The sequence below is a fragment of the Lysobacter sp. 1R34A genome, assembly GCF_051217035.1.
Lineage (GTDB): Bacteria > Pseudomonadota > Gammaproteobacteria > Xanthomonadales > Xanthomonadaceae > Lysobacter.
The window spans coordinates 1-51,186 of sequence record NZ_JBPKJP010000017.1; the positions used below are offsets into that span (position 1 = coordinate 1).

Genomic DNA, 51,186 nt, shown 5'->3' on the forward strand with positions numbered 1-51,186 from the left:
CGGTTCCGGACGCCGCCGCGGCGCCGCGCCCTCGCGCAACCGCGCCCCGCAGGCGTACGAAGGCGGCGAGGCGGCCGGTCATGGAGGGATTCGATGCGGGCGGCTTGGTCCGGGCCGGCGGACGGGCCCGCGTGCGGCGGGCCTCGCGTGCGGAGCCTCGCTTGCGCCAGGCGTACGGCGAAGGCTCAGCGCGCGACGGTCGTGGCCGAGCGGTAGCGCTCGGCGAGCACGGCGACCCGCTGTACGTAGCGCTGGGTCTCGTTGTACGGCGGCACGCCCTTGTACTTGTCGACCGCGCCCTCGCCGGCGTTGTAGCCGGCCGCGGCCAGAGTCAGGTTGCCGTTGAAGCGTTTGAGCAGCCAGGCCAGGTATTGCACCCCGCCCTGGATGTTCTGGCCGGCGTCGAACGCGTTGCCGACCCCGAACCGGCGCGCGGTCGCCGGCATCAGCTGCATCAGCCCCTGCGCGCCGACCCGCGACATCGCGTTGGGGTTGTAAGCCGATTCGGCATGGATGATCGCGCGCACGATCGCCTCCTCGACCCCGTGCTGGCGCGCCGCCGCGGCGATCTCGGCCGAGAAGGCCTCGGTGTTCAGGCGCAGGGTGCCGAAGTTGACCCCGGGCCGCGCGCCGCAGGCGTAGCAGCTCTCGATGAAGCTGTAGCGGATGGTCCGCATCGCCGAGACATTGGCCAGGCCCTTGGGCCGCTTGCTCGTGTAATGGCGGACGCCGTCCTTGATGTAGGAGTAGACCTGCCCCTGGACCAGCCGGGTCGGGGCCGCCCGCGGGGTCGCCGGCACCGCGACCACCGGGGCGATCGCGTTGCTGCCGGCCTGGCCGGCCGCGGCCTTGTCCGGCATGGCTTGGGCAGGCACGGCTTGACCAGGCACGAACGCAGCCGGCTTGAGCCCGGCCGCGGCCATGGTCGCGGCGGCGCCGCTATAGGTAGCCGGGGGGTTGTTGTGGATCGAGGCCGGGGCCGAGGTCGCGCTGCCCGAGCCCACCGAACCCATCGCCGGCGGGGCGTACGACACCGGGGTCGGATTGCGCGGGCGGTTGGGGCGGTTGATGTACTGGCCCGCGACGACGCAGCTCGCGCCCTTGACCTTCTTGCTGACGTAGCTGCGCTCGCCCGAGGCGCTTTCGCAACGGTAAACGGTTCCGGCCACCGCCGGCGCGACGGCCAGCAGGCACACGATCCCCAACAGCAGCGAGCTCCCCCTCATGGGCGGGAGTGTCCACTGCCGCGCCTGCGCTGCCAAGTCCTTGATACGGAAACGTGACGCCCAGCCCGGCTCGGGCCCGCAGGACCCGGCTTGGGGCTAAACTGTCGCCCCTTCCGGCGCGGATTAACCGCCGCCCTTCCCGGACCCGGACACCCATGACCGACCTGCACCCCCTGCCCACGGCTCCGGCCGCCGGGTCTGCCTCCCCGCCCGCCACCGGCGCGCCGGGAGCGAAAAAACTGTTCATCGAGACCCACGGTTGCCAGATGAACGAGTACGACTCGGCCAAGATGGCCGACGTGCTCGCCGCCAGCGACGGCCTCGAACTGACCCAGGACGTGAGCGAAGCCGACGTCATCCTGATCAACACCTGCTCGATCCGCGAGAAGGCCCAGGAGAAGGTGTTCAGCCGGCTCGGCCGCTGGAAACAGCACAAGCAGGGCGGCCGCCCGGTCATCATCGGCGTCGGCGGCTGCGTCGCCTCGCAGGAAGGCGCGGCGATCGTCAAGCGCGCGCCCTACGTCGACCTGGTGTTCGGCCCGCAGACCCTGCACCGCCTGCCGGAAATGATCCGCGCCAAGCGCGAGACCGGCCTGCCCCAGGTCGACATCAGCTTCCCCGAGATCGAGAAGTTCGACCGCCTGCCCGAGCCGCGTGCCGAAGGCCCGAGCGCCTTCGTCTCGATCATGGAAGGCTGCAGCAAGTACTGCTCGTTCTGCGTGGTGCCTTATACCCGCGGCGAAGAAGTCAGCCGCCCGTTCGAGGACGTGCTGGTCGAGGTGGCGCAACTGGCCGCCCAGGGCGTGCGCGAGATCAACCTGCTCGGCCAGAACGTCAACGCTTACCGCGGCCCCATGCCGGCCGACGGCGAAGCCGGCGAGAGCGGAGCGGGCGACAGCGGCGCCGAAGCCGACGTCGCCGACCTCGGCCTGCTGATCCGCACCATCGCCGAAATCGACGGGATCGACCGGATCCGCTTCACCACCTCGCATCCGCTGGAGTTCAGCGACTCGCTGATCGAGGCCTACCGCGACGTGCCGCAACTGGCCAACTACCTGCACCTGCCGGTCCAGGCCGGCAGCGACCGCATCCTGGCGGCGATGAAGCGCGGCTACACCGCGCTCGAGTTCAAGCAGAAGATCCGCAAGCTGCGCGCGGTGCGCCCGGACATCTCGGTGTCCTCGGACTTCATCGTCGGCTTTCCCGGCGAGACCGAGGCCGATTTCGAGAAGACCATGAAACTGATCGAAGACGTCGGTTTCGACCAGTCGTTCTCCTTCATCTACTCGCGCCGCCCCGGCACCCCGGCGGCCGACCTCGAAGACAGCGTCGGCGACGCCGAAAAGCATGCGCGCCTGTCGCGCCTGCAGGCGGCGATCAACGCCAACGCCGCGCGCATCTCCGAAGCCATGGTCGGCAGCGTCCAGCGCGTGCTGGTCGAAGGCCCCTCGCGCCGCGACCCCAACGAGCTGACCGGCAAGACCGAGAACATGCGCTCGGTGAACTTCGCCGCGCCGGCCCGCCTGATCGGCGGCTTCGTCGACGTGCTGATCACCGAAGCCATGGCCAACTCGCTGCGCGGGCGCGTCGTCGTCGACGACGGCCGCGCCGCCGCCTGAACCCCGCAACGGACCCCGCATGGACCGCGACTTCATCATCCGAGAACTGGCCGCCGACGAATTCGAACGGGTCTGGCCGATCTTCCGCGAAGTGCTCGCGCGCGGCGAAAGCTACAACTACCCGGCCGAGCTCTCGATGGAGCGCGCGCAGGAGATGTGGACCTCGCCGCCGTACCGGACCTTCATCGCCGAGGCCGACGGCGAGACCCTGGGCTGCTACAAGCTCGGCCCGAACCAGTCCGGCCGCGGCGACCACGTCGCCAACGCCAGTTACATGGTCGCCGAGCGCGCCTGGGGCCAGGGCGTGGGTTCGGCGCTGTGCGCGCATTCGCTCGAACAGGCGCGCGAAGCCGGCTTCGTGGCGATGCAGTTCAACTACGTGGTCAGCAGCAACAGCGCCGCCGTGCACCTGTGGCTCAAGCACGGCTTCGAGATCGTCGGCCGGGTGCCGAACGCCTTCCGCCATGTCTCGCTGGGTTTGGTCGACGTGTTCGTGATGTATCGGCCGTTGTAGGCAGCTCGGTGAGGCGGGACTCGGGACTCGGGATTCGGGAATCGGGAATCGGGATTCGTAAGAGCCGTGGCGGGTCGCAGTGCTGACGCGGTACGCGCCTTGCTCATCTACTTCCGATCGCGGTCTTGCTCACTCACACTGCTTCCCGCTCGTCGCGCGCCTGACCTTCCCCACCGTGTCCCTACCTGCCGTCATTCCGGCGAAGGCGGGAATCCAGGGCCTTTCGAGCGAGAACGCTCTAGGTCTCCAGAGGCCCGCCGTCGCCGAAACGACGTGCCCAGCGACGGCGCCGATGCGCTCTCCCGCGGGCAGTCGGCTCCGCCCGCAACAAAGCGCAGCACGCTATTAAGCCCGCGCATGGCAAAGGCCGGCGGCGCCGTGCGACTGTGCGCCACGTCGGCTGCTTAAGCCATAAATCCGAGATCGCGCGAGTTGAAGTTGCCCAGATTCGGGAAGATCAGATCCAGCTCGCTGTCGCCCACCCCGAACCACCGCGCCAAGGTCGCCCCATACTGGTCCACCGAGGTGGTCGGAATGATCTGGCCCCAGCCGGCATCGTCGTCGCCGCCGTTGACCAGGGTCGGCATGGCGCCGAAGAACCGCCCGCCGCGCACCGCGCCGCCGACGATGAAGTGATGACCGCCCCAGCCGTGATCGGAGCCGTCGCCGTTGGACGACAGGGTGCGGCCGAAATCCGAGGCGGTGAACGCGGTGATCTTGTCGGCCACGCCGAGTTCGCCGGTGGCCGCATGGAAAGCGGTCATCGCCTGCGACAGCCGCGCCAGCAAGCCCGGCTGATCGCCGAGCAAGCCGTCGTGGTGGTCGAATCCGCCCATCGACACGAAAAACACCTGCCGCTTCAGCCCCAGCACCTCGCGCACCTTGATCAGCCGCGCCACCATCCGCAGTTGATTGCCCAGGTCGGAGTCGGGAAACGCGGTCTGCAACGGCGCCGAGGCCTCGAGCGCCATCGCCACCGCCGAGGCGTTCTCTCGCGCTCGGCGGAATGCGCCGGCGTAACTTCGCCCGAACACGTGCGACTGCGCGCCGGGCGCCATCAGCTCCAGAAACGCCCGGCGGCTGTCGTCGTCCCACTCGAAACGGCTGAACTGGCGCGGACCGTCGTTGCCGATCACGTACTGGCTGGACTGGCTCGCGCGCTGCAGGATGCTTTCGAAGTTCAACGACACCGACATCGGAATGAAGGCGTCGGGGTTGGCGTCGCGCAGCAGGTCGGCGATGTGCCCGGCCCACCCGTAGCCGCGGCCCGCGCCGGTGCGCGAGACCTGCCAGTACTGTTGCTGGTCGTTGTGCGAGAACAATTGCGGGGGCAGTTCGACCGATTGATTGAGGTAATCGGCCTTGCTGGTCGGCCGGATCAGGGTGCCGACATTGCCCAGCACCGCCGCCTGCCCGCTGTTGAACAAGCCTTGCAGACCGCCCATGCCGACCGGGTCCTCATCGGTGGTGCAAGCCTGCAAACCGTACTCGGCGCCGTCCGAAGCGCCGCCGCCGGCTTGCGCGACCAAGGGCAGCAATCGGTTCTGTTCGACCGCCAGGGTCGCGCGCGCGGTGCGGTATTGCCGGTAATGACCGTCGTCGCGCGGCACGATCATGTTCAACGAATCGTTGCCGCCGAACAGGAACACGCAGACCAGGGCCTTGTAGTCGTCGAAGCGCGACGGCCCGTAGGCGTTGGCGGCCGCCTGCGCCAGGCGCAAGTTGCCGAGCGCAGAATACAGGCCGGCGCCGCCGAGCGCGGCGCAGATCGTGTTGGTCAGGAATTGCCGACGTTTCATGAGTATTCTCTCCGTATTCCTGCTTACTTCTGCACGATGTAATCGGGCGAGTTGACGATCACGTACAGCGCCTCCTGCACTCGCAGGCGCTTGGCCGCGGTGGTGTTGGCCGGCATGCCGCTCAGCCGCCGGGTCAGCACTTGCTTCATCTGATCGGTCATCTGCCCGGACAGGAACAACGCGTCGTAACGCGCGATCAATGCGGGAATGTCGTTCGCCAGCGCGACCTCCGCGCTGAGGTCGATCGCCACCTCGTCGTTGCCGATGCCTTCCGGGTTGCCGATGTAGGCCTCGAAGATCTTCCTCATCAGATAGCTTTCGTTGGCCGGCATCATGTAGTCGGTCGCCAACTGCAATTCCGGCGCCACCAGCCCCAGGCTCTGCGGCTCGCCGCTGGGGGCGTAGCGCGGGCTGAAGAAGTTGAACACCGACGGCGCATACATCGGCAGTTGGCCGAGGTAGTTGTCGACGCTCCAGAACTCCTCGGTGTGGCCGCTCTTGGACCGTCCCTTCAGCGCGCGCCACAGGTGGGTCAGGCGCAGGATCGGCTCGCGCACCTTGCCGAAATGCGCCGGCTGCGCGGCCGGGTCGCGCGCTTCGGGATCGAGCAGGATCGCGCTGACCACCGCGCGCATGTCGCCGCGCACGCCCTGGCCGTTGTCGTTGAACGCCGCCGCGACGCGGCCGACGTAGGCCGGGCTGGGATTGCTGGTCACCAGCCGCTGGATCAACTGCTTGCCGATGAACGGCCCGACGTTGGGATGATTGAAGATATTGTCCAGCGCCGCGCTCAGATCGGCGCGGCCGCTGCCGCCGGCGGCGAGCTTGCCGCCCGGCAGGCTCACCCCCGGATACAGCAGCAACTGCTTCTCCTGCGCCGAGGCGTGGTACGCCGCATGGTTCTCCATCGGCGACACCCAGGCCGGCGCATCGACCTCGTAGAAATAGCAATCGAACGAACCTTCGGCCTGGCAGCCCTTGAAAGTCCAGCCGGTGAACACGTGGGCGAACCCCCTGACGGTGTCCTGGCCGTAGGTCGGGATCGGCTGCTGGTCCGCGTCGAGCAGCGGCGTGCCGTCCTGATTGAGCTGGACCAGGCCGACGCTGAACAACTGCATCACTTCGCGCGCGAAGTTCTCGTCGGGACGGATGTTGTTGACCGGATCGGGCTTGCGGTTCTGCAGCATCGACAGATAGATGCCCATCACCGGGTGCAGCGTCACGTCCTCGAGCAAGGTGCGGAAGTTGCCGAACGAGTCGCGGGCCAAGGTGTCGTAGTAGTGGCCCAATCCGTACGACGCGTGCTGGAGAGGATCGGAGGTCGCATCCGACACCACCATGATCTGGCTGAGCGCGAACGCCACTCGCTGGCGCAACTGATCGCGGTGCACGATCAGGGTCGGCTTGATCGGGTCTTTGCCGCCCACGGCGTTGACGAACCACGCGTCCAGCCGCCAGTCGCGGCTGTAGTCGTTGGGCCTGCGCGCGCGGGCGTTCTTGAGGAACGTCAGCTGCGAAGACACCGGATAGCCGATCTGCTCGTTGATCCAGGCGGTGTAGCCGATCTGCTTGAGACGGTCGATGTCTTCGCGGGTCGGCCCGAACGTGGCCTGGGTGAGGAAGCGCGCGGCTTCGCCGTCGGTGGCGGGAATGTCGGCGAACCGCACCGCGGGCGCGGCGCCGATCGCGCCGCGATCGGCGCGCGGCAGCAGCGGATCCGGGGCGCCGGGATAGGGCCCGCCGTAGTCGGGCATCGGCGTGACGCCGCGCAAGGCGATCAAGATTCCCAACGCTAGCAACAGGCGCGACGCTGCGCCCATCCGCGCTGCGCGCAGAAGTGTCGATTTCATTGCGGGCCCCCAAGGCTGGCTGTTCGGGAGCGATGCTAGGGTCGGCGCAGGCGATAAAATCTGATCGCCTACACGCTTTCAATTGGAATCGCGGCAAAATCCGGATTGACAATCACGGAATTACGAGTCCGTTACAATCGTCATCCCTGCTGCATGATCGCAGTGCGGAGCCGTACGCGGACGGCAGCGCAACCGATACCCAGCGTGCGCTCGCAGCGGCGGCGCTCAGTCCGGCCGCATGCGGAAGCGCGCCGCCGTCAGGCCCATCGTCACCGCGTCGAACCGGCACGTCGAACAGCCAAGGGACCAGCAGAGTTACGACTGTCGTCTGGCCTCGGACCTCGCCCGCCAAAGGTCAGGCGCACGCCGTCAGGGCGCGGACCGCTCGGCGCGCCACACCGGCTGGCCGTCGACATGGGTCGCCAGCACCGTCAGCTGGCGCAGCTCGCGCGGGTCGATCGCGAGCGGGTCCTGCTTGAGCACGACGAAGTCGGCGCGCTTGCCGACCGCGAGGCTGCCGACTTCGGTTTCGGCGAAACCTGCGTAGGCGGCGTCGAGGGTGAAACCGCGCAAGGCTTCGAACGCGGTCAACTTCTCTTCCGGATGCCATCCGCCGGACGGCTGACCGGCCGCGTCGCTGCGGGTCGCCGCGGCGTACAGGCCCAGCCGCGGATCGACCGCTTCGACCGGGAAGTCGGAACCCAGCGCGAGGCGCGCGCCGCTGTCGCGCAACTGCCGCCAGGCATACGCACCGACGATGCGATGCGCGCCGATGCGGTCCTCGGCCCAGGGCATGTCGCTGGTGGCATGGGTGGGCTGCATCGCCGCGATCACGTGCAGCGCGGCCAGGCGCGGCAGATCCTGAGGCGCCAGAATCTGCGCATGCTCGATGCGCCAGCGATGGTCGCTGGCTTGGGCGCCGTCGCCCAGCGCCTGCTGATACAGGTCCAGGACCTGGCGGTTGCCGCGGTCGCCGATGCCGTGGGTCGCCACCTGCACGCCGCAGCGCCTGGCCTTCGCGACCGCCTTCGCCATCGCCTGCGGCGTCATCCGCAACAGGCCGCGGTTGCCGGCGTCGTCGCTGTAATCCTCGAGCATCGCCGCGCCGCGGCTGCCGAGCGCGCCGTCGGCATACAGTTTGACCCCGCGCATGCGCAGGCGGCGGCCGGGATGCTGGTAGAGGCCCTCGCTGCAAAGGTGCTCCAGGGCATCGCCGTCGCCGGCGGCGAAGGCGGTGATGCGCAGCGGCAAGGCGCCGCGCTCGGCCAGGCTTTGATAGCCGCGCAACAGTTCGAGGTTGACCCCGGCGTCGTGGACGCCGGTCAGGCCATGCGCCACCGCTTCCTGCATCGCCAGGACCAGGGCGCGCTCGGCGGTGGCCGCATCGAACGGCGGCCGCGACGACTCGACCAGCGCCATCGCGTCGTCGATGAAGATGCCGTTCGGCCGGCCCTGGGCGTCGCGCAGGATCTTGCCGCCTTCGGGTTGCCAGTCCCCGGACAGATCGCGCGCAGTCGCCCGCATCGCCGCGCTGTTGCCCCAGCCGGCGTGGCCGTCGATGCGTTGCAGCCAAACCGGGCGGTCGGGGAACTCGGCATCGAGATCGGCCGCGCTCGGGAAGCGCGCGTCCGGCCAATCGTTCTGGTCCCAGCCGGCGCCGATCAGCCACTGCCCGGGCGCGAGTTGCTTGGCGAAATCGCGCAGCCGCTGCAGCGCCTCCTGCTTGCTGCGGGTGCCGACCAGGTCGGCGCCGAGTTTGTTCAAGCCGAGTTCGAGCATGTGCGCGTGCGAATCGATCAGGCCCGGAATCACCGTCGCCTCGCCGACGTCGACCCGTTGCGCCCGCGGATACCGCCGCAACAGCTCGGCGCGCGCGCCGATGGCGAGGATCTTGCCCTGCCCGTCGAAGGCCATCGCCTCCGCGCGCGGCTGCGCCGGGTCCAGGGTATGAATGCGCGCCGCGGTCAGCACGCTGACCTGGGCCGCAGCGGCCGGCAGCGCCAGGGCGGCCGACAACATCGCAATCAGATATCGCAAACGGCGCATCGCAACCCCCGGTTTGGACCGAAGCGGTGAATGTGCGAGAAAACCGGCGGTTCACGCAAGAGGCTGGGCTCGGGTCACGGTTTGGGGCGGGGCGACTGCCCGCAGGACGCAGCTCCGCGGAACCACCCCCTGTAGGAGCGACGTGAGTCGCGACCGCGGGTCGCGCAGAGGTGCCAAAGCCGTCGTCGTTCACCGAAGCGATGCGCCATCGCCGGGGTAGGAGCGGCGCAAGCCGCGACATCACTGCGGCGGTCTCGCGGCGGATTCCTCGTGGAAGATCAAGATCAAACCCAAAGCTTCCGCCACTAAAGCGGCGGGTTACTTTCTTTTGTCTAAAGCAACAAAAGAAAGATAACCAAAGAAGTTGCTTTGTTTTGAATCAAGGGCCCGCACGCTCGATGCATCCGCGGGGATTTTTCATACGGGACATCCCTGTCCCGATGAAAAACGGCCCGCATCCCAGCGGGCCGCCCTCCGGGTCTTCTTTAGCCGTCGCTAGTGCTCGGCGACGCACAGCAACGGCCGGGGCAAAAGCAGCCATCACCACGCATGCGGCGCCGTCCCTCTGTAGGAGCGACGTAAGTCGCGACCGCGGAACGCGCACAGGCATCAAGGCCGCCGCCATTCATCGAAGCGGCATGCCTTCGCCGGGGGTAGGAGCGGCGCAAGCCGCGACCGCGAAGCTGCAGCCACCGGCGCGGGTGCGGAGTTACGCGGTCGCGACTTGCGTCGCTCCTACCCTCGCGACGGTTCGCAGCTTCGATCGGCGACGAAGGCTGTGCGGTTTCCGCGCGGCTCTTTGTCGCGGCTTACGCCGCTCCTACAGGGAGAGCTGCGTCGCTCCGCGAGAGCGCGACCACGGAACGCGCACAGGCATCAAGGGTGCGGGGTTGCGTGGTCGCGACCTGCGTCGCCCCCCCGTGACAGTTCGCAGCTTCGATCAATGACGCAGGCGGTGCGATGGCTGCGCGTCCCTTGGTCGCGGCTTACGCCGCTGCTACAGAAGTGGCTGCGTCGCTCCGCGACAGATAGAAAGCCAGCGCCCCCCGTCAATCAAGCCGCTTACTGAATCTGGACACCGCCGCCGCCATCATCACCACGATGAAAGCCGACAGGTACAACACGTCCTGCCACAGTTCCCACAGGCTGGCGCCGCGCAGCATCACCCCGCGGATCAGACGCAGGAAGTGGGTCATCGGCAGTACCTCGGCGAGCCATTGCGCGATCTTCGGCATCCCGGCGTAGGGAAACATGAAGCCCGACAGCAGGATCGACGGCAGCAGGATGAACACGGTCATCTGCATGGCCTGGAACTGCGAGCCGGCTTTGGTCGAGATCATCAGGCCCAGGGTCAGGTTGGCTAGGATCAGCAGGATCGCAGCGAGGTAGACGTCGAGCACGCTGCCCTTGATCGGCACCTCGAACAGCCACAGGCCCAGCAGGATCACCACCGTAGTCTGGACCAGGCCGATCACCGCGTACGGCAGCACCTTGCCGATCATCAACTCGGTGCGGCTGACCGGGGTGGTGATCAGCAACTCCATGTTGCCGCGTTCGCGTTCGCGCACGATCGCCACCGAGGTGAACATCACCATGGTCATGGTCAGGATCACGCCGATCAGGCCCGGCACGATGTTGACCGGCGAGCGACGCTCCGGGTTGTAGAACGCGACCACGCTGATAGGAGCGACCTTGCGCGGCGCCGCCACGGTGCTGTCGATCGGCATCTGCGCCAACTGCACCGCCGCGCTCTGCACCACGGTATCGCTGCCGTCGACCAGCACCTGCACCGCTTCGCGGCCGTCGATGCGGCGGCGCTCGAAATCGGCGGGAATGCTGACGCCTACGCTGATCCGGCCGCGCCGCAGCATTTCCATCAGCTGTTGCGGCGAGTCGGCCTCGGCGACCGGCTCGATCACGCCGGTCGCGATCATGTCCATGACCACGGCGCGCGACGCCGCGGTCTGCGATTGGTCGGCGATGGCGGCATCGAGCCCGCGCGGGTTCATGTTGATCGCATAGCCGAACAGCACCAGTTGCCCGACCGGGATCACCACGATCATCGCCAGGGTGATGCGGTCGCGGCGCAACTGGCGGATTTCCTTGAGCACGATCGCCCATAGCCGACGCAGTTTCATGAGCTCTGCTCCGTGGCCGCCGGCGCGGCTTCGCGGCCGCGGGTGGCGGCGACGAAGACGTCTTCGAGATTGGCCGCGGCCTTGTCGACCTCGGCCTCGAGCCCGGCTCCGCGCAAGGCAGCGGCCAGACCGTGTTCGGCGCGATCGGCGCCTTCCAACAGCACCCGCAAAGTGTTGCCGACCTGTGCCACGCTGAGCACGCCGGGCACCTCGACCAGCACGCGCTGGGCCTTGCGCGGTTGCGCCGCGCGCACTTCGACCGCGCGCCCGGCGAGCGCTCCGGTCAGCTCCGCCGGGGTGCCGTCGGCGACCAGCACGCCGCGGTCGAGAATCGCCAGGCGGTGGCAGCGCTCGGCCTCGTCCATGTAATGGGTAGACACCAGCAACGTCGTGCCGGCATCGGCCAATTCGAACAGCTTCTCCCAGAAGTCGCGGCGCGACTCGGGGTCGACCGCGCTGGTCGGCTCGTCCAGGAACAATAGTTCGGGCGCATGGATCACCGCGCCGGCCAGGGCCAGGCGCTGCTTCTGGCCGCCGCTCATGGTGCCGGCGAGTTGCTTCTGGCGATCGCCGAAATGGTATTGCTCGATCAACTCGTCGACGCGCAGGCGCGCCTGCGCCTTCGGGATGTCCTGCACGGCGGCGAGGAACTCCAGGTTCTCGCGCACGCTGAGGTCCTCGAACAGGGAGAACTTCTGGGTCATGTAGCCGATGCGCCGGCGCAGCGCTTCGGCCTGCTGCGGAATCTTGAGGCCCAGCACCTCGATCTCGCCTTCGGTCGGCGTCAGCAGGCCGCACAGCATCCGGATCGTGGTCGACTTGCCCGAACCGTTCGGGCCGAGGAACCCATACACGCAGGCGCGCGGTACGGTCAGGTCGACCTTGTCGACCGCGCGCAGCTGGCCGAAATGCTTGCTCATGCCGCGCGCCTTGATCGCCGGCGTCTGGTCGCTGCCGCGGTCCTCGCGCGGCTTCGGCTGCGCGCGCGACGCCGCCGCATCGGACAGGTCGCGGCTCATGGCCCGAACTCGACCCGCACCGGCAGCCCCGCCGGCAACTGCCCGGCCTTGGCGTCGGTGATCTCGACTTCGGCCAGATAGCTCAAGCGCGCCGCGTCCTCGCCGGTGAGCGCGTAGTACGGGGTGAAGCTGGGCTCGCTGCGGATCATCCGCACACGGCCGTTCCACTTCTGCGCGCGGCCGTCGATGAAGACCCGCGCGCTCTGCCCCACCCGCACGTCCGGGCGGATCGGCTCGGGCACGTAGACGCGCGCATACGGCCGCGCGCCGACCAGCATCACCGCGAGCGGCGCCCCGACCGGGGCCTGGTCGCCGAGCTTGTACGGCAGGCTGTCGATGACGCCGTCGCGCGGCGCGACCACGTCGAGCTTGCCGAGGTTGACCGCCTGCACCTCGGCCTGCGCCTGCGCCGCAGCGAGCGCGGCCTGGCCCTGGGCTATGCGTTCGCGGCGGGTGCCGTGTTCGAGTTCCAGCAACGCGGCCTGGGCGGAGCGCACCTGGGCCTGCGCATTGCCGGCCGCGGCGCGGGCGCGGTCGACGTCGGCCGCGGCGATCAGGCGCTGGCGGCCCAGCGGCTGCACACGGGCGTAATACGCCGCCGCATCGGCGGCCTGGGCTTGCGCTGCGGCAAGCGTGGCGCGCGCCTGGGCGATGGTTTCGCTGCGCGGCCCGGCTTCGAGTTCGGCCAGCGCGTCGGCCGACTGCCGCGCCTGGGCCTGCGCCGCGCTTAGCTGCGAACGGCCGCGATCGAGTTCGAGTTGCATCACGCGGGTGCCGGCCTGGACCCGTTCGCCTTCGCGCACGTCGATGCGCACGACTTTTTCCGCTGCAGGCGCCGGCAGGGTGACCCGGTCCCATTCCAGGGTGCCGAGCGCCTGCGCCGGCGGTTGCGTGCAGGCCGCCAAGGCGATGCACAGCAGCGCGAGCGCGAGCGAACCCGGGTACGGCCCGAGTGCGTGCTTCATCGTATCCATCGCAGGGGTCCTCGCAATCAGGGGGTGAGACCGCGGTCGAGCAAAGCCAGCGCATGGCGGCGCTGGCTATCGAGGTCGAGATCGTCGGCGTCGAACAGGCGTCGCCAGATCGGCGCGCTGGCGGCCGGGAACAGGGTCAGCCCGATCAGGCTCACCATCAGCAGGCGCGGGTCGAGTTCGGCATTGATCTGCCCGCGCTGCTGGGCCTCGGCGAAACGCCGCGCCATCATCTGCGGCACCAGCGGGCCGATCTTCTGCAGCAGCAGGCTCTCGCGCAGCGCCCCGCCCTCGCACAGCACCTCGCGTACCCACAGCGAGGGCAACCACGGATGCTCGGCGATCACTCGGCCGATGCCGTGGACGAACCCGGCGATCAGGTCCATGACGTCGCCGCCCGCTTCGCGGGTCAGGTTTTCGCGCAGGCTCATGAACACCGGCAGCAGGCGCTCGTTGCTGACCGCCTCTTGCAATTGTTCTTTGTCGCCGAAGTAGTAATGCAACAGCGCCGGATTGACCCCGGCTTCGCCGGCGATGGCGCGCAGCGAGGTCGCGGCGATGCCGTGCCGCGCATAGCAGGCGATCGCCGCATCGAGCAGGCGCGCGCGCAGGTCTGGGTTGTCGGCAGCGGCCGGCCGGCCCGGGGCGCGCTTGTTCGCCGCAGGGCGGCCGGCTGCACGCTTGGGAGCGGCCGGCGGGCTGGATGCGCTGGGCTTGGCAGCCGGGGCCGGGGCCTGGGCCTGGGCCGGGGAGGATTGGCCGGCGGCGGCAGGCTTCATGGCCGGTTTCGGCCCGCGCTTGGCGGGTGGCTTGGTGGGGGGCGCAGTGCTCATCGGGCTTATTTAATTCAACAATTAATTAGTTCGCAAGTCCGAGCCGACCAACGGTCGTGGTCGGCAGGACTCGGCAGGCTGTTCAGGTGCCGGAGTAGCGAAGGTCGCGACCACGGGGCGAGGAGATGTCGAGGCCGGCACCATTCTTCGAAGCTGTCCGCTTTCGCCAGGAGTGGGAGCGGCGCAAGCCGCGACATCGCTGCGACAGTCTTGCGGTGCTGCTCTCGTCAATGGATCAACATCAACATCAACATCAACATCAACATCAGCATCAACATCAAGATCAAGATCAAGATCAAATATCAAGATCAAGATCAAACCCAGAGCTTCCGCCGCTGAAGCGGCGGGTTACTTTCTTTTGTCATAAGCAACAAAAGAAAGGTAACCAAAGAAAAATGCTTCTTTTTGAATCAAGGGCCCGCACGAGCGATGCTTCCGCAGGGATTTTTCATACGGGACATCCTTGTCCCGATGAAAAACGGCCTGCATCCATGCAGGCCGCCCTCCGGGTCTTCTTTCGCCATCGCGAGTGCGAGACCGCGCACAACAACAGCCAGACAACAGGGCACCGGAGGGCGGCGACGCCATCCCCTGTAGGAGCGGCGTGAGCCGCGACCACAGGACGCGCAGAGGCAACACTGCCGATGCCATCCATCGAGGCGCCGTGCCTTCGCCAGGGTAGGAGCGGCGCAAGCCGCGACCGCGAACCTGCGGCCGCCGGCGCGGGCAATCCGGGCTGCGCGGTCGCGGCTCACGCCGCTCCTACAAGGGTTGCGAAGGTTGCGGCGCGAGGCCGTAACGGCGCGGTCGCGACTTGCGTCGCTCCTACCCAGAACAGCCGCGAAGCGGCATCCCACTGCAGGCGAATCAACCGTCCCGCTCGCCCGCCTCGGCCTCCAACACCGCCGCCGGATGACGCCGGCGCCAGGCCGCCAGCGTTTGCGCGCAATGCGCCGGGATCAGCCAGGCATCGGGGTGCGTGTCGCGAAAGCGGCTCAGCCGCCGCAAGGTGTCGCGGTACACGCTCGCGTCGTCCATCGCCAATTGCCGGGTCAGCCACGGCAGCTCGCGGCCGAGGCCGAGCTGCTCGCGATGCCAGAACGCATCGGCGGCGAGGATCACCCGTTCGCCCTCTCGAGTGCGCAAGGCCAGGCCGATCTGGCCGCGCGCATGTCCCGGCAACGGCAGCGCGAACAGGGTGCCGTCCCCGAACAGGTCCCAGCCCTCGCCGCCGAGCGTGGCCAGATCGCCATCGAGCCCGCGCCGGCCGCGTTCGTCGAGCAATTGCAGGCGCGCGACGAAATCCGTCGGCAACAATTCCTTCCAGATCTGTGCATGCAACAGGCCGAACCAACCCGAGCCCTCGACTTGCCGCCACGCATCGGCATGGGCGACGAAACGCGCCTGCGGAAACTGGCCGAGCCCGCCGATGTGGTCGGGGTGGAAATGGCTGAGCACGACCATGCGCACCGCCTCGCGGTCCAGCCCGCGCCGATGCAGCAGCGTCGCCGCATCGGTATGCGGCGCCGAGCAAACCCGGATGACCCGGCGATACAGCCAGCGCAGGCCGCGCCGCATCGCCTGGCGCGCCTGCGGCCCGTAGCCGCAGTCGAACAGGACCGCGCCCTGCACCGGATGTTCGATCAGGGCCCAGCCGGCCGGGAAGCTCATCGCCGCGCCGGCCTCGAAACCGAGATGACGCGGATCGGCGCAGCTGTGCCCGGATACGCCGAGGGTCAGCGCGACTTCGCCGCTCACGCTCGCGCCTGCGCACGCGCGAGGACGCCGAGGGTTTTCGCCAACGCGTCCTCCATCGTCACCCGCGGCCTATAACCCAGTTCGCTGCGGGCACGGCCGATATCGAGGGTCATGTCGACGCTGAGCAATTCGATGCCGTAACGCAGCAAAGGGGGCTCGCGATCGGGGCTGAACCGGCGATACCAGGCCTCGACTCCGCCCGCGAGGGCCAGCGCCAGCGGCTTGGACAGGCGCCGGTTGGGGCGCGGCAACGACAAGGCGTCGGCGAGCCGGTCGACGACGCTCCAGATCGCGACCGGTTCGCCGTTGCTGATGTTGTAAACGCGGCCGCTCAAGCGCCAGGAGGCGTCGATCGCCAGCACGATCGCATCGACGACGTTGTCGATATAACTCAGGTCGACCCGGCAATCGTCGTGGCCGAGCCGGCGCAACCGGCCGCTGCGCAGCGCCTGCGCCAGGCGCGGCAGGATCGCAGTGTCGCCGGGACCGAAGATCGCCCGCGGCCGCAAGGCCAGCGCGGACACGCCGCCGGCCGCGCAACGCGCGAATACCCGCCGCTCGGCGATCAGCTTGGTCGCGGCGTAGTCGTTGACCGGCTGCGTCGGCAAGGGGTGGTCTTCGCGGATGCCCAGATGCGGACGGCCATCGTGATAGATGCCGGGAGTGGAGATATGCACCAGCCTTCGCACCTGGCGTGCGATGCAGGCGGAGACGACGTGGTCGGTGGCGTCGATGTTGGCGGCGACGAAATCGGCGCGGCGTCCCCAGGGGCTCGACAAGGCCGCCGCGTGCACGACGATGTCGGCGCCGCGCAAGGCGCGATGCACCGCCGCCTCGTCGGTCAGGTCGATGGCGACGAATTCGATGCCCTGCGCCTGCAGCGCGCGGCCGCGAGCCGGGTCGCGGCCGAGGCCGGCGATCCGGGTCCAGGGACGCGTTGCCGCCAGATGGCGGGCAAGCGCGCCGCCGACGAAACCGGTCGCACCGGTCACCACGATGCGATGCGTCGTCATGCGCCCGCGTCCATGCGGACCGTCCACGCGCACAGCGGTCGCGTTGCGTCTTCTTGCCTCGTCATAGCATCCGATCGTATCGTGGCCACGCCTCCATGCTCCAGTATGAGCCCTGGCCCGGACACTCCGACACGACCGTTGGCCCGCCCCAGCCGGCGAGCACGACGCCGCGAGCCACGGCCACTGGCCATCCGCACCCCGGATCGACGATCCTGCGCAGCGACCCCACATGGACGGCCCACCGCCCATGCCCGCCCGCCGCGAGCCCAGCGATGGCTTCGCGCGAGCCTTCACACCGATGACCCCGTCCGCATGACTGCCGCTTCCACCGTTACGACCGCCATGGCTTCGACCGAAGTGCCCTTGCGCCGGCGCGTCGCCATGGTCCTGGCGACCATGACCATCGCCACCGTGTTCTACCTCGCCATCAACACCTATCCGTTGCGCGAGCCGCGGCTGTTGCCGCTGACCTTCGTCGACGACTGGATCGGCTGGCAGGCCTGGACCATCTGGCCGTACTGGCTGCTGCTGTTCACCGGCCCGGCGTTGTTGCTGTCCATCCGCGAACGCGGCCTGCTGTTCGCGACCCTGCGCGCGTATGCGATCGCGATGTCGCTCAACGCGGCGATCTGGCTGGCCTGGCCGACCCGAATGCTGCGTGCGGGCCTGCCGGACGGGATGGACCCCTTCACCGCATTCGCCTGGCATTGCCTGTACGCGCTGGACGACGTCAACAACTGTTTCCCGTCCGGGCACATCACCATTCCGGCGGTGGTCGCGGTCGGCGCCGGCCTGCAGTACCCGCGGGCGCGGCCGTGGATCTGGCTCGTGTTGATCGCACTCGCGCCGAGCGTCATCAGCACCGGCCAGCACTACGCCTGGGACATCGCCGGCGGCCTGGTCACCGCGGCCATCGGTCTCTTGCTCGCCCGGGTTCCCCTGTGGCGCCCTGGCAGTGCGCCTGCGCTGCAACCGCTGTAGTTCCGCACCGCTTCTTTCCCGAGCCATCGAGGACGCGCCATGCCCGAGCCCCAACCCAAGCCCGGCCTGATCTCGCGCGGCGCGGTCGGATTCTGGTTCCTCGGCCTAGGCGTGCTCGGCCTGGTGCGCTCGCTGATGCGCGCCTACCGCAGCGGTGTGTTCGAGCCCGATGCGATCACCCTGTTGTGGTTGATAGGTTCGATCCTGCTGACCGCGATGGGCGCGCTGCGGGTCTGGCGGGCGTGGCGCGAAGGCAGCCTGCCTCGCGATTGACCGGCACGGCCGGACACGCCGGACAGCCGATCAAACCGATCAAGCCGATCGGCCGATCAGGCCGGGCGAGCGAGCATCAACCAGCGCGCACGCTGAAATCGACGCCAGCAAGTGCACGCGGCGGCGACGTCATACCACTCGCCGCCACGCAAGGCTGCCGCCGCAGCGCCGGCGTTCATCCTCGCCGCCCTCCGACGCCCCGCGGCTTTGCGAAAACGCCCCGACAGGCGCAAGCTGTAAGGCCTTCACGCGTCGTCGTCACGCGAACCGTCTACGCTTCCCTTTATGTCCGCACGCACCGTTTCCGAATTCACCCTCGACCCGATCGACAGCGAACGCCTGGCGAACCTGAGTGGGCCGTTCAACGGCCATCTGCGCATGATCGAACTGCGCTTGGGCGTCGAGATCGCCAACCGCGGCAACGTGTTCCGCATCGACGGACCGGCCGCCGCAGTCGGCCAGACCGAACGATTGCTGCGCTCGCTGTGGAAGGACTCCGCCGAGGAGACCCTCGACGAGGCCGCGATTCATCTGGCCCTGACCGAGACCGGCGCCGATCAGGTCGTCGCCGACGACATCGAGCCGCAGGAAGTCGCGATCCGGGTCAAGCGCGGCACCATCCGCGGCCGCGGCGCCAACCAGGCCAAGTACCTGCACGCGATCGCCACCCACGACATCAACTTCGGCATCGGCCCGGCCGGCACCGGCAAGACTTTTCTCGCCGTCGCCAGCGCGGTCGAGGCGCTCAACGAGACGCGGGTGCAGCGCCTGATCCTGGTGCGCCCGGCGGTCGAGGCCGGCGAAAAGCTCGGCTTCCTGCCCGGCGATCTCACCCAGAAGGTCGATCCCTATCTGCGCCCGCTGTACGACGCCTTGTACGAAATGCTCGGCGTCGAAAAAGTGGTCAAGCTGCTGGAACGCAACGTGATCGAAATCGCGCCGCTGGCGTATATGCGCGGCCGCACCCTCAACGACGCCTATGTGATCCTCGACGAGGCCCAGAACACCACCATCGAACAGATGAAGATGTTCCTGACCCGCATCGGCTACGGCAGCACCGCGGTGGTCACCGGCGACCTGACCCAGATCGATCTGCCCAAGCACCAGAAGTCGGGGCTGCGCGACGCGCTCGACGTGTTGCGCAACGTCAACGGCATCAGCTTCACCTTCTTCGAAGCCAAGGACGTGGTCCGCCACCCCCTGGTCTCGCGCATCGTCAGCGCGTACGAGGCGCGCGACGCCAAGGACGCGCAGACCGGCCCGGGCGTCTGAGGCCGCGCGTCTGCGGTCGCAGGATCGCGCTATCGCAGGGCGGCGCTTCGCCCTGCCGTATCGACCGGCACCGCGAAGCGCAGGCCGCACACCACGAACCGCCGAACAGTGAACCGCCGCGATGACCAAAGGTCCGATCCGTCTCGATGTCTCGATCAACTACGGCGTGCCGCGCAAGGGCCTGCCGGCGGCGAACAGCTTCCGTAAGTGGGTCGCCGCGGCGCTGGAAGGACGCATCCGCGAGGCCGACCTGGCGATCCGGGTGGTCGACAACAAGGAAGGCCGCTCGCTCAACCGCCATTACCGCGGCCGCGACTACGCCACCAACGTGCTCAGTTTCCCGGCCGACATGCCCGAGGGCCTGCCCGAAGGCGTGCGCCTGCCGCTGCTCGGCGACCTGGTGATCTGCGCACCGGTGGTCGCGCGCGAGGCCCGCGAACAGAAAAAGGCGCTCAACGATCACTACGCCCACCTGACCGTGCACGGCACCCTGCACTTGCTGGGCTGGGATCACGAAGACGAACGCGAAGCCGAGTGCATGGAACAACTCGAACGCGAAATCCTCGCCAGCCTCGGCATCGCCGACCCCTATATCGAAGATTGAGGCGGCGGGCTGCCCGGCGCCGGGGCCTCGATGCGGCCTCGGGCTTAGCGCTGCGTCCGTATCGCCATAGTCCTTAGGCCGCTGTCGGCGGATTCCGACAAAGCGCCGGCGACATCGCATCCGCGCGAGTCGGCGCCGCGCAAGGCCGCGGAGGCCCGCTCGGCCTCGCGCTCGGCCTGCCGATTCGCCCGATCCGCGTCCTGTCTGGCCGGTCGCTCCCTGACTCGCCCATCGACGAATTCCCACGGCGAGGTGGGCGCATTTCCTATGCCCCGCCCCCGCGCCCCAGCCCAGACTGCACCCATCGCAGGAAGGAGCCTGGTATGCGTCGGATGAAAGGAATCTCGTTGCTGGAAGTAGTGGCCGCCCTGGCCATCGTGTTCTTGTTGATCGGCGTGGCGATGCCGGCCTTGTTCAACGCGGTGGCGCGGGTGCGCATCGGCCACACCCGCATGGCCCTGGTCGACAGTTTCCTGGTCGCCAACCGCCTCGCGGTGGCGGCCGGCAGCGCCACCGTGATGTGCCCGGCGCCGGCCCAGGGCGGTTGCAGCGGCAGCCCCGACTGGAGCCGCGGTTGGCTGGTGTTCGCCGATGTCGACGGCGACCGCAGGTTCAGCGCCCGCGACACCCTGGTCCAGCGCCGGTCGGCACTCGGCGGCGACATCCGCCTGCACAGCACCCTGGGCCGCACCCGCATCGTGTTCCAGCCCGACGGCGACATCGCCGGCACCAACCTGACCTTCACCCTGTGCTCGGCGCATGCCGACCCCGCCGGCACGGTCGTGCTGTCGAACGCCGGCCGCTTCCACCTGGGCCAGGCGTCCACCGATCAGATCCGCCGTTGCCGCGACGGTTGACGCCTGGGCCAGTCGGCGAGGCGCTGTTCGGGCCGGACGGCGGCCGGCCGCGCGAGCGCTCGCAGCGGCCTTCGGCCTGTTGCAGGAAGCTTGCAAAGCGCGACCGGCGACCCGCTCCAGGGGGCCGAAACCCGCCTTGACCGCCCCGTGCCGACCTTCCGGGTTAGACTTGCGCCACAGCCCTCCCCCCGAGGGCCACAGTTCAAGAGTTCAATGTCCGAGGACGACAGTAGTAGCACCCACGCGCCGGAAATCCCCGAGAAACGGCGTTCCTGGCTCGACCGCATCAGTTCCGCGCTGTCGGGCGAACCCAGTTCCCGCGAAGATCTGGTCGAGTTGCTGCGCGATGCGCAATCCGACGGCCTGATCGCCGCCGACACCCTACGCATGATGGAGGGCGCCATCGCGGTCTCCGACCTCACCGTCGGCGACGTGATGATCCCGCGCTCGCAGATGATCGCGCTGCCGGCCGAGGCGAAGTTCCTCGACCTGATGAAGATGGTGGTCGAGTCCGGCCATTCGCGCTTCCCGGTGCACGGCGAGGACAAGGACGAGATCCTCGGCATCCTGCTGGCAAAGGACCTGTTGCGCGGCGTCGTCGCCGACAACGGCCCCGGCACGATCCACGAACTGCTGCGCCCGGCGGTGTTGATTCCCGAGTCCAAGCGCCTGGACGTGCTGCTGCGCGAGTTCCGCCAGTCGCGCAACCACATGGCCATCGTGATCGACGAGCACGGCGGCGTCGCCGGCCTGCTGACCATCGAGGACGTGCTGGAGCAGATCGTCGGCGAGATCGACGACGAGCACGACGATGCCGAAGACCCGAACGCGTTGATCGCGGCCCAGGCGGACGGCCAGTACGTGGTCGATGCCCTCACCCCGATCGACGATTTCAACGAGCGCTTCGGCGCCGATTTCGACGACGACGAGTACGACACCATCGGCGGCCTGGTCACCGCGGCGATCGGGCACCTGCCCGAGGCCGGCGAGGAACTGACCCTCGACCGCTTCGTGTTCCGGGTGGCCAGCGCCGATGCGCGGCGCGTACACGCCTTCCACGTCGGCGTGCTCGGCAGCCTGTAATCGGCTGAGCGGGCACGCCACGAGCCTGTGTGCCACGCCCCCAGTTCTTCGGGGCGAGCTGCGCGCGCCGCCACGGTCCCGTCCCGGTCCACCACGATCCCGATCCGCTGCGCCTCCGGCACCGCGGCCGGCAGGCGCGGCCGGCGGAGCGGAGATCCAGGCTGCAGAGCCTTTCCCGGTGATCTCTGGGTTCCCGCCTTCGCGGGAACGACGATAGATAGGCGCTGCCCCCTCGGCCCGGTACCGGTCTGCGGCCGCGATTGGGCATGGCTCGATACTCCCGCGAGAACCCGGCGAGAACCCGCAGGCCTGGCTGTTTACAATGGCGGCCATTCGCCACGCCGGATCTTGTCGCCTGTGACCTCCACTCTCCGATTCGTCCGGTCGTCCGCCTTCGCCGTCCTGATCCTGCTGCACAACCTCGCCTTCGCCGCACCGACCGGCACGCCGGCGCCCGCCTCGACGCCCGCCGACGCGCCCGAAACCCGTACCGCCACGCCGCGCGTCGGCATGGTCACGATGCAGCCCGGCGAGGAGTTCTGGTCGCGTTTCGGCCACGATGCCCTGGTCGTGCTCGACCCGGCCAGCGGCCGCGCGATTTCGTACAACTTCGGCTACTTCGACCCGACCGAGTCGGATTTCGTCCCGCGCTTCATCCGCAACGACATGCGTTATCGCCTGTTGGCCCTGCCGTTCGACGACGACATGGCGCAGTACGCGCAGGAAGGCCGCGGCGTGTCGGTGCAGTGGCTGAACCTGACTCCGAAGCAGGCGCGCGAGCTGGCCGAGGCGCTGCGCGTCAATGCCCTGCCCGAGAACGCCTACTACCGTTACCAGTACTTCGACGACAACTGCGCCACGCGCGTGCGCGACGCCATCGACAAGGTGCTCGGCGGCGAACTGCGCCGCCAGACCGAAGGCCGGTCGCACGGCAGCAGCTTCCGCAGCGAGGCGCTGCGCCTGTCGGCGCCGGAACCGTGGATGTGGCTGTTGCTCGACGTGATGATGGGCCCGGAAACCGACAAGCCGGTGCCGGTTTGGGCCGAGTCCTATGTTCCGAGCCGGCTCGCGGCGGCCTTGCGCGAGGTCAAGAACCCGCAGGGCCAGCCGCTGGTCCAGGAAGAACGGCCGTTGTTGCCGCACAAGATCTCGCCCGAGCCCAAGGACCGGCCGCTGCCGTGGTGGCCCTGGGCGCTGGCCGGCGTGGCGATCGCCGCGGCACTGGCATGGATCGGCGATCGCAGCCCGCGCGTGCTCGCGGTCGCTGCGCTGCCGCTGTGGGCGGTGCTGGGCCTGGTCGGCGCGGTCCTGCTCTACGCCTGGGTCGGCACCGGCCACAATTACATCTGGGCCAACCGCAACCTGCTGCTGTTCAACCCGCTGTGCCTGCTGTTGTGGCTGGGCGGCTGGCGCGCGCTGCGCGGCCGCGAAACCGGCCCGGTGTTCGTCTGGCTGACCGGCCTGGTCGCGCTGTGCGCGCTGGCGGCCTTGTTCCTGTACTGGTTGCCGGTGTATCCGCAGCGCAACGCGCACTGGATCGCGCTGTGGCTGCCGATCCAGGCCGGGCTGTGGGCCGGCTTCCGCAAAGCCGCCCGACTGCGCCTGGCATGACGGCTTGCCGCAGCGGTCGCGCGCGGGCAGGATTCGGGCCATGAGCGATTCCCCCCTGCCCCAATGCGTCATCAACTGCGCGGCCTACAGCCGCGACGGCACCCGCCGCGACATCGGCCTGGATGCGATCAGCGACGTGCTCGCCGTCGACGACGGCAGCTTCGTCTGGGTCGGTCTGTACGAGCCCGACGAAGGCATCCTCGACAAGCTGCAGGAAGAGTTCTGCCTTCACGACCTCGCCGTCGAGGACGCCCATAACGCGCATCAGCGGCCGAAGATCGAGTCCTACGGCAACTCGCTGTTCATCGCCATCCACACCGCGCAGAAGATTGACAACCGCATCCGCTTCGGCGAGACGCACATGTTCGTCGGCCCGCGTTACCTGGTAACGGTGCGCCACGGCGCCTCGATCAGCTACAAGGGCGCGCGCGCCCGCATCGAGCGCGAACCGGACCTGCTGGAACACGGCCCCGGCGCGGCGCTGTACGCGGTGTTCGACAGCGTGGTCGATAACTTCATGCCGATCGTCGAAGGCTTCACTCAGGAGCTCAACGAGCTCGAGAAGGACATCTTCGCCGAGGATTTCCGCAAGGAAACCGTGCAGGAACTGTACGACCTCAAGCGCGAACTGACCCGCCTGCGCATGGCGGTTTCGCCCTTGCAGGACATCCTCGGCCAGCTCGCGCGCTCGCGCGGCGGCCTGATCGACGAAGAGATCCAGCTGTACTTCCGCGACGTGCTCGACCATGCCGTGCGCATCAACGAAACCACCGACACCTTGCGCGAAATGCTGACCGCCGCAGTCAGCGTCAATCTCTCCCTGGTGACCGTGCGCCAGGGCGAAGTAGTCAAACGCCTCGGCGCCTGGGCCGCCCTGCTCGCCGCCCCGACCCTGATCGCGAGCTGGTACGGCATGAACTTCGTGCACATGCCCGAATTGCCGGGCCAATGGAGCTACGCGATCCTGATCGGCTCGGTCATCGCGATCTGCGTGGTGCTGTACATCGGCTTCAAGCGGGCGAAGTGGTTGTAGGGGCGACAAGAGCAAATCCCCCTGCCCGCCTTTGTCAAAGGGGGAACAGCAAAGGCCACGGCGTCGAGCTATGTCGGCTCTGGCGAACACGGCATCGATATCGGGTCGACACCGACAGAGGCGGTCGCGCATCAAGCGGCTCACCGCGCCGGTCATCGACAACCGACCATCGACAACTCGCCCCTTCGACGAAGGGGCCGGCGCCTGCGCCACCCGGAGGTCTGACTACACCGGCTGCGCCGGGAGATTTGCTTCACGCCGCACCAAGATCGCCGAACTCGCGCCTCCACGCCGGCGCTAGCCGAACGCCCCGAACCGCGTCCCTCGGCAATCCGGTCTGCGCTCCTAAGACCAAAGTATCAGCCGCTATTGCGGCACTGCGCATTGACCCGCGCGGACCCAGGGGCGACGCTGCCTGAGTTCAATCTGGGAGGGTCGTCATGAAAGGTGGTTTCGGCAAACTGGGCTGGGCGGCCCTCGCGGTTTTAGGGGCGTTCTGCCTCGGCACGATCGCGCTGCGGCGCGGCGAACACATCAACGCGTTGTGGATCGTGGTCGCGGCGGTATCGATCTACCTCGTCGCATATCGCTACTACTCCCTGTTCATCGCCGAAAAGGTGATGCGGCTCGACCCGACCCGGGCCACGCCCGCGGTCATCCACAACGACGGGCTCGACTACGTCCCGACCAACAAACACGTGCTGTTCGGCCACCACTTCGCCGCCATCGCCGGCGCCGGCCCGCTGGTCGGCCCGGTGCTCGCCGCACAGATGGGCTATCTGCCCGGCCTGCTGTGGCTGATCGTCGGCGTGGTACTGGCCGGTGCGGTCCAGGACTTCATGGTCCTGTTCGTTTCCAGCCGCCGCAACGGCCGTTCGCTCGGCGACCTCGTACGCGAGGAGATGGGCCGCATCCCCGGCACCATCGCCCTGTTCGGCGCCTTCCTGATCATGATCATCATCCTCGCGGTGCTGGCGATGATCGTGGTCAAGGCGCTCGCCGAAAGCCCCTGGGGCATGTTCACGGTCATCGCGACCCTTCCGATCGCGGTGATGATGGGCTTGTACATGCGTTACATCCGCCCGGGCAAGATCGGCGAAATCTCCGTGGTCGGCCTGATCCTGCTGCTCGCGGCGATCTGGTACGGCGGCAAGGTCGCCGCCGACCCGGTGTGGGGCCCGGCCTTCACCTTCACCGGCACCCAGATCACCTGGATGCTGATCGGCTACGGTTTCGTCGCCGCGGTGTTGCCGGTGTGGCTGGTGCTGGCGCCGCGCGACTATCTGTCCACCTTCCTCAAGATCGGCACCATCATCGCGCTGGCGATCGGCATCGTCATCGTCATGCCCGACCTGCGCATGCCGGCGCTGACCCAGTTCACCGACGGCACCGGCCCGGTCTGGAAAGGCGGGTTGTTCCCGTTCCTGTTCATCACCATCGCCTGCGGCGCGGTGTCGGGCTTCCACGCGCTGATCTCCTCGGGCACCACGCCCAAGCTGCTCGCCAATGAATCGCATATGCGCTACATCGGCTACGGCGGCATGCTGATGGAATCCTTCGTCGCGATCATGGCCCTGGTCGCCGCTTCGGTGATCGAGCCGGGCGTTTACTTCGCGATGAACAGCCCCGCCGCCCTGGTCGGCAGCGACGTGCACGCGGTGTCGGCGACGATTTCGAGCTGGGGCTTCTCGGTCTCCCCGGAGATGCTGCAGACCACTGCGAAAGACATCGGCGAGAACAGCATCCTCGCCCGCGCGGGCGGCGCGCCGACGCTCGCGGTCGGCATCGCCCAGATCCTGCACAACGTGTTGCCGGGCGAGAACACGATGGCGTTCTGGTATCACTTCGCAATCCTGTTCGAGGCCTTGTTCATCCTCACCGCGGTCGATGCCGGCACTCGCGCCGGGCGCTTCATGCTGCAGGACCTGCTCGGCAGCTTCGTGCCCGCGCTGCGCCGCACCGAGGCCTGGGGCCCGAACCTGCTCGCGACCGGCGGCTGCGTCGCCTTGTGGGGCTACTTCCTCTACCAGGGGGTTGTCGACCCGCTCGGCGGCATCAACACCTTATGGCCGCTGTTCGGCATCGCCAACCAGATGCTCGCCGGCATCGCGCTGATGCTGTGCACGGTGGTCCTGTTCAAGATGAAGCGCGACCGCTACGCCTGGGTGACGATCGTGCCGACCCTGTGGCTGCTGATCTGCACCAGCGCGGCCGGCCTGATCAAGATCTTCAGCGACAACCCCGCAGTCGGCTTCCTCGCCCAGGCGCACAAGTACCAGGCCGCGATCGCCAAGGGCGAAGTGGTCGCACCGGCGAAGAGCATCGAGCAGATGCAGCAAATCATGCTCAACAGCTACGTCAACACGGTGCTGACCGGCTTGTTCCTGTTCGTGGTGTTCAGCGTGCTGGTGTACTCGGTGCGCGCGATCGCCAAGGCCCGCGCCAATCCCGAGCGCAGCGACCGCGAATCCCCATACGTGGCCTTGAAGCCGCACGAAATGGCGAACGTGTGATGGGCACCGCGCTCGTACCCGCCAGCCAGTACCAGCTCTACAAGCGCACCTGGCATCGCCTGGTGCAGACCGCGCGGCTTTGCTGCGGGGTACCGGACTACGACAACTACGTCCGCCATCTGATGGAGAAACACCCCGAGCGGCCGATTCCCGACTACGCGACCTTCTTCCGCGAGCGCCAGCAGGCGCGATACGGGGGTGGGCGGTTCGGGTGTTGTTGATTCGGGTCCGTCGGGACGAAAGGCCGCCTTCGGGCCGCCTTTTTATTGGTGGCTCGCCGGTTGGCGCCGTACGCCTTCGGGAATGGCTTGGCCGTCGCCTTGTCGGTCAGAAGCTGCCCCGTAGAACGGTTGGGCCTATCCCTGTAGGAGCGACGTGAGTCGCGACACGGGACGCGCAGCGATAACGAAGCCATTGTCGCTCGGCGAGGCGGCGTGCTTTCGCCAGGGTAGGAGCGGCGCAAGCCGCGGCATCGCTGCGGCGGACTTGCGGCGCGCGGCTCAAGGAGATTCGGATTTGATCTGAATCAGATCAAGATCAAGATCAAGATCAAGTGCAAAGCTTCCGCCACTAAAGCGGCGGGTTACTTTCTTTTGTCTAAAACAACAAAAGAAAGGTAACCAAAGAAAAGTGCTTTATTTTGAATCAAGGGCCCGCGCGATCGTCGCATATGCGGTGATTTTTCATACGGGACATCCCTGTCCCGATGAAAAACGGCCCGCATCCCTGCGGGCCGCCCTTTGGATCTTCTTCGGCCTTCGCGAGTGCGAGGCGGCGCACAGCGAAAGCGAAAGCTGCAATGCTGAACAGGAGCGCGGCGCTCACCTTCCCCTGTAGGAGCGGCATGAGCCGCGACCGCGCGACGCGCGGAAACAACAACGCCGATGCCATTCATCAAAGCGGCGCGCTTTCGCCGTGGTAGGAGCGGCGCAAGCCGCGACATCGCGGCGACGGCCTCGCGGCGCCTCAATCCGAAAAATGCAGATCAAGATCAAACCCAAAGCTTCCGCCACTAAAGCGGCGGGTTACTTTCTTTTGTCTAAAACAACAAAAGAAAGGCAACCAAAGAAAAGTGCTTTATTTTGAATCAAGGGCCCGCGCGATCGTCGCATACGCGGTGATTTTTCATACGGGACATCCCTGTCCCGATGAAAAACGGCGCGCATCCTTGCGCGCCGCCCTCCGGGTCTTCGATTGCCTTCGCTAGCGCGAAGCTACGCACAGCCACAGCCAGAGCCACAGCAACAACAGCAACGCCAACGCCAACGCCAACGGCAAAATATCGCCGGCATTGCGGCCCCTCGCCTCAGGCCGGCGTCGCACCCGCCAGGGATCGCAGGGTCACGCCGACGATGTAGGCCAATCCGGTACCGGTCGCGTAGCCCAGGGTGCCCAGCAGGGCGCCGACCGGCGCCAGCGAGGGATGGAAGGCCGAGGCGACGACCGGCGCCGACGCCGGGCCGCCGATGTTGCTTTGCGAGCCGATCGCGAAATAGAAGAACGGCACGCGCAGCAGGCGCCCCACCGTCCACAGCAGGGCGATATGGATCGAGATCCAGATCAGACCCAGGGCGAACAGCCAGGGCCGGTCGAGCAGCGCCAGGATGTCCATCTGCAGGCCGATGCAGGCGATCAGGAAGTACAGCAGCAAGCTGCCGATCTTCGAGGCGCCGGCGCCTTCGAGCGTGCGCGCGCGGGTGAAGCTCAAGGCCAGGCCGGCGAAGGTCGAAATCGCCACCACCCAGAAGAAGGGCTCGTGCAGGCTGACCGTCTTGGCCCAGGACACGTTGGCGGCGAACCAGCCCGACAGCGGTGTGGCGATGGCGTGCGCGAGCCCGACCACGCCGAAGGCGATGCCGACGATCATCGCCAGGTCGCTCAGGCTGGCGACGCGTTGGTGCTGGGCCTGGAAGTGTTCGATGCGCTGCTTGAGTTCCTCGATGCCGCGGGTGTCGGCGCCGCTGCGGGCATCGATGGCCTGGGCGCGGCTGGCGAGGAAGATCAGCACCGCCATCCAGACGTAGCCCACGCCGACGTCGACCACCGCGAATTGGCCGAAGGTGGTCGCGTCGACCTGGAAGATCTCCTTCATCGCCAGCATGTTGGCGCCGCCGCCGATCCAGCTGCCGGCCAGCGCGGCCATGCCGCCCCAGGTGTCGCCGGCCACGGTTTCCGGGTGCACCGCACGCATCAGCACGAAGGCGGCGATCGCGCCGGTCATCACGCTGAGCGACGAGACCGCGTACATCACCAACAGTTTAGGACCGAGCTTCAAGACGCCCTTGAGGTCGATGGTCAACGTCAGCAGCACCAAGGCCGCAGGCAACAGCACGCGGCTGGCGACCGGGTTATAGAGCTTGGTGTTCGCGCCATCGACCAGGCCGATGGTGTTGTAGATCCCGGGGATGAAGTAGCACAGCAGCAAGGCCGGCACGTAGGTGTAGAACTTCTTCCACAGCCCGGTTTCGCGCGATGAGGTCCAGAACACCAGCCCAAGCGTCGCCGCGATCAGGCCGAGGACGACGATGTCGTTGCTGATGAGCGCCGTACGGGCGGTTTCTGGCATGCCGGTGTTCCCCAGGAGATGAGCGCTGATGCGTCTGTGTTTTACTTCGGATGTCCGGGGCGGACAAGGGCCGGTAGTGCGGGGCCCGGTTTCGGATGGCTGCGTCCGTGGTCGGCTTGCGTTGTGGGGAGCACGAAGCGCTTACGGAGGGACTCCGCACTGGAGATCTGCTTGGCTGTCGGAAAGGCACCCCCCAGCCCCCTTTCAAAGGGCGAACAACACCGGCGGAACGGCGGTTGCTCGTGGCTGGTCACCGAGCCGATACCGGCAGGACCTCTTACTGAGCCAGTATCGGCAGACTTCAACGGATCGGTCCGCAGAACAGCACTCCCTTCGACAAAGGTCTGCCGCTGCGATGCACGGAGTCTGGCGCTGAATAGGCGCGCGCGAGATTTGCCTTCGCTGCAGGAAAGGGCGACAGCGCGCCTCTCAAAAGCGGAGGCCGATCCGTGTGCACTGGCAGCGCGCGGCGGCCTGCAGACCGCCGCGCTTGGGGTTCATTCGCCGATGTGCTGCTTCAGCCAGCCGTTGACGGTGTCGTGCCACTGCACGCTGTTCTGCGGCTTCAGCACCCAGTGGTTCTCGTTCGGGAAATACAGGAACTTCGACTCGATGCCCTGGCGCTGCAGCGCGGTGAACACGCCGATGCCCTGCTCGACCGGGATGCGGTAGTCGAGCTGGCCGTGGATCACCAGCATCGGCACCTTCCAGTCCTTCACGTGGTTGACCGGGTTGAACTTCTCGTAGTTCTTCGGCACGTCATAGGGAGTGCCGCCCTGCTCCCATTCGGTGAACCACAGCTCTTCGGTGGCGTAACCCATCATGCGCTGGTCGAACACGCCGTCATGGCTGACGAGGCACTTCCACGGCTGCTGCCAGTTGCCGGCGATCCAGTTGACCATGAAGCCGCCGTACGAGGCGCCGAGCGCACAGGCCTTGTCGCCGTTGAGGAAGCCGTACTTCTTCTGCGCCGCCGCCCAACCCTTCTGCAGGTCCTCGAGCGGGCGGTCGCCCCAATGCTCGCTGATCGCGTCGGTGAAGGCCTGGCCGTAACCGGTCGAGCCGTGGAAATCGATCATCACCACCGCATAGCCCTGGCCCGCGTAAGTCTGCGGGTTCCAGCGATAGCTCCAGCCGTCGCCGAAGCTGCCTTGCGGGCCGCCGTGGATCAGGAACGCGACCGGATACTTCTGGCCTTCCTGGTAGTTCCAGGGCTTGACCACGTAGCCGTGCACGGTGTCGCCGTTCCAGCCCTTGAAGTCGAATTGTTCGTATTCGCCGAACCGCACGCCCGGCAGGCGTTCGCTGGCGCTCGGGGTGATCGCGCGCTGCGGCGCGCCATCGAGGCCGCCGACGAAGATCTGATCGCCGCTCTTGAGGCTGTTGCGGGTGAAGGCGAAGGTCTTGCCGGCGAGCTGCGGCGAACCGAGGCTGCCGTCGCCGATCAAGCGGGTCGCCTTGCCGCTGGCGATGTCGACACCGAACAAGGGCAACTGGCCGACATCCTGGGCCAGGGTATAGATGGTCTTGCCGTCGGCCGACAGCACGATGTTCTCGGCCGAGCGGTCCCAGTCCGGCGCGATCTCGCGGGCCTTGCCGCTGGCCAGGTCGAGCGCGAACAAGCCGAAGCGGTCGGCTTCGAAGCCCGGTCGCTTCATCGCCCGGTAGTACAGGGTCTTGCCGTCGGCGGCGAACACCGCGCCGGTGTCCCAGGCCGGATTCGACGCGGTCAGGTTCCTGGCCGCGCCGCTGCCGTCGGCGGCGGCGAGGTAAAGATCGAAATTGGTCGACCAGGGCTCCTTGGCGTCGGCCTTGCGCGCGCTGAACACCAGCGACTCGCCGTCGGGCGACCAGGTGTATTCGCTGCTGTCGCCGAACGGACGCGAGGGCACGTCGCCGATCACGTCGGCGCCGACCAGCTTGGCGGTGGCGACGGTCTTGCCGGCCGCCGGCAGCTCGGCCACGAACAGGCGGTTGAGGCGGCCGTCGTTCCAGGCGTCCCAGTGACGGATGAACATGCGGTCGAAGACCATGCCGCTGGCCTTGTTCTTCTCGGCCGCGTCGAGCTTCTTCTTGGTGCAGGCCAGATCGGCCGCGCACTCGGCATAGGTTTCGGCGTTGAAGGCCACGCGCTTGCCGTCGGGCGAAACCTGGTAACCGCCGACGTCGCCGTCGAATGCGGTCAGTTGCCGGGGGGCGCCGCGGCCGGCCGAGTCGATCGCATACAACTGGCTGCTGCCGTTCTTGGCGCTCAGGAAATACACCAGCTTGCCGTCCGGCGAGAACGACGGCGAGTTGACGTTCCAGCCTTCCGGGGTCAGCCGCTTCGGCGGCGCCGCGTCGCGCGCGAACAGGTCTTCGACCCACAGCGAGGTCGAGGACTTGTTGGCGGCGAAGTCGACGCTGCGCTGGGCGAACACCAGCAGACGGCCGTCGCTCGACAGGGTCGGCGAGGACACCCGGTCCATCGTCGCCAGGTCGCGGGCTTCCAGGCCGCGCGGCAGCGGCGGCGTGAGCGAGAAAGCCGGCGCGGATGCGCAGGCCAACAGCAGGGCCATCGGCAGGAGGGCGTGGCGTGGCGTCATGGCGGAACCTCTGGTGTTGTCGTAGCGGCCGTTCGAGCGCAGGCGCGCCGATCGGCGGAATGGATCGGACGGGGTTCAAAACGCCATGGCCCGGCGTCGCGCCGGGCCATGGCGTGGCTCAGGCTTGCGGGACCGGTGCGTTGCGGCTGCTGCGGTAGAACAGCCACACCACCACCGCCAGCACCAGCAGGCCGATGCCGGCGCCGAAATGGAAGCGTTCCGGCAGGGCCAGCACGTCGGCGCGCTTGCTGATCACGATGGGGAATGCGATCGCGATGCCCATCAGCGCCTCGCCGGTGATCAGGCCGGCGGCGAACAAAGTGCCCGGACGGTGCACGCGGTCGACCTCGGCTTCGTCGCTGTTCGCGGTCAGGCCGCGGCGACGGCCGACGATGTGCGAGAGCAGGCCGCCGAGGAAGATCGGCACCATCAGTTCCAGCGGCAGGTAGATGCCGATCGCCGCGGCCAGCACCGGCACGCGGAACTTGGCCTTGCGCGACTTCAGCCATTCGTCGAAGGCGATGATGACCGCGCCGATGGCGGCGCCGATGCCGATCATCGTCCACGGCAGTTCGCCGCCGAACATGCCCTTGGCGACCGAGGCCATCAAGGTCGCCTGCGGCGCCGCCAGCGAGTTGGGATGCTCCGGGGTCGGCGCGCCGATGCCGTAGGCCGCGGCGAGCAGGTTCAGCACCGGCGCCATGATCAGCGCGCACGAGAACGTGCCGATGCCGAGCATCAGCTGCTGCTTCCACGGCGTTGCGCCGACGATGTAGCCGGCCTTGAGATCCTGCAGGTTGTCGCCGCCGACCGCCGCGGCGCAGCACACGACCGCGCCGATCATGATCGCGGCGACGGCGCCGATCGGCGAGTCGCGGCCGAGCATCAGCACCAGCACCGCCGAGGCGAACAGGATGGTCGAGATGGTGATGCCCGAGACCGGGTTGTTGGACGAGCCGATCAGACCGGCCAGGTAGGCCGACACCGACACGAACAGGAAGCCGGCGACGATCATGATGATGGTCATCGGCACGCTGACGAACCAGTTGCCGACGATGGCTTGGTACAGCAGCAGCAGCGGCATCACGAACGCGACCAGGGCGATCAGCATCCACTTCATCGGCAGATCGCGGTCGGTCTCGGCGACCACGCCGCCGCTGCCCTTGCGCGCCGCAGCCAGGCCGCTCTTGACGCCCGACATCAGCGACTTACGCAGGGAGAACAGGGTCCACACGCCGCCGATCAGCATGGTGCCGACGCCGAGGTAGCGGACCTTGGCCGACCAGATGGCGCGGCCGACCTGCTCGGCGCTGCCGTCGGCGATGCGCGCGGCCAGCTCCGGGTCGGAGCCCAGGAAGAACATGTGGTAGATCGGAATGGCGAACTGCCACGACAGGATGCTGCCGGAGACCACCACGATGCCGACGTTGAGGCCGACGATGTAGCCCACGCCGAGCAGCGCCGGCGACAGGTTGGTGCCCATGAAACCCAGGTACTTGCCCATCCAGCCCGAGACGATGGCGTTGTCCGGGATCAGGCGCATGCCGCTCTCGGCGGCGACCTTGACCAGCGCACCGATGCCGCCGGCCAGGGCCAGGATCTTCAGGCCCGGGCCCGGGTTCTCGCCGGCCTTGAGCACTTCGGCTGCGGCCTTGCCTTCCGGGAACGGCAGCGGGTCCTCGACGATCATCGAACGGCGCAGCGGCACCGAGAACAGGACGCCGAGCAGGCCGCCGAGGCCGGCGATGGCCAGCACCCAGGAATAACGGAAGTCCTGCCAGTAGCCCAGGATCACCAGCGCCGGGATCGTGAAGATCACGCCGGCGGCGATCGAGGAACCGGCCGAGGCGCCGGTCTGGACGATGTTGTTTTCCAGGATCGTGCCGCCGCCGAGCAGGCGCAGCACGCCCATCGAGATGACGGCGGCCGGGATCGCGGTGGCGATGGTCAGGCCGGCGAACAGGCCCAGGTAGGCATTGGCTGCTGCCAGGATCACCGCCAGGAAGACGGATAGCAGGACGGCTCGGAAGGTCAATTGGGGCGTAGCGGACGAGGCCATCGGCGTCTCCATCGCGGGTGATCGTTCAAGTGCGGCAGCGTATGTGCGGAGCCGGCCACCGGGGACCGGGCGCCACGCAATCCGCCGATGATCGCATCCGCCGCCGGCCGCTGTAAAAGTGCAGTGCGGCAAAAAGCGGGATTGGGCAAAAGCGGCGGGCGGCGGGATTTTCCCGGGTTCCGCAGGGAAAGCACCTTGCCGGGCTGGGGACAGGCAGGTCGGCGCGGACTGGGACCGTCCCGGCCCTGTCGGCCTTGCACTGCCTGCGGCCGCCGCAAGTGGAAAGGGAGAAGGACGGACTGCATCGAAGCAAGCCCCTCTCGCGGGAGCGGTTGGGCGGCAGGGCCGGACCAGGGCATCGCGCGCATCGAGTCTCCTCGCCGCAGTCCGCTCGCGCCCGCCCCGGGGGCCTCGGCCGGCCGGCCCGCCCTATACTCCCGCCTCCCGGCCCGCTCCCGGACCGAAGGGAATCCGCTCGTGCCCGCAAGCAGCATTTCGAACCCGGCGTCGCTGGCGGCGCGCAACAACGACTTCCTCGGCCATCCCAAAGGCCTGTACGTCTGCTTTTTCACCGAAATGTGGGAGCGCTTCTCCTTCTACGGGATGAAGGCGCTGCTGTTGCTGTATCTGCTCAAGTACCACCTGTTCGGCGACGATGCCGGTTACGACCTGATCGGCGCCTATGGCGGACTGGTGTACGCGGTACCGGTGATCGGCGGCCTGCTCGCCGACCGCTACCTCGGCATGCGCAAGGCGGTGGTGCTCGGCGGCGTACTGCTGGTGCTCGGCCACCTCGGCATGGCCTACGAGGGCCACGCCGCGAGGGTGGTGAATGGCGCCGTAGTGCGCGACGAAGCCGCCCTGCAGGTGTTTTATCTGTCGCTGGCCCTGATCATCAGCGGCGTCGGCTTTCTCAAGCCGAACATCTCGACCATCGTCGGCAAGCTCTACGAGCAGAACGACCCGCGCCGCGATTCCGGCTTCACCCTGTTCTATGCCGGCATCAACGTCGGCGCGCTGTTCTCGGCGCTGATCTGCGCCTTTCTCGGCGAGACCTACGGCTGGAAATACGGCTTCGGCGCGGCCGGCATCGGCATGGTCGCCGGTTTGCTGATGTTCCTGTGGGGCCAGCGCTATCTGCGCGGTCATGCCGAACCGAGCGACCCGGCGCGCCTGCGCGAAAAAGTCGGTGCGTTCTCGCGCGAAACCTGGATCTATCTAGGCACCGCGCTCGGCGTGCTGGCGATGTGGGGCACGATCCAGGTCGCCTCGAAGATCACCGTGACCCTCGGCGCCCTCAGCTTCACCGCCGCGCTGGCGATCATGCTGGCGACCCTGCTGGTGTTCCTGGTCTGGTTCTTCGGCTTCATCGCCCGCCAGTGCAGCGCGGTCGAACGCCAGCAGATGCTGGCCCTGGTGGTGCTGATCTTCGCGGTGCTGATCTTCTTCACCCTGTACGAGCAGACCTACGGCTCCTGGGTGACCTTCAACGACCGCCTGATGACCAAGGACATGTTCGGCCTCGCCGTCGGCGGTTATGCGCCGACCCTGCCGTGGTCGGCGTTCTCGATGGCGCTGAGCCCGCCGTTGATGGTCGCCGCACTGATGGCCAGCGACCGCGGCCGCGACGGAACGGCAAAGTTGCTGATCGGCCTGCTCGCGCTCGGCCTGGCGCTGGCGACCGCGCACGATGTCGTGCTGGTGCCGCAGACCGCCGGCTCGCTGACCTATCTCGGGGCGTTCTTCATCGTCGTGCTGGCGCCGCTGTTCTCCTGGCTGTGGCCGTGGCTGGCGCGACGCGGCCTGCACCCGAGCAAGCCGGTGACGATGGCGCTGGGCCTGGTCTTCGCCGGGCTGTCGTTCCTGCCGTTGATGGCCGCTGCGGAAGTGTCGGGCGGCGGCGAGATGGCCAGCGTGTGGTACCTGGTCGCGGCGTATTTCATCCTCGAGATCGGCGAGATGTGCCTGTCGCCGATCGGCCTGTCGGCGGTGACCCAGCTCTCGGTCGCGCGCGTGGTCGGGCTGATGATGGGCGCGTTCTGGCTCGCCACCGCGTTCTCGGAAGTGCTGGCGGCGCAGTTCGCCAAGATCGCCTCGGTCGATATCCCGGAAGGCGGCGCGATCGACATGGCCTCGGCCTCGGCCAATTACGCGGAACTGTTCTCGATGCTGATGTGGCTAGGCATCGGCTCGGGCGTGCTGTTCCTGCTGCTGTCGCCGCTGCTGCGGCGCTGGATGCACGGGGTGAAGTGAGGGGGGCCGGGGTCTGGAGGCGAGGAGCGAGTAAAGAGGAGTGAGCAAAGAGTAGAGCGGTACGCGAAGACACTCGTTACTCACTTCTCACTCCTCCATGCTCACTTCTCGCTCCTCCATACTTTCCTATCTCTTACTTCGCCGCGGCCGGCGCCGCCGCCTTCGGCGCCGCGGCGACCCGTCCGCCGAGCGACTTCGACAGGAACGCCAGCAAGCGGGTGTAGTACTCGCGCTGGTGTTCTTCGCGGTAGAAGCCATGGCCCTCGGTCTTGTAGTACAGCGTCTCGACCGGCACGCCGGCCTGGCGCAGGGCCCTCTCCATCTTTTCGCTGTGCGCGATCGGCGCGCGCTGGTCTTCGCCGCCGGCGGCCAGGAATACCGGCACCTTGATCCGGTCGGCCAGGCGCGTCGGCGATACCTTGTCGAGCGCTTCCGGCGAGCCGAGCCAGTTGCGCAGATAGGCCTCGCCGGAGCCGCGGCGCTGGATGTCGCCGGTGGTGTGCATCATCGGCAGGTCGTACACGCCGACATAGCCGGCCGCGCAGCGATACAGCGCCGGCTCCTTGGCCACGCCCATCAGCGAGGCGTAGGCGCCGTAGCTCGCGCCGTACAGGCAGATGCGCGAAGGATCGGCGATGCCCTGTTCGATCGCCCAACGCGTCGCATCGGTGACATCGTCCTGCATCTTTCCGCCCCACTCGCGCATGCCGGCCTGGAGGAAGGCGCGGCCGTAACCGCCGGAGCCGCGGTAGTTCAGTTGCAGCACCGCGTAGCCGGCGTCGGCGAGCAGTTGCGCGTCGTCGTCGAAACGCCAGGTGTCCTGGACGCCGAACGGGCCGCCGTGCGGCATGACCACCAGCGGCATCGACTTGCCGCTGCTGTCCTTCGGCGTGGTCAGCAGGCCCGACAAGGCCAGGCCGTCGCGCGCGCGCAGGTTGACCGCGCGCATCGGCGCGCGCTGCGCAGGGTCGAACCAGGAGCGGCGGCTCAGCACGTGCGAGGCGTGCTTGTTGGCCCGGTCGAACAGGAACAGGTCGCCGGGACTGCGCTCGTTCCAGACCTGCACCAGCGCCAGTTGGCCGTCGGCGCTCTGCGAGGTGATGCGCACCGCGTCGCCCGGAAACGCCGCTTCCAGGCTGCGGTACTGGCGCGCTTCCGGCGAGGCGTTGTCGAAGAACACCGTGCGCGGCTTGCCGTCGGCGAAGAACACGCCGACCGGGATGCGGGTGTTGTTGCGATAGATGATGCGTTCCGGATCGGCGGTCTTGTCGCGCAGGACTTCCTTGCGGGTCCGCGTGGCGAGGTCGAAGGCGACGATCGCATCCGGCCCCTGCTTCTGTTCGCTTTCGAAGTAGGCCACCGCATTGTCGGCGGAGAAGCCGATGGGACGGTCCATGACCTCGTCCTGCGCGTCGGAGCCGAGCAAGGTCCACTCGCTCTTCTCGTCGGCCCGGTAGAACAGCTTGCGCCGCAGATCGGTGCCGTAGCCGAGCGCGAAGCGGACCACGCCGGCGTTGTCGGTCATGTAACGGGCGTTGCGCACCGGCGCGATCGCGAGCCGGTTGCGCTGGCCGGTGATCGTGTCGAGGCGCTCGGCGCGGGTGTAGGCGTCGGCGCTGAACTGCTGCACCGAAATCACCACGCCCTTGTCGTCGGCCGGCAGATCGTCGACCAGGAAGCCGGCGACGTCCTCGACCTTCTTGGGCTGGATGCGCGTGCCGGCGCCGCGGCTTTGCACGCGGTAGCCGATCAGCACGTCGGCGCCGGTGCCGTTGGCGTTGATCGCGAACAGCTCGCCGGTCGAGATCGGTTCGTCGCGCGAGCCGAGCTTCTGGGCCATGCCGATCAGCACGCGGGTCGGGCTCACCCACCAGAAGTCGTCGACGTGATTGTTCTTGCCGACCCGGAATACGCCGGTGCGCTTCATATCGGCGCGACTGAAGATCACCAGCGCGGTCTCGTCCTCCATCGGCACCGAGGCGGCGTAGAACTCGCCGGTCGGCGACAGTTTGACGTCGGTAAAAGTGTCCGGCTTGACGAAGGCTTCCACGTCCACCGTCGCAGCGGCGGCGTTTGCGTTCGCCTCGGTGTCCGCGGCGCCCGCGACCGGCGCAGCCGCCAGCCCCGCCAGCAACAACGCGCTTGCCCAATGCTTCATTGCGATCCCCTGTAGTCCATGAGTGGTTCCGTCCAGACGGCCCCGTCAGAACCGACGGCATCCGCCGCCGGCCGGCGCGGACTGCCGTCGTGGAGAAACGCTCGCAAGCCGCGCACTCCTACGCCTTCGCAAGCCGGCTCCCACCGGCTTGCCGGGCTGCCCCGCCCGATCCCGCCCCACCCCCGCGGCGACGCGTCGGCCCGTCGCGTCCGCGACGCAGCGATCATAGAAGGCCGACGGCGCTCACACAATTGGGCCGCGGTAGTGTGCCGCGCGGCCACGCAGACGTGGCGTCCGCGCGGACAGGCGGATCAGGCGACCGCGGCGTCGAGCGTGGTCTTGAGCGCGTCGCGCCAGTGCGGAATCGACAGACCGTACTCGGCCTGCAACCGGCCGGTGTCGAGCACCGAATAGTTCGGCCGCCGCGCCGGCGTCGGATAGTCGGCAGTGGTGATCGGCAGCACCCGCGGGCGGCGCTCGATCAGGCCGCGGGCCTGGGCGTCTTCGAAGATCGCTTCGGCGAAACCGTGCCAGCTGGTCTGCCCGCCGGCCACGATGTGACGTACACCGGACTCGGCGATGCCCTGGCGCAGCACCGCCGCCGCGACATCGGCGAGCAGCCAGGCCGGGGTCGGCGAGCCGTGCTGGTCGGCGACCACGCGGAGCTCATCGCGCTCGGCGCCGATGCGCAGCATGGTGCGCAGGAAGTTGTGGCCGTGGGTGGCATAGACCCAGGCCGTACGCAGGATCAGATGGGTGGCGCCGCTGGCGCGGATCGCCTCTTCGCCGGCCAGCTTGCTCTCGCCGTAGGCGCTGAGCGGACCGGTCGGATCGGTTTCGAGATACGGCCGGGTGCCGTTGCCGTCGAAGACGTAATCGGTCGAGTAATGGACCAGTTCGATCCCATCGGCGGCGCAGAGCTCGGCCAGCCGCGCCGGCGCCTGCGCATTGACCGCGAACGCCAGCTCGCGCTCGGTTTCGGCGCGGTCCACCGCGGTATAGGCAGTGGCGTTGACGACCCGGTCGGGACGCACACGGCGCAGCAAGGGCTCGATCGTTTCGGCCTGGGCCAGATCGAGCGTTTCGCAGGCGCTGCCGTCGGCGGCCAGGCGTCCGCTGCGGGTCGTCACGACCAGCTCGCCGAGCGGAGCGAGGCTGCGACGCAGCTCATGACCGACCTGGCCGTCGCCGCCGAGCAACAACACCCTCATCGCCTGACCTTTCATGGCCCGGCCTTTCATGGAATGTAGACCGGCAAGCGGTCTTCGGCGATGTCCTTGAGCAAGGGCGCAACCGCGTCCTTGGCGGACAACGATGGGTCGCTGACCGGCCAGTCGATCGCCAACTGCGGATCGTCCCAACGCACGCCGGCATCGGCCTTGGCGTCATAGGTGTTGGTGCACAGATAACTGAACACCGCGCGCTCGCTGACCACGGCGAAACCGTGCGCGAACCCTTCCGGAATCCAGAAATGGCGCTTGTTCTCGGCGCTCAACACCACCGCGGTCCAACGTCCGAAATGCGGCGAGCCGCGACGGATGTCGACCGCCACGTCCCAGACCTCGCCCTCGATCACCGAGACGTACTTGCCTTGCGGGTTGGGCCACTGGTAGTGCAGGCCGCGCAGCACGCCGCGCGCGGACGAGGAGACATTGCCCTGGACGAAGCGCGGGTTGAGGCCGGCGGCCGCAAGCTTGTCCTGATTGAACGATTCGTAGAAAAACCCGCGGGCATCGCCGAACACTTGCGGTTCGATGACGACGCAGCCGGGCAGATCGGTTTCGATAATCTTCAAAAGCGGTTCCTTTACGGCACGAAGCCGCGCTCGGCCAGGCCGAGCAGATATTGACCATAACCGTTCTTCGCCAGGGGACGAGCGAGCTCGGCCAGCTGATCGTTGTCGATCCAGCCGTTGTTCCAGGCGATTTCCTCGGGGCAGCAGATGCGCAGACCCTGGCGGGCTTCGATGGTTTCGATGAAGTTGGAGGCTTCGAGCAAGGATTGATGGGTGCCGGTGTCGAGCCAGGCATACCCTCGACCCAACTGCTCCAGATGCAGCGAGCCTTCCTCGAGATAAACCCGGTTGAGGTCGGTGATTTCGAGCTCGCCGCGCGCCGAAGGCTTCAGGCTCGCGGCGAAATCGCTGGCGCGGCCGTCGTAGAAATACAGGCCGGTCACTGCGTAGTTGGAGCGCGGCTTGAGCGGCTTTTCTTCCAGGCCGACGACCTTGCCTTCGCTGTCGAAGTCGGCCACGCCGTAGCGTTCCGGGTCGCTGACCCAGTAACCGAACACGGTCGCGCCGTGCTGGCGCTGGTCGGCGCGCTTGAGGATCGAGGTCAGGCCGGGGCCGTGGAAGATGTTGTCGCCGAGCACCAGGCAGCTCGGCTGGCCATCGACGAATTCGCGACCGATCAGATAGGCCTGGGCCAAACCGTCCGGGCTTGGCTGCTGCGCATACTCGATGCGCATGCCCCATCGCGAACCGTCGCCGAGCAGAGTCTTGAACAGCGCTTGCTCGTGCGGCGTGTTGATGATCAGCACGTCGCGGATCCCCGCCAGCATCAGCACGCTGAGCGGGTAGTAGATCATCGGCTTGTCGTACACCGGCAACAGCTGCTTGCTGATGCCTTGGGTAATCGGATACAGCCGCGTACCGGAGCCGCCGGCAAGGATGATGCCCTTACGGTTCATGCGTGATTCCTCTTGAGCGGCCGCTTCAGGCCTGGCCGATGCGTTCCAGTCGATAGCTGCCGTCGAGCACGCGCTGAACCCAGGCCTGGTTGTCGAGATACCAGTCGACCGTACGGGCGATGCCTTCCTCGAAGGTCACCGTGGGCGCCCAGCCGAGCTCGCTCTTGAGCTTGCCGGCGTCGATCGCGTAACGGCGATCGTGGCCCGGGCGGTCGGCGACATAGGTGATCAGCGACTCGCGGGCGCGGCCGTCGGCGAGCGGACGACGCTCGTCGAGCAGTGCGCAGATCGTCTTGACCACGACGATGTTGGCGCGCTCGGCATCGCCGCCGACGTTGTAGGTCTCGCCGATGCGGCCGGCTTCGAGCACGCGCGAAATCGCCGCGCAGTGGTCGCCGACGAACAGCCAGTCGCGAACGTTGAGGCCGTCGCCGTAGACCGGCAGCGGCTCGCCGGCCAGCGCCTTGGCGATGATCAGCGGGATGAGTTTCTCGGGGAACTGGAATTGCCCATAGTTGTTCGAGCAATTCGTGGTCAGCACGGGCAGACCGTAGGTGTGATGGAAGGCCCGCACCAGATGGTCGGAAGCGGCCTTCGACGCCGAGTACGGCGAGTTCGGCGCGTACGGGGTGGTCTCGGTGAACTTGCCGGTGTCGCCGAGGCTGCCGTAGACCTCGTCGGTCGATACGTGCAGGAAACGGAACGCGTCGCGGGCCGAAGCATCGAGCTGCTTCCAGTAATCGCGCACCTGTTCGAGCAGGCTCAGGGTTCCGACGACGTTGGTTTGCACGAATGCCGCCGGACCTTCGATCGAGCGGTCGACATGGCTTTCGGCGGCGAAATTGATCACCGCCTGCGGGCGGTGCTCGGCGAGCAGCCGCTTGAGCAGGGCGGCATCGCCGATGTCGCCCTGGACGAACACATGGTTCGGATCGCCGTCCAGGCTGCTGAGGGTGTCGAGATTGCCGGCATAGGTCAGCGCATCGAGATTGACGACCTTGATCCCCTTGCGGACGGCATCGAGGACGAAGTTACCGCCAATGAATCCGGCGCCGCCGGTCACAAGCCAAGTAGGCACTCAGGACACTCCTTTATTGATCGACTGAGATCGAACCGGCCAAAGGCCGCAGATGCCTCGACACCGAACCGCAGCCTGAATGCACTGCTGTCCAGCACAAGGCCGGCTCGACAAGTGCGCGATTGTAATGCCTATCCGGGTAAGGCCCGCAAACGACAGGGCCGGCACTTAAGACAGCTGACAGCTTCCTGTCGCGACTGAGGCACGGTCCGAACGTGATGCCCGACGGTCCGGGACCGCCTGCTTCTGAACCAGCCGAGGGGCGCCTCCCTCTTGACGCCGTATGCTGCCGATAAAGCTCGGGCCCGGGGCCAGAAGCTCGGCCATATCACGCGGAAAGCCACACAAGATCAAAAAACACCAATTAAAACAATTAGATATAAAGCTAACCGCATCGCAGCATTCATCGGCATTATTAACTCACGCCCATCTGATCGCATCGCTTCCGACCAAGCACAGCCCCGTCCGGGTCATAGACAGCTCAGGGGCCAGGGCCTCAGGCGCTCGATGGCTTCATTTCGGCCAACGCGCGCACAGCGCGAACCGCAGCGTCTAGTCCAGATAAGCCGGGAATACCGGCAGCGCCTTGAAGTCATCCATGGAGTGTTGGATCACCACGCGGGCGCGCTGGTTCTTGACGATCCGTTCGATGCGGTCCATCGACGCCAGGGTCTCGCTGCGGCTGACGTTGAACACCGGCATGCGTTTCTCGGCGCGGTTCTCGTGCGAGTGATACAGGTCGCCGGACAGCAGGACCGGCCCCGAACGCGGCAGGCGCAGCAACAACACCTGGTGGCCCGGCGTGTGCCCTGGCGCCTTCAGGATGCGGACGCTGCCATCGCCGAACACGTCGTGGTCGCCGTCGATCAACACCGTGGCGGCCTGCTTCTGGGTTGCGATCAGCTTGGCGTTGGTGCGCGGCGGCGCCGGAACGGACCGGATCCATTCGAGCTCCCTGCGATTCACGATCCAGGTCGCCTTCGCCAGCGCATTGGCGTTGCCGAGATGGTCGCCATGGGCGTGCGAGAAGGCGAAGTGCTCGACGTCGTCGAAACCCAGGCCCAACCGTCCGAGTTGGGCGGCGACGGCGGTATCGACGATGGCGCGGTAGAAAGGAAGCTGAGTGCCGCCCGCCGGCTCGGCGTAGCGGTCGCCCAGGCCGGCTTCCCACAGCAGGTCGCCTTTGGGGTGACGGATCAGGAAGCAGGGCGTCATCAGGGTGCCGGGATGACCGTCGTATTCGCCGGTGTCGGCGAACGGCCCGAGGTCGGCGAACTGGGCGCGGCCGCAGTCCATGGCATACAGCTTGAGATCCGGCTCGGCGGCCGAGGCCTGCGAAAGCGACGCGAGCAGTACGGCGGGCAGCAGGAAACGTTTCAGCAACGAGGTCATGACCTTGCTCCGAGTGGGGCGATGATGGGGTGCTAGGCGATCGCGCTCGCGCGTCAGCAGCGTTGACGGTGCCGGGCCAGGCGCTCTTCGATCAGGATCCGGGCGACCTCTTTCGCCGACGAGGATGCTTCCGCCGAGCCGGTGCGCAGTGCGGTGACGATCGCGCCGTCGATCAGCATCATCAGTTGATTCGCCAGGTCCGCGGCCGGGCGCACTTGCGCCTCGAGCAGCAGGCGTTCGAGATAGGCGGTGACTTGTCGCTTGTGATCGTGGGCGACCGCATGTCCGGCGTGCTCGCGATCGGCCAGTTCGACGATCGAATTGATGAAGACGCAGCCGCGAAAACCGCTGCTGCCCAGGCGTTCGCCCAGCGCGTCGAACACCGCCAAGGGGCGGGCGCTCGGGTCGCCGGACCAGCGATCGACCGCGTCGGCCAGCCATTGCCGCCAGGCGACGCCGAGACGGGTCAGGACTTCGGCGACCAGGTCGTTCTTGGACGGAAAGTGTTTGTAGAAGCTGGCCTTGGCGACGCCCGACCGATCGATGATGCCGTCGATACCGACCGCGCGTATGCCTTGCGCATAAAACAGCTGCGAGGCGACCGCCAGGATGCGCTCGCGCGGAGGGGGATTCGGGGTTGGCGCGGCGGAGGCCATGGACCAACTATACAGACAGGTCTGTCTATGTCAAAGCGATGGGCTCGGATCGCCGTGCGCCCTGCCCCGGCTCTGCCGCCGTCGGTGATGCCGCCAGACTTTTCGACCTGTCCAGACAAAGCAAAGGCAGGAGCCGGAGCTCCCGCCTTTGCGTCAACGCTTGAATGGAGCGCGTTACGGCTTTGGGTCAGAACTTGTAGCCGACGGTGACGCTGTAGCTGCGGCCGAGGATGCTGACGTAGTCGCTGGAGTCGCCGAGGAAGCTGTTCGGGTCGTAGAACGGCTGGCGATCGAACAGATTCTTGATGGTGAAGCCGACGTTGAGCTTGTCGGTCGGACGCCAGGCCAGGCTCAGGTTGGCGGTCCACCACGACGGCACGTCCTCGCACTGCGCTTCGGGCAAGGGCAGGTAACCGGCGGTGCAGGTCTCCGGATTGTTGTCTTCGGCATCGACGCGGTCCCAGGCCCACTTGGTATGGCCGACGTAGTTGACGAAGAAACTGGTGGTGAACTGGCGGTAGTTCCAGTCGGCATTGATCGTGGCGCGCAGGCGCGGATTGCTGTGGTAGCCCACGGTGTTGCCGTAGTACCAGCCGTTCTCGTCGTCGAGGTAGGCCTCCTTGCGGCGCGCGATGGTCGCGGCCACGCCGACGTTGAGGCTGCCCCACTCGCCCAGCGAGAAGCGGGTGCGGGCGTCGATGTCGAAGCCGTCGACCAGGGTGCGGCCCCGGTTCTTGTACTGGCCCACGACGCTGGCCACGTTGCCGACGCTGTAGCCCGGCAAAGTGCCCGGGCAGGCCACGCCGCTGGCCGGATCGGCGCACATCGCCGCCAACGCCGCCTGTGCGGCGCGGTCGGAGTCGGTGATCGGCGAGCGGGTCATCGATGCGATGTCCTCGGCCTTGCTGTAGTCCGGCGCGGCGATTTCGTTGCGGCGATAGATGAACCAGTAGTCGGCCGACACCGACAGCCAGTCGAGCGGCTCGAACACGAAGCCCAGGGTGGCGATCTTGGCCTTCTCCGGCTTCAAATCCTGGTTGGGCTGGGTCATGCGCGCCACGGTGCGGCTGCAGTCGCTGTTGAGCAGCGAGTTGCCGAGGTCGACGTCGCCGCCGCGGCGCGACTGGCGCAGCAGGTTGGCGATGGCGTTGGTCTCGGCGCAACGGACTTCGTCGCGGTAGCCGCCGAGCTGGGCGAACACGCCGCCGGTGCCGGATTCGGCCAGGCTCGGAGCGCGGAAGCCTTCCGAATAGGTACCGCGCAGCAGCAACTGCGGCAGCACCTGGTACTTGAGGCCGATCTTCGGCGCCAGGTTGGCATTGAAGTTCGGGTACTTGTCCACGCGCAGCGCGGCGTCCAGCTCGAGCTTGTCGGTCAACGGCGCGACCGCCTCGGCGAACAGCGCGTAGGTATTGCGCTTGCCGTCGAACCAGGAGCCGCCCTGCTGGGTGATCAGGCCGTTGGCGGCGTCTTCGTTGCCCGGGGTGTAGAAGGTCTCGCGGCTGACGTTGAAACCGAACGCCGCGCGCACCTCGCCGGCGGGCAGGTTGAACAGCGGGCCTTCGATCTTGCCGTCCAGGGTGTGCAGGCGGGTCCAGGACTGGATGTCGAAGGTCGGATAGGCCTCGCGCAGCAAGGCCGCATTGGCTTCGCTGATCTCGCCGAACTTGTACGCCGGGTGATCGGAGATGATCACTCGTCCGGTGCCCGGATCGACGGTGAACGGGCCGAATGCTTTACGGAAGCCGTCGATGTTGACGTTGACGGTCTGGTAGGTCACCGAATGCGTGCCGGCGGACGCGAACGCGGTTTCCCAGTTCCAGTCCCCGATGCTGCCGCGCAGGCCGAACAGCCCGCGGTAGCTCTTGTCGGTGTTGCGCTGGCCGAAGTAGTTATCGCCGACGTCCTGCAACAGGTACTGCAGGCCGACCACCCCGCCGTTGATCGCCCTGAGTTCGGGGCTGGCGCGGTTGTACTCGTTGTTCGGGCCGAGGAAGGGATAGCGGAACTGGTTGACCGTGGTGCCGGTGTCGCGCGAGAACCAACTGGTCGGGTTGCCGGTGGTGGTGCCGAACGAACGCGGCGTGCCGCCGTTGGCGCGCAGGTCGATGTCGGTATAGGTCAGCTCGGCGAAGGCCTCGGTGTTCTCGCCCACCAGGAAATGCGCGTTGACGTACCCGGTGAAGCGCTCGGTTTCGGCGCCGGCATCGATCTCGTTGTTCATCCAGGTCTGCCAGATGCAACGCGGGCCGGCGGCTTCGCCGGTCAGCACGTTGTTGCAGCCCGGCGCAGCTTCCTGCACGCGCGCGCCGGTCCTGGGATTGATCGCGAAGTAGGTGCCGGGGTTGAACACGCCCGGCTTGCTGCCGGTGCCCAGGCGCAGGTTCTTGAGATAGTTGGGGTTGTTGACGTAGTACTGGTCGGGGCGCTTGTCGTAGAAGTCGCTCAGCGGAATCGCGTCGCGGCGATACATGTTGACCGAGGCGTAGACGTTGTAGCGGTCCTCGTCGAGGTCGCCGAAGCCGGCGGTGATGCTGGCCTGGTGCTCGCCATAGGAATCGATGCGCGAGGACTTGTCGGTGGTCACGCTGACCTCCGCGCCCTGGTAGTTGCGCTTGGTGATCACGTTGATCACGCCGGCCACCGCGTCGGTGCCGTACACGGCCGAGGCGCCGTCGGTCAGCACTTCCATGCGCTCGATCGCCGCGGCGGGAATCGCATCGATGTTGACGAACTGGGTCTGGAAGCCGGCCGGCGCGCCGTAGTACGACAGGCGGCGGCCGTTCAACAGCACCAGGGTGCCTTGCGCGCCGAGACCGCGCAGATTGGCCTGCGAGGCGCCGTCCGAGCCGGTGAACAACGAGCGCGAATCCTGCTGCGCCGGACGCGCCGCCGGCAGGTTGTCGAGCACCTGCAACAGGGTGCGCGCGCCCATGTTCTCGATGTCCTGCTTGCTGATGACCTGCACCGGCGAGGCGGTCTCGACATCCAGGCGGCGGATGTTGGAGCCGGTCACTTCGATGCGCGACAGTTCGGTGGTCTTGCCGGTGGCGTCCGTGCTGTCGGTCGTGCTCTGGCCATCCTGTGCGGCAGCAAGCGAGACGTGGCCCAGCAGTGCGACGGCCAGGGCCAACGACAGCGGGGTGGCGGGGATACGGGATGGGCAGTGGGCGCGTTGACGGCGCGAACGGCGGCTTGCGGGCAACATCGGAACTCTCCTGGCAGGATCTGCGGCGCGGATGGCGGACGAAAGGCAACAGCGATCCCGGGCCACGGCCAAAGGGCCGCAGTCGGTGTGGGCGGGGGGAGGAGCGGTGTTACGTATTCGGTGACGGGTATTCGGTGCGGGTGTTCGGTGCGGGTGTTCGATGGACGTAGCGGGTGTCGGGTGCTCGGGTCGGGTGCTCGGGTCGGGTGCTCGGGTCGGATGTTCGAATCGGGTGCTTCTGGCGTTGGCGTTTGGGGTCGAGTGCTCGCTGGGCTCAGGGCGGGAGGATGCCGACGCTGTCGCCTTCCTGGCCGATCAGCGCGGCGTTGGCCCAGTTCGCGCAGACCTGGGCGGGTTGGCTGCCCTGCGCGCCCAAGGTGCGCAGGCTCAGCGAAGACAGGCCGCGGATGTCGAGCTCCGGCTTGACCACGCCGGGCGCTTTCACCAATCCGCTGTCGTAGAGCAGTCGGTCGTCGCCCCAGACCTGGAACTGCAGGCCGCCGGCGGCGCGACAGGCATCGTCGATGCCGAGGTCGGCGCGCAGCAGACGCCACTGGCCTTGCAAGCGCAGGTCGATGCGGCTGCTCGGGCCGACGCCCAGGCCGCGGCGGAACAGCAGGCCGTTCATGCGCAGCCCGGCGTCGCCGTGGAAGGCGCGATCGGCGCGCGCTTGCCCGGCCAGCGCGGCCGGCAACGGCAGCTCGGAGAGATAGCGCTGCTGTGCCGGCCGCTCCGGTTCCTGGTGTTCGAGGATGTGGAAACTCGACAACGCGATCGGGCCGACGTCGCGCGGCTGCAAGGCATCGACCGCGCGCGCCGCGCCGCCCTGGGCGGCGGTGACCATCGGGTCGGTGCTGGAAGCGCCGTCGCCCTCCGGGTTCTGCACGCTGAGTACGCGGAAACGCAACAGGCGGCCGGCGCGGGCCGGGAAGTCGATGCGCTGCAGTTCCTGCTGCAGTCGCAGGCGGCCGCGCGCGACCGGCTGGCCCCACTCGCCATTGCTGTCGCCCAGGTAGACCTCGTAGTCGCGCACCTGGCCGTGCTTCCAGTTCTTGTCGTTGCGCGGCGCCAGCTCGATGCCGTCGATCAACTTGCGTTCGCCGAAGCCCACCGTCCATTCGTGAGCGCCGGTGCGCACAGCTTGGTTACGCACGCTGCGGAACCAGGTCTTGGGGTCGTCGTCGAACGCATTCTCCAGCGCGTGGCCGGGCTCTTCCGCTGGGCGGCTGACCACCAGCAGGCTGTCGGACGGCAAGGCGCGGCCCTGCGCCGGCGCCGCCGGGAACGCGTCGTCGGCCGCGGCCGCGGCGACCGGGATGTCCAGCGCGAACTCCAGCGGCTTGCGGATGTCGGTGACCGCGGTGCGCACGTGCACGCTGCCCTTGCGATCGGCCGCATCGAAATACCAACCCTCGCTCGCCGCTTGCAGCGCCGCGGCATCGGCCAGCTGCGGCAAGGCGCGTCCGTCCAGCGACACCGCCCGCGGTGTCTGCCGGCTCAGCATGCGCAAGGCGTAGCGGCGTTGCGGCAACTGGCCTTGGTACTGGCCCTGCACCGCCTCGATGCGCAGCGTCACCGGGCCGCTGCCATGCGCCGGCGCGCTCATGCGCACCTGCTGGGTGCTCGATTCGCCCTGCTCGTGGCGACGGGTGTTGCCGTCGTCCTCGTACATCGCGTACTGCGATTCGCCCTGCGGATACAAGTCGAAGGTGATCTCGTCGAGCGGCTTCTCGCCGTCGAACAGCATCGCCGGGTGCATCGGCAGGATCGCACCGGCGCGCACGAACAAGGGCAAGGTGGCGAGGTCGACCTGACGGTCGAGTTCGCGGCCGGCAGCGCCGGCCTGCACGCTGCGCCCGTCCCAATAGTCGATCCAGCGGCCGGCCGGCAGATGGATGCCGCGCCGCCAGCCGCGGCTGGCGGCCTGGCTGCGGTAGACCGGGGCCACCAGCAGGTCGCGGCCGAGCAGGAACTGATACTTGTAGGCCTCGTCCTGGGCGTGCGGGTCCTGCGGGTAATCCCACATCAACCCGCGCACCGGCGGCGCGCCGGTCTGCGCGGCCTGCTGGGTCAGGCCGTACATGTACGGCGTCAGCCGCATCTTCAACTTCAGGTAATCGCGGTTGATGCTGCGGTACGGCTCGTCGAACCACCACGGGTGTTTGCGCGCATTCGACGACCAGCCCGACATGCCCATCAGCACCGGGGTGAACGCCTTCCACTGCAGATCGCGGGTATAGGTCTCGGCGCTGCCGCCGAAGATCGCGTCGACGTCGCCGGTGGCATAGGCCATGCCCGACAGGCCCGAGCCGATCAGGGTCGGCACGTGCCAGCGGATGTAGTCCCAGCTCGCGCTCTGGTCGCCGGTCCAGGCCACCGCATAACGCTGGATGCCGGCCCAGCCCATCACCGTCCACAGGAACGGGCGCGAGTCGGAGTTGTGCAGAATGCCGTTGAACGCCGACTGGTTGGCGTCCATCGCGAACTGATAGCCCTTGCCGGTCCACGCCACGTCGAGCTTCTGCACCCGGCTGCCGGCGGTGCCGACTTCCCAGGCGATCTTGTCGACGCCGTTCTCGGTCCACAGGCCGGTGCGGAAACCGTACTTGGCCAGGCCCTTCACGGTTTCCGGCAGTTGCTTGTAGCCGCAACCGTAACCGTCGTTCGGCAGGATCCAGCCGCCGGGCATGTCGTGTTCGCGATACTGGCGCGCCACGCTGTCGACCACATCCGGCGTGGTGCCGGTGGGGCCGTCGCGCCAACCTTCCGGCACGGTGCCGGGCTTCTTGCCGTTGTCTCCGTCGTTGTAGCAATCGGCGTCTCCGTACGACAGCGCCCAGCGCGCCAGTAAACCGGGACGGCCGGTCAGACGGGTGTAGCGCTCGAGCAGGCGCGGCAGCTCGCCGATGAAGTAATACGCGTCGAAGCGATCTTCGCGATGCAGCAAGGTGGCCTGATCGGACTGGCGCAAGTCGTAGCTGCCGTCGCTCCAGGTGTTGCGCAACATGCCCCAACCGCGCGAGCTCAACAGCATCGGCGCCGGGCTCGGGCGATCGCCTTCTTCCCAGCCGCCGGAATAGGACACTTCCAACTCGCGACCCTTGAACTGATAGCGGCCGTTCTGCTGGCCGCCGCCGTAGAACGCCTCGTCGGCCTGCGAAGACAGCACTTGCACGCTCTGCGCGGCATCGAGGTCGAGCGGTTGCAGTTCCTGCCACAGCGGCGTGCGGCGCTCGCCGTCGATCCGCTCCAGCCGCAGCTTCAACGGTTGCCGCTGCACGTGCAGCACCAGGGCGCCGGTGCGCACGCGCACTTCGGCGTCGTCTTCTTCCAGCGCGGCGGCGACCTTCTCCGCCGGCTGCGGCAGCACGATCGGCGCGGCCTTGTCGCCGGCCGGCGCCAGCTTGCCGCGGCGCCCGGCCTGCACCCGCACGATGTCGTCGGCCAGGACCTCGATGCGCACCACGCTGCCGGTGTCGGTGCTCAGCTCCCAGCCCGGCGTCGCGCCGCCCGCGGCGCGCACCGCG

At 67.6% G+C, this 51,186-nt stretch carries 36 protein-coding genes; 14 read left to right on the forward strand and 22 right to left on the reverse strand.

Annotation, left to right across the window (positions count from 1 at the left end; translation table 11 throughout):
- Nucleotides 1–185 precede the first annotated feature (185 nt).
- Nucleotides 186–1,226 (reverse strand): transglycosylase SLT domain-containing protein, encoded by a 1,041-nt coding sequence (locus ACSAMQ_RS06955; protein WP_435394964.1) that lies wholly within the window; start codon nt 1,224–1,226, stop codon nt 186–188.
- Between the two features lie 155 nt (nt 1,227–1,381).
- Between ACSAMQ_RS06955 and miaB the strand changes: the two genes are divergently transcribed.
- The gene (miaB, locus tag ACSAMQ_RS06960; protein WP_435394965.1) at nt 1,382–2,845 is read left to right on the forward strand and encodes a tRNA (N6-isopentenyl adenosine(37)-C2)-methylthiotransferase MiaB; all 1,464 of its coding nucleotides are present in this window, start codon (nt 1,382–1,384) and stop codon (nt 2,843–2,845) included.
- Nucleotides 2,846–2,864: 19 nt separating this feature from the next.
- The gene (locus ACSAMQ_RS06965) at nt 2,865–3,359 is read left to right on the forward strand and encodes an N-acetyltransferase family protein (RefSeq protein WP_435394966.1); all 495 of its coding nucleotides are present in this window, start codon (nt 2,865–2,867) and stop codon (nt 3,357–3,359) included.
- 404 nt (nt 3,360–3,763) lie between these two features.
- Here ACSAMQ_RS06965 and ACSAMQ_RS06970 read toward each other — a convergent pair whose 3' ends face one another.
- The 7 genes from ACSAMQ_RS06970 to ACSAMQ_RS07000 all read right to left on the reverse strand — a co-directional run bounded on the left by ACSAMQ_RS06970 (nt 3,764) and on the right by ACSAMQ_RS07000 (nt 13,961).
- Nucleotides 3,764–5,158, reverse strand: coding sequence for a DUF1501 domain-containing protein (locus tag ACSAMQ_RS06970; protein WP_435394967.1), 1,395 nt, complete (start codon nt 5,156–5,158; stop codon nt 3,764–3,766).
- A 23-nt stretch (nt 5,159–5,181) separates the two neighbouring features.
- Nucleotides 5,182–6,948, reverse strand: coding sequence for a DUF1800 domain-containing protein (locus ACSAMQ_RS06975; protein ID WP_435394968.1), 1,767 nt, complete (start codon nt 6,946–6,948; stop codon nt 5,182–5,184).
- Nucleotides 6,949–7,377: 429 nt separating this feature from the next.
- A complete protein-coding gene (locus ACSAMQ_RS06980; protein ID WP_435394969.1) occupies nt 7,378–9,054 on the reverse strand; it encodes an amidohydrolase in 1,677 nt (558 codons plus the stop codon).
- Between the two features lie 1,049 nt (nt 9,055–10,103).
- A complete protein-coding gene (locus tag ACSAMQ_RS06985; protein WP_435394970.1) occupies nt 10,104–11,192 on the reverse strand; it encodes an ABC transporter permease in 1,089 nt (362 codons plus the stop codon).
- Nucleotides 11,189–12,112: an ABC transporter ATP-binding protein gene (locus ACSAMQ_RS06990; RefSeq protein WP_435394994.1), complete on the reverse strand. Its 924-nt coding sequence runs from the start codon at nt 12,110–12,112 to the stop codon at nt 11,189–11,191. The genes ACSAMQ_RS06985 and ACSAMQ_RS06990 overlap by 4 nt, the downstream gene beginning before the upstream one ends.
- A gap of 95 nt (nt 12,113–12,207) precedes the next feature.
- Nucleotides 12,208–13,176: an HlyD family secretion protein gene (locus ACSAMQ_RS06995; protein ID WP_435394971.1), complete on the reverse strand. Its 969-nt coding sequence runs from the start codon at nt 13,174–13,176 to the stop codon at nt 12,208–12,210.
- Between the two features lie 26 nt (nt 13,177–13,202).
- Nucleotides 13,203–13,961 (reverse strand): TetR/AcrR family transcriptional regulator, encoded by a 759-nt coding sequence (locus ACSAMQ_RS07000; protein WP_435394972.1) that lies wholly within the window; start codon nt 13,959–13,961, stop codon nt 13,203–13,205.
- A gap of 264 nt (nt 13,962–14,225) precedes the next feature.
- Here ACSAMQ_RS07000 and ACSAMQ_RS07005 point away from each other — a divergent pair, with 264 nt between their 5' ends.
- A complete protein-coding gene (locus ACSAMQ_RS07005) occupies nt 14,226–14,354 on the forward strand; it encodes a hypothetical protein (protein WP_435394973.1) in 129 nt (42 codons plus the stop codon).
- A 528-nt stretch (nt 14,355–14,882) separates the two neighbouring features.
- On the opposite strand, the gene ACSAMQ_RS07010 is transcribed toward ACSAMQ_RS07005, so the two are convergent.
- Together ACSAMQ_RS07010 and ACSAMQ_RS07015 are read right to left on the reverse strand one after the other, a co-directional pair.
- Nucleotides 14,883–15,773 (reverse strand): MBL fold metallo-hydrolase, encoded by an 891-nt coding sequence (locus tag ACSAMQ_RS07010; protein WP_435394974.1) that lies wholly within the window; start codon nt 15,771–15,773, stop codon nt 14,883–14,885.
- Nucleotides 15,770–16,786 carry an NAD-dependent epimerase/dehydratase family protein gene (locus ACSAMQ_RS07015; protein ID WP_435394975.1) on the reverse strand — a complete coding sequence of 339 codons (1,017 nt, stop codon included), beginning with the start codon at nt 16,784–16,786 and terminating at the stop codon, nt 15,770–15,772. The genes ACSAMQ_RS07010 and ACSAMQ_RS07015 overlap by 4 nt, the downstream gene beginning before the upstream one ends.
- Nucleotides 16,787–17,128: 342 nt before the next feature.
- Between ACSAMQ_RS07015 and ACSAMQ_RS07020 the strand changes: the two genes are divergently transcribed.
- The 10 genes from ACSAMQ_RS07020 (at nt 17,129) to ACSAMQ_RS07065 (ending at nt 27,234) form a co-directional block, all read left to right on the forward strand.
- Nucleotides 17,129–17,767, forward strand: a complete 639-nt coding sequence (locus ACSAMQ_RS07020) for a phosphatase PAP2 family protein (RefSeq protein ID WP_435394976.1) — start codon at nt 17,129–17,131, stop codon at nt 17,765–17,767.
- A gap of 39 nt (nt 17,768–17,806) precedes the next feature.
- Nucleotides 17,807–18,040, forward strand: coding sequence for a hypothetical protein (locus tag ACSAMQ_RS07025; RefSeq protein ID WP_435394977.1), 234 nt, complete (start codon nt 17,807–17,809; stop codon nt 18,038–18,040).
- A 285-nt stretch (nt 18,041–18,325) separates the two neighbouring features.
- Nucleotides 18,326–19,312 carry a PhoH family protein gene (locus tag ACSAMQ_RS07030; RefSeq protein WP_435394978.1) on the forward strand — a complete coding sequence of 329 codons (987 nt, stop codon included), beginning with the start codon at nt 18,326–18,328 and terminating at the stop codon, nt 19,310–19,312.
- Nucleotides 19,313–19,433: 121 nt separating this feature from the next.
- Nucleotides 19,434–19,916 carry an rRNA maturation RNase YbeY gene (gene ybeY, locus ACSAMQ_RS07035; protein ID WP_031374017.1) on the forward strand — a complete coding sequence of 161 codons (483 nt, stop codon included), beginning with the start codon at nt 19,434–19,436 and terminating at the stop codon, nt 19,914–19,916.
- A gap of 323 nt (nt 19,917–20,239) precedes the next feature.
- The gene (locus tag ACSAMQ_RS07040; RefSeq protein ID WP_435394979.1) at nt 20,240–20,773 is read left to right on the forward strand and encodes a GspH/FimT family pseudopilin; all 534 of its coding nucleotides are present in this window, start codon (nt 20,240–20,242) and stop codon (nt 20,771–20,773) included.
- 213 nt (nt 20,774–20,986) lie between these two features.
- Complete coding sequence (locus tag ACSAMQ_RS07045) at nt 20,987–21,856, forward strand: HlyC/CorC family transporter (RefSeq protein WP_435394980.1); 870 nt, start codon at nt 20,987–20,989, stop codon at nt 21,854–21,856.
- A gap of 357 nt (nt 21,857–22,213) precedes the next feature.
- A complete protein-coding gene (locus ACSAMQ_RS07050; protein ID WP_435394981.1) occupies nt 22,214–23,467 on the forward strand; it encodes a DUF4105 domain-containing protein in 1,254 nt (417 codons plus the stop codon).
- Between the two features lie 40 nt (nt 23,468–23,507).
- Nucleotides 23,508–24,500: a magnesium/cobalt transporter CorA gene (gene corA, locus ACSAMQ_RS07055; protein ID WP_435394982.1), complete on the forward strand. Its 993-nt coding sequence runs from the start codon at nt 23,508–23,510 to the stop codon at nt 24,498–24,500.
- Between the two features lie 440 nt (nt 24,501–24,940).
- Nucleotides 24,941–27,013 (forward strand): carbon starvation CstA family protein, encoded by a 2,073-nt coding sequence (locus tag ACSAMQ_RS07060; protein ID WP_435394983.1) that lies wholly within the window; start codon nt 24,941–24,943, stop codon nt 27,011–27,013.
- On the forward strand, nt 27,013–27,234 hold the full coding sequence (locus tag ACSAMQ_RS07065) for a YbdD/YjiX family protein (RefSeq protein ID WP_031374011.1): 222 nt from the start codon (nt 27,013–27,015) through the stop codon (nt 27,232–27,234). The genes ACSAMQ_RS07060 and ACSAMQ_RS07065 overlap by 1 nt, the downstream gene beginning before the upstream one ends.
- A gap of 1,085 nt (nt 27,235–28,319) precedes the next feature.
- Here the strand turns inward: ACSAMQ_RS07065 and ACSAMQ_RS07070 are convergent.
- From ACSAMQ_RS07070 to ACSAMQ_RS07080, 3 genes are all read right to left on the reverse strand, one after another.
- The gene (locus tag ACSAMQ_RS07070) at nt 28,320–29,579 is read right to left on the reverse strand and encodes a DUF819 domain-containing protein (protein WP_435394984.1); all 1,260 of its coding nucleotides are present in this window, start codon (nt 29,577–29,579) and stop codon (nt 28,320–28,322) included.
- A gap of 497 nt (nt 29,580–30,076) precedes the next feature.
- Entirely contained in the window at nt 30,077–32,164 is a 2,088-nt protein-coding gene (locus ACSAMQ_RS07075; protein WP_435394985.1) for a prolyl oligopeptidase family serine peptidase, read from the reverse strand.
- Nucleotides 32,165–32,282: 118 nt separating this feature from the next.
- Nucleotides 32,283–34,223, reverse strand: coding sequence for an OPT family oligopeptide transporter (locus ACSAMQ_RS07080; RefSeq protein ID WP_435394986.1), 1,941 nt, complete (start codon nt 34,221–34,223; stop codon nt 32,283–32,285).
- Nucleotides 34,224–34,700: 477 nt separating this feature from the next.
- Between ACSAMQ_RS07080 and ACSAMQ_RS07085 the strand changes: the two genes are divergently transcribed.
- Nucleotides 34,701–36,476 (forward strand): peptide MFS transporter, encoded by a 1,776-nt coding sequence (locus ACSAMQ_RS07085; RefSeq protein ID WP_435394987.1) that lies wholly within the window; start codon nt 34,701–34,703, stop codon nt 36,474–36,476.
- Nucleotides 36,477–36,609: 133 nt separating this feature from the next.
- Here ACSAMQ_RS07085 and ACSAMQ_RS07090 read toward each other — a convergent pair whose 3' ends face one another.
- The 9 genes from ACSAMQ_RS07090 to ACSAMQ_RS07130 all read right to left on the reverse strand — a co-directional run bounded on the left by ACSAMQ_RS07090 (nt 36,610) and on the right by ACSAMQ_RS07130 (nt 51,182).
- The gene (locus ACSAMQ_RS07090) at nt 36,610–38,634 is read right to left on the reverse strand and encodes an alpha/beta hydrolase family protein (RefSeq protein WP_435394988.1); all 2,025 of its coding nucleotides are present in this window, start codon (nt 38,632–38,634) and stop codon (nt 36,610–36,612) included.
- Nucleotides 38,635–38,945: 311 nt separating this feature from the next.
- Nucleotides 38,946–39,845 carry a dTDP-4-dehydrorhamnose reductase gene (rfbD, locus tag ACSAMQ_RS07095; protein ID WP_435394995.1) on the reverse strand — a complete coding sequence of 300 codons (900 nt, stop codon included), beginning with the start codon at nt 39,843–39,845 and terminating at the stop codon, nt 38,946–38,948.
- A gap of 26 nt (nt 39,846–39,871) precedes the next feature.
- A complete protein-coding gene (rfbC, locus tag ACSAMQ_RS07100; protein WP_435394989.1) occupies nt 39,872–40,429 on the reverse strand; it encodes a dTDP-4-dehydrorhamnose 3,5-epimerase in 558 nt (185 codons plus the stop codon).
- Nucleotides 40,430–40,440: 11 nt separating this feature from the next.
- The gene (gene rfbA, locus ACSAMQ_RS07105; RefSeq protein ID WP_435394990.1) at nt 40,441–41,325 is read right to left on the reverse strand and encodes a glucose-1-phosphate thymidylyltransferase RfbA; all 885 of its coding nucleotides are present in this window, start codon (nt 41,323–41,325) and stop codon (nt 40,441–40,443) included.
- Nucleotides 41,326–41,350: 25 nt separating this feature from the next.
- Complete coding sequence (rfbB, locus tag ACSAMQ_RS07110; RefSeq protein WP_435394991.1) at nt 41,351–42,403, reverse strand: dTDP-glucose 4,6-dehydratase; 1,053 nt, start codon at nt 42,401–42,403, stop codon at nt 41,351–41,353.
- A gap of 552 nt (nt 42,404–42,955) precedes the next feature.
- A complete protein-coding gene (locus tag ACSAMQ_RS07115) occupies nt 42,956–43,795 on the reverse strand; it encodes an N-acyl homoserine lactonase family protein (protein WP_435394992.1) in 840 nt (279 codons plus the stop codon).
- A 53-nt stretch (nt 43,796–43,848) separates the two neighbouring features.
- Nucleotides 43,849–44,451, reverse strand: coding sequence for a TetR/AcrR family transcriptional regulator (locus tag ACSAMQ_RS07120; protein WP_435394993.1), 603 nt, complete (start codon nt 44,449–44,451; stop codon nt 43,849–43,851).
- 187 nt (nt 44,452–44,638) lie between these two features.
- Nucleotides 44,639–47,590: a TonB-dependent receptor domain-containing protein gene (locus tag ACSAMQ_RS07125; RefSeq protein WP_435394996.1), complete on the reverse strand. Its 2,952-nt coding sequence runs from the start codon at nt 47,588–47,590 to the stop codon at nt 44,639–44,641.
- A 343-nt stretch (nt 47,591–47,933) separates the two neighbouring features.
- Entirely contained in the window at nt 47,934–51,182 is a 3,249-nt protein-coding gene (locus ACSAMQ_RS07130) for a TIM-barrel domain-containing protein (RefSeq protein ID WP_435394997.1), read from the reverse strand.
- Nucleotides 51,183–51,186 lie beyond the last annotated feature (4 nt).

Bases quoted from the DNA above. Each gene is read 5' to 3' on its own strand.
- ACSAMQ_RS06955 (WP_435394964.1), bottom strand. From the start codon at position 1,226: ATGAGGGGGAGCTCGCTGCTGTTGGGGATCGTGTGCCTGCTGGCCGTC.
- miaB (WP_435394965.1), top strand. From the start codon at position 1,382: ATGACCGACCTGCACCCCCTGCCCACGGCTCCGGCCGCCGGGTCTGCC.
- ACSAMQ_RS06965 (WP_435394966.1), top strand. From the start codon at position 2,865: ATGGACCGCGACTTCATCATCCGAGAACTGGCCGCCGACGAATTCGAA.
- ACSAMQ_RS06970 (WP_435394967.1), bottom strand. From the start codon at position 5,158: ATGAAACGTCGGCAATTCCTGACCAACACGATCTGCGCCGCGCTCGGC.
- ACSAMQ_RS06980 (WP_435394969.1), bottom strand. From the start codon at position 9,054: ATGCGCCGTTTGCGATATCTGATTGCGATGTTGTCGGCCGCCCTGGCG.
- ACSAMQ_RS06985 (WP_435394970.1), bottom strand. From the start codon at position 11,192: ATGAAACTGCGTCGGCTATGGGCGATCGTGCTCAAGGAAATCCGCCAG.
- ACSAMQ_RS06990 (WP_435394994.1), bottom strand. From the start codon at position 12,112: ATGAGCAAGCATTTCGGCCAGCTGCGCGCGGTCGACAAGGTCGACCTG.
- ACSAMQ_RS06995 (WP_435394971.1), bottom strand. From the start codon at position 13,176: ATGAAGCACGCACTCGGGCCGTACCCGGGTTCGCTCGCGCTCGCGCTG.
- ACSAMQ_RS07000 (WP_435394972.1), bottom strand. From the start codon at position 13,961: ATGAAGCCTGCCGCCGCCGGCCAATCCTCCCCGGCCCAGGCCCAGGCC.
- ACSAMQ_RS07015 (WP_435394975.1), bottom strand. From the start codon at position 16,786: ATGACGACGCATCGCATCGTGGTGACCGGTGCGACCGGTTTCGTCGGC.
- ACSAMQ_RS07020 (WP_435394976.1), top strand. From the start codon at position 17,129: ATGGCTTCGACCGAAGTGCCCTTGCGCCGGCGCGTCGCCATGGTCCTG.
- ACSAMQ_RS07025 (WP_435394977.1), top strand. From the start codon at position 17,807: ATGCCCGAGCCCCAACCCAAGCCCGGCCTGATCTCGCGCGGCGCGGTC.
- ACSAMQ_RS07030 (WP_435394978.1), top strand. From the start codon at position 18,326: ATGTCCGCACGCACCGTTTCCGAATTCACCCTCGACCCGATCGACAGC.
- ybeY (WP_031374017.1), top strand. From the start codon at position 19,434: ATGACCAAAGGTCCGATCCGTCTCGATGTCTCGATCAACTACGGCGTG.
- ACSAMQ_RS07040 (WP_435394979.1), top strand. From the start codon at position 20,240: ATGCGTCGGATGAAAGGAATCTCGTTGCTGGAAGTAGTGGCCGCCCTG.
- ACSAMQ_RS07045 (WP_435394980.1), top strand. From the start codon at position 20,987: ATGTCCGAGGACGACAGTAGTAGCACCCACGCGCCGGAAATCCCCGAG.
- corA (WP_435394982.1), top strand. From the start codon at position 23,508: ATGAGCGATTCCCCCCTGCCCCAATGCGTCATCAACTGCGCGGCCTAC.
- ACSAMQ_RS07060 (WP_435394983.1), top strand. From the start codon at position 24,941: ATGAAAGGTGGTTTCGGCAAACTGGGCTGGGCGGCCCTCGCGGTTTTA.
- ACSAMQ_RS07065 (WP_031374011.1), top strand. From the start codon at position 27,013: ATGGGCACCGCGCTCGTACCCGCCAGCCAGTACCAGCTCTACAAGCGC.
- ACSAMQ_RS07070 (WP_435394984.1), bottom strand. From the start codon at position 29,579: ATGCCAGAAACCGCCCGTACGGCGCTCATCAGCAACGACATCGTCGTC.
- ACSAMQ_RS07075 (WP_435394985.1), bottom strand. From the start codon at position 32,164: ATGACGCCACGCCACGCCCTCCTGCCGATGGCCCTGCTGTTGGCCTGC.
- ACSAMQ_RS07080 (WP_435394986.1), bottom strand. From the start codon at position 34,223: ATGGCCTCGTCCGCTACGCCCCAATTGACCTTCCGAGCCGTCCTGCTA.
- ACSAMQ_RS07090 (WP_435394988.1), bottom strand. From the start codon at position 38,634: ATGAAGCATTGGGCAAGCGCGTTGTTGCTGGCGGGGCTGGCGGCTGCG.
- rfbD (WP_435394995.1), bottom strand. From the start codon at position 39,845: ATGAGGGTGTTGTTGCTCGGCGGCGACGGCCAGGTCGGTCATGAGCTG.
- rfbA (WP_435394990.1), bottom strand. From the start codon at position 41,325: ATGAACCGTAAGGGCATCATCCTTGCCGGCGGCTCCGGTACGCGGCTG.
- ACSAMQ_RS07115 (WP_435394992.1), bottom strand. From the start codon at position 43,795: ATGACCTCGTTGCTGAAACGTTTCCTGCTGCCCGCCGTACTGCTCGCG.
- ACSAMQ_RS07120 (WP_435394993.1), bottom strand. From the start codon at position 44,451: ATGGCCTCCGCCGCGCCAACCCCGAATCCCCCTCCGCGCGAGCGCATC.